The sequence below is a fragment of the Terrabacter sp. GCM10028922 genome, assembly GCF_042666095.1.
Lineage (GTDB): Bacteria > Actinomycetota > Actinomycetes > Actinomycetales > Dermatophilaceae > Terrabacter.
Genome location: NZ_JBHTFG010000016.1, coordinates 1 through 57273, shown reverse-complemented (window position 1 = coordinate 57273; position 57273 = coordinate 1). Strand labels below are relative to the sequence as shown.

Annotated in this window: 51 protein-coding genes (1 of these 51 only partly in view); 16 read left to right on the top strand and 35 right to left on the bottom strand. The window is 70.7% G+C overall.

What is annotated here, in order from left to right:
- A protein-coding gene (locus tag ACFQU3_RS15705) for a YbjN domain-containing protein (protein WP_385911396.1) crosses the window boundary here: on the bottom strand, positions 1 to 280 show its 5' portion. 233 nt of this gene lie to the left of the window's left edge; only the first 280 of its 513 coding nucleotides appear in the window; its start codon is at positions 278 to 280; its stop codon lies off the left edge, out of view.
- A gap of 104 nt (positions 281 to 384) precedes the next feature.
- Here ACFQU3_RS15705 and glgX point away from each other — a divergent pair, with 104 nt between their 5' ends.
- Positions 385 to 2529 carry a glycogen debranching protein GlgX gene (glgX, locus tag ACFQU3_RS15700; RefSeq protein ID WP_385911394.1) on the top strand — a complete coding sequence of 715 codons (2145 nt, stop codon included), beginning with the start codon at positions 385 to 387 and terminating at the stop codon, positions 2527 to 2529.
- An 85-nt stretch (positions 2530 to 2614) separates the two neighbouring features.
- Here glgX and glgP read toward each other — a convergent pair whose 3' ends face one another.
- Complete coding sequence (glgP, locus tag ACFQU3_RS15695; protein ID WP_385911393.1) at positions 2615 to 5203, bottom strand: alpha-glucan family phosphorylase; 2589 nt, start codon at positions 5201 to 5203, stop codon at positions 2615 to 2617.
- A gap of 122 nt (positions 5204 to 5325) precedes the next feature.
- Here glgP and ACFQU3_RS15690 point away from each other — a divergent pair, with 122 nt between their 5' ends.
- The 6 genes from ACFQU3_RS15690 to ACFQU3_RS15665 are packed head-to-tail and all read left to right on the top strand — an operon-like array spanning position 5326 to position 15087.
- A complete protein-coding gene (locus ACFQU3_RS15690) occupies positions 5326 to 7530 on the top strand; it encodes an alpha-1,4-glucan--maltose-1-phosphate maltosyltransferase (RefSeq protein WP_385911391.1) in 2205 nt (734 codons plus the stop codon).
- Positions 7531 to 7534: 4 nt separating this feature from the next.
- A complete protein-coding gene (gene treS / locus ACFQU3_RS15685) occupies positions 7535 to 9244 on the top strand; it encodes a maltose alpha-D-glucosyltransferase (RefSeq protein WP_385911389.1) in 1710 nt (569 codons plus the stop codon).
- The gene (locus ACFQU3_RS15680) at positions 9244 to 10671 is read left to right on the top strand and encodes an aminoglycoside phosphotransferase (RefSeq protein WP_385911388.1); all 1428 of its coding nucleotides are present in this window, start codon (positions 9244 to 9246) and stop codon (positions 10669 to 10671) included. The genes treS and ACFQU3_RS15680 overlap by 1 nt, the downstream gene beginning before the upstream one ends.
- Positions 10668 to 12947, top strand: coding sequence for a 1,4-alpha-glucan branching protein GlgB (gene glgB, locus ACFQU3_RS15675; protein WP_385911386.1), 2280 nt, complete (start codon positions 10668 to 10670; stop codon positions 12945 to 12947). The genes ACFQU3_RS15680 and glgB overlap by 4 nt, the downstream gene beginning before the upstream one ends.
- Positions 12944 to 14590: a phosphoglucomutase (alpha-D-glucose-1,6-bisphosphate-dependent) gene (gene pgm, locus ACFQU3_RS15670; RefSeq protein WP_385911384.1), complete on the top strand. Its 1647-nt coding sequence runs from the start codon at positions 12944 to 12946 to the stop codon at positions 14588 to 14590. Before glgB ends, pgm begins: the two co-directional genes overlap by 4 nt.
- The gene (locus tag ACFQU3_RS15665; RefSeq protein ID WP_385911382.1) at positions 14587 to 15087 is read left to right on the top strand and encodes a hypothetical protein; all 501 of its coding nucleotides are present in this window, start codon (positions 14587 to 14589) and stop codon (positions 15085 to 15087) included. The genes pgm and ACFQU3_RS15665 overlap by 4 nt, the downstream gene beginning before the upstream one ends.
- Before the next feature lie 79 nt (positions 15088 to 15166).
- Here the strand turns inward: ACFQU3_RS15665 and ACFQU3_RS15660 are convergent, their stop codons facing one another.
- The 7 genes from ACFQU3_RS15660 to ACFQU3_RS15630 all read right to left on the bottom strand — a co-directional run bounded on the left by ACFQU3_RS15660 (position 15167) and on the right by ACFQU3_RS15630 (position 21668).
- The gene (locus tag ACFQU3_RS15660; RefSeq protein ID WP_385911381.1) at positions 15167 to 16111 is read right to left on the bottom strand and encodes a tetratricopeptide repeat protein; all 945 of its coding nucleotides are present in this window, start codon (positions 16109 to 16111) and stop codon (positions 15167 to 15169) included.
- Positions 16112 to 16125: 14 nt separating this feature from the next.
- Positions 16126 to 17112, bottom strand: coding sequence for a hypothetical protein (locus ACFQU3_RS15655; protein ID WP_385911379.1), 987 nt, complete (start codon positions 17110 to 17112; stop codon positions 16126 to 16128).
- Positions 17113 to 17393: 281 nt separating this feature from the next.
- Positions 17394 to 17936: a GNAT family N-acetyltransferase gene (locus ACFQU3_RS15650; protein WP_385911377.1), complete on the bottom strand. Its 543-nt coding sequence runs from the start codon at positions 17934 to 17936 to the stop codon at positions 17394 to 17396.
- Complete coding sequence (locus ACFQU3_RS15645; protein WP_385911375.1) at positions 17908 to 18222, bottom strand: MTH1187 family thiamine-binding protein; 315 nt, start codon at positions 18220 to 18222, stop codon at positions 17908 to 17910. The genes ACFQU3_RS15650 and ACFQU3_RS15645 overlap by 29 nt, the downstream gene beginning before the upstream one ends.
- Positions 18223 to 18285: 63 nt before the next feature.
- On the bottom strand, positions 18286 to 19293 hold the full coding sequence (locus ACFQU3_RS15640) for a GNAT family N-acetyltransferase (RefSeq protein WP_385911374.1): 1008 nt from the start codon (positions 19291 to 19293) through the stop codon (positions 18286 to 18288).
- 183 nt (positions 19294 to 19476) lie between these two features.
- A complete protein-coding gene (meaB, locus tag ACFQU3_RS15635; protein ID WP_385911372.1) occupies positions 19477 to 20442 on the bottom strand; it encodes a methylmalonyl Co-A mutase-associated GTPase MeaB in 966 nt (321 codons plus the stop codon).
- 20 nt (positions 20443 to 20462) lie between these two features.
- Complete coding sequence (locus ACFQU3_RS15630) at positions 20463 to 21668, bottom strand: acetyl-CoA C-acetyltransferase (protein ID WP_385911370.1); 1206 nt, start codon at positions 21666 to 21668, stop codon at positions 20463 to 20465.
- A gap of 133 nt (positions 21669 to 21801) precedes the next feature.
- Between ACFQU3_RS15630 and mce the strand changes: the two genes are divergently transcribed.
- The 3 genes from mce (at position 21802) to ACFQU3_RS15615 (ending at position 25213) form a co-directional block, all read left to right on the top strand.
- The gene (gene mce, locus ACFQU3_RS15625) at positions 21802 to 22242 is read left to right on the top strand and encodes a methylmalonyl-CoA epimerase (protein ID WP_385911368.1); all 441 of its coding nucleotides are present in this window, start codon (positions 21802 to 21804) and stop codon (positions 22240 to 22242) included.
- A 157-nt stretch (positions 22243 to 22399) separates the two neighbouring features.
- A complete protein-coding gene (gene ccrA / locus ACFQU3_RS15620; protein WP_385911366.1) occupies positions 22400 to 23740 on the top strand; it encodes a crotonyl-CoA carboxylase/reductase in 1341 nt (446 codons plus the stop codon).
- 123 nt (positions 23741 to 23863) lie between these two features.
- Complete coding sequence (locus ACFQU3_RS15615) at positions 23864 to 25213, top strand: AI-2E family transporter (RefSeq protein WP_385911364.1); 1350 nt, start codon at positions 23864 to 23866, stop codon at positions 25211 to 25213.
- Positions 25214 to 25314: 101 nt separating this feature from the next.
- On the opposite strand, the gene ACFQU3_RS15610 is transcribed toward ACFQU3_RS15615, so the two are convergent.
- Together ACFQU3_RS15610 and ACFQU3_RS15605 are read right to left on the bottom strand one after the other, a co-directional pair.
- On the bottom strand, positions 25315 to 25623 hold the full coding sequence (locus ACFQU3_RS15610) for a hypothetical protein (RefSeq protein ID WP_385911362.1): 309 nt from the start codon (positions 25621 to 25623) through the stop codon (positions 25315 to 25317).
- A 16-nt stretch (positions 25624 to 25639) separates the two neighbouring features.
- Positions 25640 to 27418: a 3-hydroxyacyl-CoA dehydrogenase family protein gene (locus tag ACFQU3_RS15605; RefSeq protein WP_385911360.1), complete on the bottom strand. Its 1779-nt coding sequence runs from the start codon at positions 27416 to 27418 to the stop codon at positions 25640 to 25642.
- Between the two features lie 94 nt (positions 27419 to 27512).
- Here ACFQU3_RS15605 and nucS point away from each other — a divergent pair, with 94 nt between their 5' ends.
- Positions 27513 to 28208: an endonuclease NucS gene (gene nucS, locus ACFQU3_RS15600; protein WP_385911358.1), complete on the top strand. Its 696-nt coding sequence runs from the start codon at positions 27513 to 27515 to the stop codon at positions 28206 to 28208.
- A 43-nt stretch (positions 28209 to 28251) separates the two neighbouring features.
- On the opposite strand, the gene ACFQU3_RS15595 is transcribed toward nucS, so the two are convergent.
- The 5 genes from ACFQU3_RS15595 to murA form a co-directional block, all read right to left on the bottom strand.
- Positions 28252 to 28917 (bottom strand): DNA alkylation repair protein, encoded by a 666-nt coding sequence (locus tag ACFQU3_RS15595; protein WP_385911356.1) that lies wholly within the window; start codon positions 28915 to 28917, stop codon positions 28252 to 28254.
- A gap of 29 nt (positions 28918 to 28946) precedes the next feature.
- The gene (locus ACFQU3_RS15590) at positions 28947 to 29294 is read right to left on the bottom strand and encodes a hypothetical protein (protein WP_385911354.1); all 348 of its coding nucleotides are present in this window, start codon (positions 29292 to 29294) and stop codon (positions 28947 to 28949) included.
- 18 nt (positions 29295 to 29312) lie between these two features.
- On the bottom strand, positions 29313 to 31331 hold the full coding sequence (locus ACFQU3_RS15585) for a protein meaA (protein ID WP_385911709.1): 2019 nt from the start codon (positions 31329 to 31331) through the stop codon (positions 29313 to 29315).
- A 103-nt stretch (positions 31332 to 31434) separates the two neighbouring features.
- Positions 31435 to 31794: an STAS domain-containing protein gene (locus tag ACFQU3_RS15580; protein ID WP_385911352.1), complete on the bottom strand. Its 360-nt coding sequence runs from the start codon at positions 31792 to 31794 to the stop codon at positions 31435 to 31437.
- Between the two features lie 191 nt (positions 31795 to 31985).
- Positions 31986 to 33272: a UDP-N-acetylglucosamine 1-carboxyvinyltransferase gene (gene murA / locus ACFQU3_RS15575; RefSeq protein ID WP_385911350.1), complete on the bottom strand. Its 1287-nt coding sequence runs from the start codon at positions 33270 to 33272 to the stop codon at positions 31986 to 31988.
- 64 nt (positions 33273 to 33336) lie between these two features.
- Here murA and ACFQU3_RS15570 point away from each other — a divergent pair, with 64 nt between their 5' ends.
- A complete protein-coding gene (locus ACFQU3_RS15570; RefSeq protein WP_385911348.1) occupies positions 33337 to 33975 on the top strand; it encodes a cob(I)yrinic acid a,c-diamide adenosyltransferase in 639 nt (212 codons plus the stop codon).
- Between the two features lie 58 nt (positions 33976 to 34033).
- Here the strand turns inward: ACFQU3_RS15570 and ACFQU3_RS15565 are convergent, their stop codons facing one another.
- Positions 34034 to 34471 (bottom strand): DUF2550 domain-containing protein, encoded by a 438-nt coding sequence (locus ACFQU3_RS15565; protein WP_385911346.1) that lies wholly within the window; start codon positions 34469 to 34471, stop codon positions 34034 to 34036.
- 9 nt (positions 34472 to 34480) lie between these two features.
- Positions 34481 to 34759, bottom strand: coding sequence for a F0F1 ATP synthase subunit epsilon (locus ACFQU3_RS15560; protein ID WP_385911344.1), 279 nt, complete (start codon positions 34757 to 34759; stop codon positions 34481 to 34483).
- Positions 34760 to 34877: 118 nt separating this feature from the next.
- Between ACFQU3_RS15560 and ACFQU3_RS15555 the strand changes: the two genes are divergently transcribed.
- Positions 34878 to 35315 carry a DUF6918 family protein gene (locus ACFQU3_RS15555; RefSeq protein ID WP_385911342.1) on the top strand — a complete coding sequence of 146 codons (438 nt, stop codon included), beginning with the start codon at positions 34878 to 34880 and terminating at the stop codon, positions 35313 to 35315.
- A gap of 121 nt (positions 35316 to 35436) precedes the next feature.
- Here ACFQU3_RS15555 and ACFQU3_RS15550 read toward each other — a convergent pair whose 3' ends face one another.
- The 16 genes from ACFQU3_RS15550 to ACFQU3_RS15475 all read right to left on the bottom strand — a co-directional run bounded on the left by ACFQU3_RS15550 (position 35437) and on the right by ACFQU3_RS15475 (position 53323).
- The gene (locus ACFQU3_RS15550; protein ID WP_385911340.1) at positions 35437 to 36897 is read right to left on the bottom strand and encodes an NAD(P)/FAD-dependent oxidoreductase; all 1461 of its coding nucleotides are present in this window, start codon (positions 36895 to 36897) and stop codon (positions 35437 to 35439) included.
- A gap of 132 nt (positions 36898 to 37029) precedes the next feature.
- Positions 37030 to 38739: a hypothetical protein gene (locus ACFQU3_RS15545; protein WP_385911338.1), complete on the bottom strand. Its 1710-nt coding sequence runs from the start codon at positions 38737 to 38739 to the stop codon at positions 37030 to 37032.
- A 79-nt stretch (positions 38740 to 38818) separates the two neighbouring features.
- Entirely contained in the window at positions 38819 to 40279 is a 1461-nt protein-coding gene (gene atpD / locus ACFQU3_RS15540; protein WP_385911336.1) for a F0F1 ATP synthase subunit beta, read from the bottom strand.
- Between the two features lie 31 nt (positions 40280 to 40310).
- Complete coding sequence (locus tag ACFQU3_RS15535) at positions 40311 to 41246, bottom strand: F0F1 ATP synthase subunit gamma (RefSeq protein ID WP_385911334.1); 936 nt, start codon at positions 41244 to 41246, stop codon at positions 40311 to 40313.
- A gap of 89 nt (positions 41247 to 41335) precedes the next feature.
- Positions 41336 to 42967, bottom strand: coding sequence for a F0F1 ATP synthase subunit alpha (gene atpA / locus ACFQU3_RS15530; protein ID WP_385911332.1), 1632 nt, complete (start codon positions 42965 to 42967; stop codon positions 41336 to 41338).
- Positions 42968 to 43036: 69 nt separating this feature from the next.
- The gene (locus tag ACFQU3_RS15525) at positions 43037 to 43849 is read right to left on the bottom strand and encodes a F0F1 ATP synthase subunit delta (RefSeq protein ID WP_385911330.1); all 813 of its coding nucleotides are present in this window, start codon (positions 43847 to 43849) and stop codon (positions 43037 to 43039) included.
- Positions 43849 to 44424, bottom strand: coding sequence for a F0F1 ATP synthase subunit B (locus ACFQU3_RS15520; RefSeq protein ID WP_385911329.1), 576 nt, complete (start codon positions 44422 to 44424; stop codon positions 43849 to 43851). Before ACFQU3_RS15520 ends, ACFQU3_RS15525 begins: the two co-directional genes overlap by 1 nt.
- Positions 44425 to 44495: 71 nt before the next feature.
- Positions 44496 to 44705 carry an ATP synthase F0 subunit C gene (gene atpE, locus ACFQU3_RS15515; RefSeq protein WP_188030461.1) on the bottom strand — a complete coding sequence of 70 codons (210 nt, stop codon included), beginning with the start codon at positions 44703 to 44705 and terminating at the stop codon, positions 44496 to 44498.
- 117 nt (positions 44706 to 44822) lie between these two features.
- On the bottom strand, positions 44823 to 45602 hold the full coding sequence (gene atpB / locus ACFQU3_RS15510) for a F0F1 ATP synthase subunit A (RefSeq protein ID WP_385911326.1): 780 nt from the start codon (positions 45600 to 45602) through the stop codon (positions 44823 to 44825).
- Between the two features lie 145 nt (positions 45603 to 45747).
- Complete coding sequence (locus ACFQU3_RS15505) at positions 45748 to 46041, bottom strand: hypothetical protein (RefSeq protein WP_385911324.1); 294 nt, start codon at positions 46039 to 46041, stop codon at positions 45748 to 45750.
- A 14-nt stretch (positions 46042 to 46055) separates the two neighbouring features.
- The gene (locus ACFQU3_RS15500; RefSeq protein ID WP_385911322.1) at positions 46056 to 46589 is read right to left on the bottom strand and encodes a hypothetical protein; all 534 of its coding nucleotides are present in this window, start codon (positions 46587 to 46589) and stop codon (positions 46056 to 46058) included.
- 145 nt (positions 46590 to 46734) lie between these two features.
- A complete protein-coding gene (locus ACFQU3_RS15495; protein WP_385911320.1) occupies positions 46735 to 47832 on the bottom strand; it encodes a glycosyltransferase family 4 protein in 1098 nt (365 codons plus the stop codon).
- 44 nt (positions 47833 to 47876) lie between these two features.
- Entirely contained in the window at positions 47877 to 49154 is a 1278-nt protein-coding gene (glyA, locus tag ACFQU3_RS15490; protein ID WP_385911318.1) for a serine hydroxymethyltransferase, read from the bottom strand.
- A 47-nt stretch (positions 49155 to 49201) separates the two neighbouring features.
- A complete protein-coding gene (locus ACFQU3_RS15485; RefSeq protein WP_385911316.1) occupies positions 49202 to 50005 on the bottom strand; it encodes an L-threonylcarbamoyladenylate synthase in 804 nt (267 codons plus the stop codon).
- Between the two features lie 103 nt (positions 50006 to 50108).
- On the bottom strand, positions 50109 to 51179 hold the full coding sequence (locus tag ACFQU3_RS15480; protein ID WP_385911314.1) for a TAXI family TRAP transporter solute-binding subunit: 1071 nt from the start codon (positions 51177 to 51179) through the stop codon (positions 50109 to 50111).
- Positions 51176 to 53323 carry a TRAP transporter permease gene (locus tag ACFQU3_RS15475; RefSeq protein ID WP_385911312.1) on the bottom strand — a complete coding sequence of 716 codons (2148 nt, stop codon included), beginning with the start codon at positions 53321 to 53323 and terminating at the stop codon, positions 51176 to 51178. Before ACFQU3_RS15475 ends, ACFQU3_RS15480 begins: the two co-directional genes overlap by 4 nt.
- A 166-nt stretch (positions 53324 to 53489) precedes the next feature.
- Between ACFQU3_RS15475 and ACFQU3_RS15470 the strand changes: the two genes are divergently transcribed.
- From ACFQU3_RS15470 to ACFQU3_RS15460, 3 genes are read left to right on the top strand one after another with little or no spacing between them, the layout of a single operon-like run.
- Entirely contained in the window at positions 53490 to 54149 is a 660-nt protein-coding gene (locus ACFQU3_RS15470) for a response regulator transcription factor (protein WP_385911311.1), read from the top strand.
- Between the two features lie 2 nt (positions 54150 to 54151).
- Positions 54152 to 55597 carry a sensor histidine kinase gene (locus ACFQU3_RS15465; protein ID WP_385911309.1) on the top strand — a complete coding sequence of 482 codons (1446 nt, stop codon included), beginning with the start codon at positions 54152 to 54154 and terminating at the stop codon, positions 55595 to 55597.
- On the top strand, positions 55594 to 56619 hold the full coding sequence (locus tag ACFQU3_RS15460) for a TAXI family TRAP transporter solute-binding subunit (protein WP_385911307.1): 1026 nt from the start codon (positions 55594 to 55596) through the stop codon (positions 56617 to 56619). The genes ACFQU3_RS15465 and ACFQU3_RS15460 overlap by 4 nt, the downstream gene beginning before the upstream one ends.
- Before the next feature lie 27 nt (positions 56620 to 56646).
- Here the strand turns inward: ACFQU3_RS15460 and ACFQU3_RS15455 are convergent.
- Positions 56647 to 57273, bottom strand: a 627-nt coding sequence (locus tag ACFQU3_RS15455; protein WP_385911305.1) for a N5-glutamine methyltransferase family protein, incomplete at its 5' end; no start/stop codon positions are given.

The following is a 57273-nucleotide window of genomic DNA, read 5'->3' as shown; positions in this document are numbered from 1 at the left end:
GGTCGGCGGACACGGGCTCTGCGAGCTGCCACTGCCCGAAGAAGCGGACGAGGGCCAGGTCGCCCTCGGCCACGCGGGCGAACAGGGTCGTGCTCGTGCCCTCGTTGTCGACGATGGCGAACTCGAGGTCGCCGTCGCCGTCGACGGTGGCGTCGATGCCGAGACCCTTGAGCACCTGCAGGATGCGGTCGCGGACCGGTGCGTCACTGGCGGTGGCACCGTTCGGTCCGGCGTCGGGGGCGCTCGGCATGAAGTTGGGCAGCGAAGTCGGATCGGTCATGCGTCCACCGTAACGAGCCCGCGCGACGAGGTCGATCCGGCCCGGACGTCCGCCATGGAGCAGCGCGCCACGGCGGTGGACCCGCGAGCCCTACGCTCTGACACATGCCCCCGCCGCCTCCCGCGACGCCTGACCTCCCGCCCGAGCTCGGCGTGCGCCTCACCGACGAGGGCGCGCAGTTCAGCGTCTACGCCGGCCACGCCCGGTCGGTCGAGGTGTGCCTCTTCGGCACGGGGCCCGAGGGCGTGCCGACCGAGCGCCGGGTGCCGTTGCGGCACCGGGCGCACGGCACGTGGTTCGACACGGTGCCCGACGTCGTCGCCGGGCAGCGGTACGCCTTCCGAGTCGACGGCGAGTGGGATCCCGACCGCTCGCTGCTGCACAACCACGCCAAGCTCCTCCTCGACCCGTACGCGCGGGCGCTCGAGGGCGAGGTCCGCCTCGACCCCGCCCTCTACGGCCACCGTGTCGGGGCCGACCTGCGCGGCGACCTCTGGGTGCGCGACGACCGCGACTCGGCCCCCTACATGCCGCGCTGCGTCATCGTCGAGGACGAGTTCGACTGGGGCGCAGACGAGTCCCCGCGACGTTCGCTCACCGAGTCCCTCATCTACGAGGTGCACGTCAAGAACGCCACGAAGCTCCACCCAGACGTCCCGGAGGAGCTCAGGGGCACGTATGCCGGGTTGGCCCACCCGGCCTTCGTGCAGCACCTGCTCGAGCTCGGCGTCACCGCCGTCGAGCTGCTGCCCGTCCACACGTTCACGCACGAGCCCGACCTCGTGCTGCGCGGTCTGACCAACCACTGGGGCTACAACACGCTGGGCTTCTTCGCGCCGCACGCGGCGTACGCCGCCACATCCGAACCGCAGGGCGTCCTCGACGAGTTCAAGGGCATGGTCAAGGCCCTGCACGCGGCCGGCATCGAGGTGCTCCTCGACGTCGTCTACAACCACACGGCCGAGAACTCCCGTGAGGGCGTGACCCTGTCGTGGCGCGGGCTCGACCAGCGGGCGTACTACCGGGTCGACGGCCGGGGCCGTGACATCGACATGACGGGCTGCGGCAACACCCTCGACCTGACCCACCCGGTCGTGGCCCGCATGGTCCTCGACTCGCTGCGCTACTGGGTGCAGGAGTGCCACGTCGACGGGTTCCGCTTCGACCTCGCCGTGGCGCTCGGCCGCGGCAAGGACGACGGCTACGACCGGGACCACCCGTTCCTCGTCGCACTGCGCACCGACCCGGTGCTCTCCCGCTCCAAGCTGGTCGCCGAGCCGTGGGACCTCGGCATCCACGGGTGGCGCACCGGGCAGTTCCCGCCACCGTTCTCGGAGTGGAACGACCGCTACCGCGACACCACCCGCACCTTCTGGCTGCGCGACCTCTCGGCCTCCGCCACAGGCGGCATCGGCCACGGCGTGCGAGACCTCGCGACTCGTCTCGCGGGGTCGCAGGACCTGTTCGACAGCCACGACCGGGGCACCATCGCGTCGATCAACTTCGTCACCGCCCACGACGGGTTCACGCTCGCCGACCTCACCGCGTACGACACGAAGCACAACGGGATGAACGGGCACGGCGGCACGGACGGCTCCGACGACAACCGCTCGTGGAACCACGGCGTCGAGGGCCGCACCGACGACGTCGACGTCCTCGCCGCGCGGCGACGGTCGATCCGCAACCTGCTCGGCACGCTGCTGCTCTCGACCGGCGTCCCGATGATCAACGCGGGCGACGAGCTCGGCAGGAGCCAGCGTGGCAACAACAACCCGTACTCCCAGGACAACGAGATCAGCTGGGTGTCGTGGGACCTCGAGCCGTGGCAGGAGGACCTGCTCGCCACGACGCGCCACCTCGTGCGGCTGCGCCGTGACCATCCTGTGCTGCGCCAGCGGGCGTTCTTCTCCGGCAGGCAGATCCACGCAGACGGATCCATGGACCTCGCGTGGTTCGGGGCCGACGGCGAGCCGATGGGCCATCGCTGGGACGGGCCGACCGTCGACGTGCTCCAGGCGCTGTACAACGGAGCGTGGCTCTCGCACCAGTCCGTCCTCGTGACCCTCAACGGTTCGGCTCGCCCCGCCGACGTCACGCTGCCCACCGCTCCCGGCACGACGGCGTACGAGCTCGTCTGGGACAGCACAGACGACCGCCCGGCTCCCCCGGGCGGTCCTGTCGACGCCGGCTCGGTGGTCTCGATGGGTGCCGCCTCGATGCGCGTCTGGTGCGCCGTCGAGGGCGCCTGACTCCGGCGGCCGCCACCTGCACGGCATACGTCGAGAGCCCGGACCCACGACGGGTCCGGGCTCTGGACGTGAGCGAGCAGGCGGGTCAGGCGTTGCGCGCGAGACCCAGCTCGGCGGCGTTCGCCAGCGCCGGGTGCCTGGGCACGATGCGCACGCTGTAGCCGAACGACCCGGTGCGGCGCAGCGGCTGCGAGCCGGCGAACTGGTGACGGCCGTTGTCGTACGACTCGACGAGCTCGAGCGGCGCCACCTCCACGCCCCACAGCTCGTCGACGTCGTTGACGTGGCCGTGCACGAGCTGCACCTCGACGTCGTCGGGCGTCAAGCCGTCGAGCGCCACGTAGGCACGCAGGTCGAGGACGTCGCCGATCTGCGGCGAGTCCGACAGGCCCGACGGCTCGACGTGCTCCACCTTGACCTTCGACCACGACGCGCGGACCTTCGCCTTGTACGTCGCGAGGTCCTTCGCGCCCGCGAAGTCGTCGTCACCCACCGACCGACCGGCACCCGCAGCCGGGCTGTAGAGCTGCGCGGTGTAGTCCTCCACCATGCGGCTCGCGAGCACCTTGGGACCGAGCGTCTTGAGGGTGTGCGTCATCATCGCGATCCAGCCCTGCGGCAGCCCGGCGGCGTCGCGGTCGTAGAACTTCGCGGCGACGTCGTTCTCGATGAGGTCGTAGAGGGCCGAGGCCTCGATGTCGTCACGGCGCTCGGGGTCCTCGACGCCGTCGGCCGTGGGGATGGCCCAGCCGTTGTGGCCGTCGAACCACTCGTCCCACCAGCCGTCGAGGATGGAGAGGTTGAGCCCGCCGTTGAGGGCCGCCTTCATGCCCGACGTGCCGCACGCCTCGAACGGACGGAGCGGGTTGTTGAGCCAGACGTCGCACCCAGGGTAGAGGTGCTGGGCCATGGCGATGTCGTAGTTCGGCAGGAAGACGATGCGGTGGCGCACCTCGGGGTCGTCGGCGAACCGGACCATCTCCTGGATGAGGCGCTTGCCGGTCTCGTCGGCCGGGTGCGACTTGCCGGCGATGACGAGCTGGACGGGTCGCTCGGGGTGCAGCAGGAGCGACTTGAGCCGGGCAGGGTCGCGCAGCATCAGGGTGAGGCGCTTGTACGTGGGCACGCGGCGTGCGAAGCCGATGGTCAGCACGTCGGGGTCGAGCACGTCGTCGACCCAGCCGAGCTCGGCCTCGGTCGCGCCACGCTTGAGCCACGACGAGCGGACGCGGCGACGAGCGTCGGTGACGAGCTTCTCGCGCATCTCGCGCTTCGTGCTCCACACGGCGTCGGCCGGCACCTCGTCGATGCGGTCCCAGGCGTTGTTGCCGGCGATGTCGGTCGTGCCGAGGTGCTTGCTGGCGACCTCGTAGACCGAACGGTCGACCCACGTCGGGGCGTGGACACCGTTGGTGATGCTCGTGATCGGCACCTCGACGTCGTCGAAGCCCGGCCAGAGGCCGTCGAACATGCCGCGGCTCACGACGCCGTGAAGCTGGGACACGCCGTTGGCGCGCTGCGCGAGGCGCAGACCCATGACGGCCATGTTGAACATGCCGGGCTGGCCGCCCTCGTAGTCCTCGGCGCCGAGGGCGAGAAGCCGTTCGACGGGGACGCCCGGGACGGCGTTGGCGCCGCCGAAGAAGAGGTTGATCTTCGCGGCGTCGAAGCGGTCGATGCCGGCCGGCACGGGTGTGTGCGTGGTGAACACGGTCGCCGCGCGCACGGCCTCGAGCGCCTCGTCGAAGGTCAGGCCGTGGTCGCGGACGAGCTCGGCGATGCGCTCGACACCGAGGAAGCCGGCGTGGCCCTCGTTGGTGTGGTAGACCTCCGGCGTCGGGGCGCCGGAGAGGCGCGACCAGAGGCGCAGGGCGCGCACGCCGCCGACGCCGAGCAGCAGCTCCTGCTCGAGACGGGTGTCGCCACCGCCGCCGTAGAGCGACTCGGTGACCCTGCGCGTCTGCTCGTCGTTGCCGGGAACGTCGGAGTCGAGCAGCAGGAGGGGCACGCGCCCGACCTGGGCCTTCCACACGTGGGCGCGGAGCAGTCGGCCGGCTGGCAGGCTGACGGACACGACGGCGGGCGTGCCGTCCTCCTCGCGCAGCAGCGACAGCGGCAGGCCGTCGGGGTCGAGGACGGGGTAGGTCTCGACCTGCCACCCGTCGCGGTTGAGGGACTGCTTGAAGTAACCGGTCTTGTAGAAGAGGCCGACGCCGACGATGGGCACGCCGAGGTCGGAGGCGGACTTGAGGTGGTCACCGGCGAGGATGCCGAGGCCGCCGGAGTACTGCGGCAGCACCGAGGTGATGCCGAACTCGGGGCTGAAGTACGCGATCGCGGCCGGCGCGGTCCTGCCGGCGCCCTCCTGCTCGCGGCTCCACCACTGGTACCAGCGCTCGTCGGTGAGGTAGTGCTGCAGGTCCTCGTTGGCGGCGACGACGCTGCCGACGAAGTCGTCGTCGGCGGCGAGCGCTGCCAGCTCGTCGGCCGACAGTCGCGAGAGGAGCTTGACGGGGTCCTCACCCGCTTGCGCCCACTTGCGGGGACTGATGCTCTCGAAGAGGTCTCGCGTCGGCGGGTGCCAGGACCAGCGGAGGTTGCTGGCGAGGACGCCCAACCCCTCGATGCGGGTGGGCAGGACGGTGCGGACGCTGAAGCGACGGATGGCCTTCACAAAGGGACAGCATAGGGGTCGCCATGACGTGTTCTTGCAAGCCTTTGCAGCCCGGATTTCACCCACTGGACGCTGTCGTCCCCTCATGGGCCAATTGCCACAACTTCGATACGGTCGATCACGTGACCGGCTCAGCGAAGAAGTCCCGTCCCAGCAAGCCCACACCCGTGCGCACCGCCGCACCGAGCCCCCGCCCCGCGGCCGATGCCACCCCGACAGCCGATGCCGCGTTCGTCGACGACACCGAGGCGGGCGCCGTGCACCTGGCCCCCGAGCACCCGGCCAGCACCCCGCCGACCGTCGAGGGTATGCCGGGTGGCTCGCTGCAGGTGGGCCGCATCCCCGTGAGCGACGTGCGTCCGCTCGTCGACGGAGGCGCGCGACCGGCGAAGTCCGTGGTGGGCGAGGAGTTCCCGGTGCGGGCCAAGGTCTTCCGCGAGGGGCACGACGCGGTCAACGCGACCGCGGTGCTCACCGACCCCGACGGCACCGACCACTACTTCGCGATGCACAGCGACAACCCCGGCCTGTCGGAGTGGTCGGCGACCGTCGTCGCCAACCGTGAGGGCTGGTGGACCTACCGCGTCGAGGGATGGTCCGATCCCTACGCGACGTGGGTGCACGACGCGGGCATCAAGATCGCTGCCGGCGTCGACGAGGACCTCATGTGCGCGGAGGGCGTCACCGTGCTCCAGCGCTTCGCCGAGGCCGTTCGCGGCCAGGGGGCCGACGCGTCCGAGATCGACAAGGGCATCACCGCGCTCGGCGACACCCGGGCGCCGGCCGCGCACCGTTTCGGCGCGGCGACGTCACCCGAGATCCGCGGCCTCGCCACGATGATCCCGTTGCGCGAGTTCGTCTCTGCGTCCCCCTCGTACTCCCTGCTCGTCGAGCGAGAGCGAGCCCTCTACGGCGCGTGGTACGAGATCTTCCCCCGCTCCGAGGGGGCGCACCGCGACGAGAAGACCGGCGAGTGGGTGTCGGGCACCTTCCGGTCAGCCGCGAAACGACTGCCCGCGATCGCCGACATGGGCTTCGACGTCGTCTACCTGACGCCGATCCACCCGATCGGCACGACGGCGCGCAAGGGCCGCAACAACAGCTTGACCGCCGAGCCCGGCGACCCCGGATCCCCTTACGCCATCGGTTCCCCCGACGGTGGGCACGATGCCATCCATCCGGAGCTCGGCACGTTCGAGGACTTCGACGTGTTCGTCGCCGAGGCGGGGCGCGTCGGTCTGGAGGTCGCGCTCGACATCGCTCTGCAGGCCTCCCCCGACCACCCGTGGGTGCAGACCCATCCCGACCTGTTCACGACCCGCGCCGACGGCACGATCGCCTACGCCGAGAACCCACCGAAGAAGTACCAGGACATCTACCCCCTGAACTTCGACAACGACCCCGCCCGCGCGTATGCCGAGGTGCGCCGGGTCATCCAGGTCTGGCTCGACCACGGCGTCCGCATCTTCCGCGTCGACAACCCCCACACGAAGCCGGTCGCCTTCTGGCAGTGGCTGATCGCCGACGTCGCGAAGGACCATCCCGAGACGATCTGGCTCTCCGAGGCCTTCACGAAGCCGGCGATGATGCACATGCTCGCCAAGGCCGGCTTCCAGCAGAGCTACACCTACTACGCGTGGCGCAACGCCAGGTGGGAGCTCGAGGAGTACGGGCGCGAGCTCGCCGGCGAGGCGACGGGGGCGGCATACATGCGCCCGTCCTTCTGGCCGACGACGCACGACATCCTCACGCCGTACATGCAGTACGGCGGGCCTACGGCCTGGAAGCTGCGGGCCGCGGTCGCCGCGACGATGGCACCGACGTACGGCATCTACACCGGCTACGAGCTGATGGAGCACGTCGCGCGCCCCGGCGCCGAGGAGCAGATCGACAACGAGAAGTACGAGTTCAAGGACCGTCAGTGGTACCTCTACGAGCCGGGCGGTCCCCTGGAGAGCCGCTCGCTTGCGTGGTACCTCAAGCGGCTCAACGACATTCGCGGCTGGCACCCGGCTCTGCGCTGGCTGCGCAACCTGCGCTTCCACTCCGCCGACGACGACAACATCCTCGTCTTCAGCAAGTCGCGCCTGCTCGACGCCGGGACCGGCGAGCGTGACACCGTCCTCGTCATCGCCAACCTCGACCCGCACGCGACCCGTGAGACGGTGGTGCACCTGGACATGGAGGCACTGGGTATGGCGACCTGGTCGACGTTCGACGCGCACGACCACATCACGGGCCAGACGTGGCAGTGGCGCCAGGACAACTACGTGCGCCTCGGCCCCGACTCCGAGCCCGTCCACATCATCCACGTGAGGAGCCATTGACCACATGCAGGGACTCAACCTCTCCCAGCCGGGGCTGAAGCACGACCCGCAGTGGTTCAAGAAGGCCGTCTTCTACGAGGTGCTCGTCCGCGCCTTCGCCGACAGCAAGGGCGTCGGGGCGGGCGACTTCACCGGGCTCATCCAGCGCCTCGACTACCTTCAGTGGCTCGGGGTCGACTGCCTCTGGCTGCCGCCGTTCTACGCCTCCCCGCTGCGCGACGGCGGCTACGACATCGCCGACTACAAGGCGGTCCTGCCCGAGTTCGGCACGCTGCCCGAGTTCACCGAGCTCGTCTCGCAGGCCCACGCCCGCGGCATCCGCATCGTCACCGACCTGGTCATGAACCACACGAGTGACCAGCACCCGTGGTTCCAGGCGAGCCGGGCCGAGCCGGACGGACCCTATGGCGACTTCTACGTGTGGTCCGACAGCGACGACGGCTACGACGACGCGCGCATCATCTTCGTCGACACCGAGGTGTCCAACTGGACGTTCGACCCGGTGCGGCGGCAGTTCTTCTGGCACCGCTTCTTCAGCCACCAGCCCGACCTCAACTTCGAGAACGAAGCCGTGCAGGACGCGATGTTCGACGTCGTGCGGTTCTGGATGGACCTCGGCATCGACGGCTTCCGTCTCGACGCCGTCCCCTACCTCTACGAGGAGGAGGGCACGAACTGCGAGAACCTCCCGAAGACGCACGAGTTCCTCGCGAAGCTGCGCGGCATGGTCGACAAGGAGTACCCGGGCCGCATCCTGCTCGCCGAGGCCAACCAGCCCCCTGCCGAGGTCGTCGACTACTTCGGCACCGCCGACTCGCCCGAGTGCCAGATGTGCTTCCACTTCCCCGTCATGCCGCGGCTCTACTACTCGCTGCGCGAGGAGAAGGCGCAGCCGATCATCGACGTGCTCGCCGACACCCCGGCGATCCCGAAGGGCACCCAGTGGGGCACGTTCCTGCGCAACCACGACGAGCTGACGCTCGAGATGGTGACGCCGGAGGAGCGGGCCGCGATGTACGGGTGGTACGCCCCGGACCCGCGCATGCGCGCCAACGTCGGCATCCGCCGCCGCCTCGCTCCCCTGCTCGACAACTCCCGGCCGGAGATCGAGCTGATCCATGCGCTCGTGCTCTCGCTGCCGGGCTCGCCGTGCCTCTACTACGGCGACGAGATCGGCATGGGCGACAACATCTGGCTCAACGACCGCGACGCGGTGCGCACGCCGATGCAGTGGACGCCCGACCGCAACGCCGGCTTCTCCAGCGTCGACCCGGGCAAGCTCTACCTGCCGGTGATCAGCAGCCTCGTCTACCACTACAACAACGTGAACGTCGAGGCGCAGATGGCGTCGTCGGCCTCGCTGCTCCACTGGGTACGCGGCATGCTCCAGGTGCGCGGACGCCACCCCGTCTTCGGGCTCGGCGAGTTCGAGGTCGTCAACGCCGACAACGAGGCGATCCTCGCGTTCACGCGCGTGCTGACGGGCGACCACGACCACCACCCCGACGAGGCGGTGCTCTGCGTCAACAACCTGTCCAGCCGTCCGCAGGCCGCGACGATCCAGCTGCCCGAGCACCTGTCCGGGCGCCAGCTCATCGACCTCTTCGGCGGGCAGGGCTTCCCGTGGGTCGCCAACGACGGTCGGGTCACCCTCACGCTGGGGTCGCGCGACTTCTTCTGGCTGCAGCTGCGCGGCGGAGAGGACAACCGCTGATGGCCATCGTGCACAAGGGCGCGTCGCTCGTCCCGACCAAGACCGAGCTCGTCACCGAGTGGATGCCGCGGCAGAGGTGGTACCACGGCAAGGGCCACGTCCCGCGGCTGCGCCGGGTGGGCGGCTTCCGCTTCGAGGACCCCGAGGGTGAGGTCGGCTGCGAGACGCTGCTGCTGGCCGACGAGGCGGTCGAGCCCGCGGTCGTCTACCAGGTGCCGCTCACCTACCGCCCCGCACCGCTCGAGGGGGCCGAGCACGCGCTGCTCGGCACGATGGAGCACAGCGTCCTCGGCACGCGCTGGGTCTACGACGGGCCCCATGACCCGGTCTACGTCTCGCAGCTCATGGCGACGATCCTCGGCGCCGGTGTCTCCGACGAGGCGCAGGCGTCCGTCGGCAGCAACGCCCTGGCGACCGGTTCGCCGACGGGCCGCGCCGCCGGGTCGGTGTCGTCGTCGACGGTGCTCAGCGGAGAGCAGTCCAACACCTCGGTCATCTGCCGTATGACCGCCCGTGACGGGGGGCCGGCCGAGCCCGTCATCGTCAAGGTCTTCCGCACCCTGCAGGACGGCGACAACCCCGACGTCGTCGTGCAGTCCGCGCTGACGCGCGAGGGTTCTGACCGCGTGCCCATGGCGATCGGACACCTCGCCGGTGCCTGGGACGCCCCCGCGGGCGGCCCAGCCATGCACGGCCACCTCGCGTTCGCGCAGGAGTTCATCCCGGGCGTCGAGGACGCCTGGCGGGTGGCGCTCGTCGCGGCCGCCTCGGCGAGCGACTTCACGACGCGGGCGCGCGAGCTGGGAGTCGTGACGGCACAGATCCACACCGCTCTCGCGCACGCCTTCGGCACGAGCGAGGTCACGCCGGAGGCGCGCGACGCACTCGCCGCCTCGATGCGTCAGCGGTATGCAGCCGCCGTGGCCCTCGTGCCCGACCTCGCGTCCCACTCGGCCGCGGTCGACCGCGTCGTCGCCTCGGTGCGCGACGTGCACTGGCCGCTGCTCCAGCGCATCCACGGCGACTACCACCTCGGTCAGGTGCTCGACGTGCCGGAGCGCGGGTGGGTGGCGCTGGACTTCGAGGGCGAGCCGCTGCGTCCCCTGTCCGAGCGGGTCCAGCCGGACCTGACGGCGCGCGACGTCGCGGGCATGCTGCGCTCCTTCGACTACGCCGCCGGCTCAGTCGCGCTCGCCGCGTCTCCGGTCGACGCCACCGCATGGGCCGCGGCCTGCCGTGAGGCCTTCCTCGACGGGTACGCCTCGGTCGTCGGCCGGCCCGACACCGACGCGGTCGTCCTCACCCGGGCGCTCGAGCTCGACAAGGCCCTCTACGAGGTCGTCTACGAGGCGCGCAACCGGCCCTCGTGGCTGCCGATCCCGCTCGGCGCCGTCGAGCGGCTCATCTCCGCGGAAGGCACGCCATGACCACAGAGACCGCGCCCGGACCCTCCCTCGACGACGGCGCCATCACGACGTTCCTGCAGGGCCGCAACGGCCAGCCGCACGACCTGCTCGGCCACCACGTCGGCCCCGGCGGGCTCACCATCACGGCATACCGGCCCTTCGCGACGCACGTCGCGGCACGGCTCGACTCGGGCGACCGCGTCGAGCTGCAGCACGTGCGCGACGGCATCTGGTCGATGACCTCGCCCGACTTCGGGTCGACCCACGACTACCGGCTCCTCGTCCAGTACGGCGACGGGGTCGAGCACGAGCAGGACGACCCGTACCGCTTCGCCCCGACGCTCGGCGAGATCGACCGGCACCTCATCAACGAAGGCCGCCACGAGCAGCTGTGGACCGTCCTCGGGGCGCACGTGCGCCACTACCCCGGTCCGCTCGGCGACGTGTGGGGAGTCTCCTTCGCCCTGTGGGCCCCTCGCGCCATGGCGGTCCACGTCATCGGTGATTTCAACGACTGGGACCGGCGCACCCACCCGATGCGTGCCCTCGGCGAGAGCGGCATCTGGGAGCTCTTCCTCCCCGGCGCGCAGGAGGGGATGAACTACCAGTTCGCCGTGCGCGGACCCGACGAGCTCGTGCGGCTCAAGAGCGACCCCATGGCGCGGATGACGGAGGTGGCGCCCAAGCAGGCCGCCATCGTCACGGACACGCACTACGCGTGGGGCGACGACGACTGGATGGAGAAGCGCCGCACCAGCAACGTCCACGAGGGGCCGATGAGCGTCTACGAGGTGCACCTCGGCTCGTGGCGCCAGGAGCTCGGCTACCGCGGCCTGGCCGAGCACCTCGTCAACTACGTGCGCGACCTCGGCTTCACGCACGTCGAGTTCCTGCCCGTCATGGAGCACCCCTACGTCCCGTCATGGGGCTACCACGTCACGGGCTACTACGCGCCGAGCTCGCGGTGGGGCCACCCCGACGAGTTCCGTCACCTCGTCGACGAGCTGCACAGGGCCGGCATCGGCGTCCTGCTCGACTGGGTGCCGGGCCACTTCGCGACCGACGAGTGGGCGCTCGCGCGCTTCGACGGGCTGCCGCTCTACGAGCACCCCGACCCGCGCCTCGGCTGGCACCCGGAATGGGGCTCGAACATCTTCGACTACGGCCGCCCGGAGGTGCGCAACTTCCTCGTCGCCAACGCGCTCTACTGGCTGGAGGAGTACCACATCGACGGCCTGAGGGTCGACGGCGTCGCGTCGATGCTCTACCTCGACTACGCCCGGGGCCCGGGCCAGTGGGTGCCCAACAAGGACGGCGGGCGCGAGAACCTCGAGGCCGTCGAGCTGCTCAAGGAGACCAACGGAACCGCCTACAAGCGCGTCGGCGGGATCGTCACGATCGCCGAGGAGTCGACGACCTGGCCCGGCGTCACGAAGCCGACCGACCACGGCGGCCTCGGCTTCGGCTTCAAGTGGAACATGGGCTGGATGAACGACTCGCTCACCTACCTCGGGCAGGACCCGATCTACCGGAGCCACCACCACGGCAAGCTGACGTTCTCGCTCATGTACGCGTTCGACGAGAACTTCGTGCTGCCGATCAGCCACGACGAGGTCGTCCACGGCAAGGGGTCGCTGCTGCGCAAGTCGAGCGGCCCGCGTGAGCAGCAGGTCGCCACCCTGCGTGCGTTCCTCGCCTACCTGTGGTGCCACCCGGGCAAGCAGCTGCTGTTCATGGGCTGCGAGTTCGGGCAGGAGTCCGAGTGGTCCGAGGGGCGCAGCCTCGACTGGTGGCTGCTCGACCAGCCGCTGCACTACCGCGTGCACAACCTCGTCAAGGACCTCAACGCCATCTACAGGGGCAACCGCGCCCTGTGGGAGCTCGACGCCGACCGCTCGGGCTTCGAGTGGCTCGAGGCCGACGACGCGGCGCACAACACGTTCTCGTGGCTGCGGTTCGGCAAGGGTGACCGCGCGACCGACGCCCCGGTCGTGGCCTGCGTCATGAACTTCAGCGGCGAGACGCAGCAGTCCTACCGCATCGGCCTGCCCCGCGGCGGGCGCTGGACCGTCGTCCTCGACACGGCCGGCTACCACCCGGGCGCACCGAGCAGCACCGGGGTCGTCGTCGAGGCCCGCCAGGAGAACTGGCACCACCAGCCGTATGCCGCCGACGTGACGGTCCCCCGCCTCTCGACCGTCTGGCTCGCCCCGCTCGACGAGCCCACCGTCACGGCAACGGACGCCGGGGCCCGGCCCGAGCACGCCGGCACGACCACGAACGGAGACCCCTCATGACCCACCCCCGCGCCGGTCAGCCCGCCCAGCCCGAGGACCTCGTCGACGTCGACGCCCTCGTCGGCGCGTACTACGACCGGCACCCCGACGTCGACGACCCCGACCAGCAGGTCGCGTTCGGCACGTCCGGCCACCGCGGGTCCAGCCTGCGCACGGCCTTCAACGAGGACCACATCCTCGCGACGACGCAGGCGATCGTCGACTACCGGGTCTCACAGGGCTTCGACGGGCCGCTCTTCATCGGTCGCGACACCCACGGCCTCTCCGAGCCGGCGTGGAGGTCGGCCCTCGAGGTCCTCGTCGCCAACGGCGTCCAGGTGCTCGTCGACGACCGCGACGGCTTCACGCCCACACCGGCGGTGTCCCACGCCATCCTTCGCGCGAACCGCGGCAAGGCCTCCGACGCGAGCGGGCTCGCCGACGGCATCGTCGTCACGCCGTCGCACAACCCGCCGGCCGACGGCGGATTCAAGTACAACCCGCCGCACGGGGGCCCGGCCGACACCGACGCGACGTCGGTGATCGCCAAGCGCGCCAACGACCTCATCCGCGCAGGCCTGTCGGGTGTCAAGCGGGTGGCGTTCGAGCAGGCGCGCGGCGAAGCCGGCTCCTACGACTTCATGGGCACCTACGTCGACGACCTGCCCAACGTCGTCGACCTCGCCCGCATCCGCGAGGCCGGGGTCCGCATCGGCGCCGACCCGCTGGGCGGCGCGTCGGTCGCCTACTGGGGAGAGATCGCCGAGCGCCACGGGCTCGACCTGACCGTCGTCAACCCTCGCGTCGACCCGCAGTGGGCGTTCATGACGCTCGACTGGGACGGCAAGATCCGGATGGACTGCTCGTCCCCGTCGGCCATGGCCTCGCTCATCGGCAACAAGGACGCCTACGACCTCTCGACCGGCAACGACGCCGACGCCGACCGGCACGGCATCGTCACGCCCGACGCGGGGCTCATGAACCCGAACCACTACCTCGCCGTCGCGATCCAGTACCTCTACGGAGGCGCACGCCCGGGCTGGGGCGCCGGCACGGCCATCGGCAAGACGCTCGTGTCGTCCTCGATGATCGACCACGTCGCCGCAGACCTCGGCCGCACCCTGCTCGAGGTCCCGGTCGGCTTCAAGTGGTTCGTCCCCGGCCTGCTCGACGGCTCGGTCGGCTTCGGCGGCGAGGAGTCCGCTGGTGCCAGCTTCCTGCGCACCGACGGCACGGTCTGGTCGACCGACAAGGACGGCATCCTGCTCGCGCTGCTCGCCTCGGAGATCCTGGCCGCCACTGGGAGGACGCCCAGCCAGCACTACGCCGAGCTGACCGCCCGGCACGGTGACCCGGCCTACGCCCGGATCGACGCGGCGGCCTCGCGCGAGGAGAAGGCCAAGCTCGGCGCGCTCTCCCCCGACGACGTGGCCGCGAAGTCCCTTGCGGGAGAGTCGATCACGGCCAAGCTCACGGCGGCGCCGGGCAACGGCGCGAAGATCGGCGGGCTCAAGGTGACGACGGAGAGCGCGTGGTTCGCGGCTCGTCCCTCGGGCACCGAGGACGTCTACAAGATCTACGCCGAGTCGTTCAAGGGCGCCGACCACCTCGCCCAGGTGCAGTCCGAGGCGAAGGACGTCGTGTCGGCCGCCCTGGGCGGATGACCGTTCCCGACGACACCGCTCCGCGTGGGCGGCTGCTGCTCGTGACGGCGGCCCGGGCGCAGGCCCGGGCCGGCCTCGCGGCCGCGATGGCCGCCCGCCTCGATCGTGCTGTTCTCGTGGACGGCGAGGCGCTCGAGCGCGCGGTCCTGCCGGAGGCGTCGCGACGCGGCTGGGCGGAGCCGCCGACGCCCGAGCAGCTGCGCCTTCGCCTTCTGCGCTGGTCGGCGGCGCTCGCGGTCGCCGAGACGTACCAGCTCGAGGGATTCGACGCCGTGGTCTCCGACGACGCCCACGGCGAGCACCTCGAGGACTTCCTCGACCTCGCAGCACCCGAGCCGGTGCACGTCGTCGTCGTGGGCGACACGGCCGACCGGGTGACGCCGCACTGGGGCCTGTGGGTCGACGGCACGGCGTCCGACGGCGCCACCGCCGACGACGTGCTGGCCCGGCTCGACGAGGCCCTCGTCCCGACGTCCGAGAGCAGCGAGCCGGACTGAACCGCGGGCCGCACTGCGCCGTCCAACCGGACGCACGAGCCTGTCGGGCACGCCCTGGAGCGTCTGCCGCCCGGCGGGCTCAGAACAGGGCGCTCATGAGCGACTTGCGGGCCTTCGCGACCCGCTCGTCACCCGTGCCGACCACCTCGAAGAGCTCCACGAGGTGCTCTCGCGCCTTGTTGCGCTCGGCGTCGGCCGTCACCCGCACCGTGTCGACGAGTCGCACGAAGGCGTCCTCGACGTGCCCACCGAGCAGGTCGAGGTCGGCGACGAGGATCTGCGCGTCGACGTCGGTCGGGTCATCCGCCGCAGCGGCGCGGGCGGCCTGCAGGTCGGCGCCCTGGGTGCGTTGCATGAGCCCCACCTGGGCCAGGCCGAGCTTCGCGTCGGCGTCGGCCGGGCTCTGCGCGAGCGCCTCGCGATACGCGTCTGCCGCACCCTCGAGGTCACCGGACTCTATGGCGTCGAACGCCTTCTGGTGCAGGGGCGGGAGCGGCTGCTCCTGCTCGGCCTCCTCCTCGTCAGGCACCTCGCCGTCGACGGCCACGGTGCCGGTGACGCCGTGCTGGGCAGCCAGCGTCAGCACCTGGTCGATGACGGCGGTGATCTGCGCCTCCGGCTGCGCGCCCTCGAAGAGCGGCACCGGCTGGCCCTGCAGGAACGCGAAGCTGACGGGCACCGCCTGCACCTGGAAGGCCTGCAGGATGGTCGGGTTCGCGTCGACGTCGACGGTCACGAGCTGGAAGCGGCCGGCATAGCGACGTGCGACCTCGCCGAAGGTCGTGACGAAGTCTGTGGACTCCTGCAGCCGCGGCGACCACAGCACCATGACGACGGGATGGCTGGCCGAGGCGGCCAGGATCTCGCGGATCGAGGCGTCAGTGCCCTCGACGACGAGGCCAGCACCGTCCGTGGAGGTGGAGGCCGCGCCGGAGGCGGGGCCAGCCGGCGGGGCCGGACGCTTGAGCGACGACAGGTCGACGGCACCGCGCAGTGCTGCTGCGGTGAATGGCTGGTGACTCATAGATCAATCCTGCCTCACCGGCCCGAGCCGGCGACGAGCTGGTCCGAGGCGGCGACGATGCGCGCCTGTCCGGACGCAGGGATGACGATCGCGACGATCTCGTTGGAGGTCAGGTTGGCCTCGGTCGTGATCTGCTTGATGCCGGTCAGGAGGGTGAGGTCCTTGGCCGGTGTCAGCTTGAGGGGCGTGCGCATCGCGATGGCGTCGCTGCGCACGAGGTGTGCGAAGACGATCGCACCGTTGCCGTCCTTGAGACGCAACCCGCCGATCACGCCCTTCGGCTCGTGCTCCTGGGTGAACGCACCCTGGTTGTTGAGTGCCTGCGACTGGGCGACTGCCGACTGGCGCAGCTGCTCCGAGAGCGGGTCAGCGGCGAGAACCTTCGTCGCGGTCGGCTTGGGGTACTTCACCGAGGCGGCGAACGCGGCGACGACGTCGTCGGGCCTGGCGACAAGACCCTTCGCTTCGGCGATCGCGGCCGAGCCGTCGGTCGTCGGGTCGAGGGCGTCGAGCTTGGCGTCCGGCAGCATCGGGGTCACCGCGGCGGCCTTGAACGTGCCGCCCTCCTGGACGAGAAGCACGAGCACGGCGGCACCCGTCTTCTTCAGCGTGGTCTGGGCGAGGATCTGCTGGGGGCTGTCACCGCCGCGGGAGATCGCGAGGACCTTGACCCCGGTCGTCGCGAGCTGCGCGTCGGCCTTCTCCGCGGCCGTGCGCCCCGCGAGCGTCTTGGCGTACGCGTTGGCCGACTCGAGAGCCGCCCCGGTGAAGGCCTTCTCACGAGCCGCCTTGCCGGACGCCGCCCCGTCGAGCGAGGAGGTCGCGGCCGCCGTCACCGCGGAGGAGGCGGTCGTAGCAGCGAGGTCGGGAGCGACCGCCGGGGTGGCCGAGACCCCGGTGCCGTCGGTGCCGTCATCGGAGTTGCCGGTGCAGGCAGAGAGCATCGCAGCACAGGCGAGCGCGGCGGCGAGGGCACGCCGACGGGTCGCGGGGCGGGGCATGGAGAAGCCTTTCGATGATGCGGGGGGACGTGTCGAGGGGCTCGACCGCCACCACGATACGCAGGGACCATGCCGCATCCCCAATCCGCGTGATGGGCTCGCAGGGACATTTGGGATACTCCCGGCGCGCACCACGCAGTGGCGGCGCTTCGGTGTCAGGCGCGTCACGTCGGCGCGCTCGTCCGGGATGCCCGGTATGCCATGACGTGCGTGCGGCGGCCAGCGACGCCGGAGCGACACCGGAGCGACACCGGAGCGACACCGGAGCGACACCGAGGGCGTCAGCCGACGGTGTGCGGCACACCCCGGCGGACCATCCGCATCTCGGACACGCCCGTCGGCTCGTGCGCGCTGCGTCCACCCTCGTCGGCGAACCCGCGCCGCACGTAGAAGGACCTGGCCCTGGCGTTGCCCTCGGCGACCCACAGGGTCGCGTCGAGGTCACCGACGAGCTCGTCGATGAGCCGGTCCGCGACGCCCGTGCCACGTGCGTGCGGGAGGAGGTTGACGGCATACAGCTCCCACTCGGTGGGTGCATCCGCGTCACGGCTGGGCCCGGCGCTCGCGAAACCCGCGATACGACCCTTCGGGTCGACGACGACGAGGGTGCGCGCCTGGTGGCCCTCCTGGCGCGCGACGCGCTCGCGCCAGGTCGCGGCACAGCGCTCGTCGCTGAGTCCGGCGAGATGGTCCGCAGGCATGAGCCCTGCATAGGCCTCGCGCCACACCGCCATGTGTACGCGGCCGAGCTCGTCGCAGTCCGCGGGGGCGAGCGGCCTCAGCTGCCAGCCGGACTCACTCATCTCGCTGACGGCCGAGCGCATTCTCGAGCCGTTCGAGCTTGGCGTCCAGCTCTCCCGTGAAGCCGGGCCGGATGTCCGCCTTGAGCACGAGCCCGACACGGGGCGAGCTCTGCGCCAGCACGTCGCAGCACTGCTTCACGACAGCCATGCACTCGTCCCACTCCCCTTCGATCGTCGTGAACATCGCGTCGGTGCGATGCGGCAGACCCGAGTCCCGCACGATGCGGATGGCGCGGGCGACGGCGTCGGACACCGATCCGGTGTCGTCGGCGGCGACGGTGGGGGCGACGGAGAAGGCGATCAGCATGACCTCACCGTATGCCGCCCCGGACCGCCGTCGACGCACCGCCCGCCGCCGCTCGGGCGCCGGTCAGAACGCCTTCTTCATCGACAGCGCCTCTTCGATGATCTGAAACCCCAGGTCGATGTTGATCTGCACCATCCACGGGTTCTGCTCGTCGTTCATCGTCTGCACCGATCGGCGCTCCGGGGCGATCCGCGCGAGCTCCTCGAGGTTGGCGACCTTGACCGCCATGCCGAGCCGGTGACCCCGGTGCTCGGGCAGGACCAGGGTCCCCCACTGGAAGACGATGTCGCGGTCGGTCGCCGGGTAGGCGAGGTCGGTGTAGGCGGCCACGACCCCGGAGCTGGTGTGCGTGGCGACCGCGGTGACGATGGTGCGGCCCGTCGCGCGCAGATGGTCGAGCATCGTCCGGTAGTCCTCGACGGTCATCGACTCGGGCTCGAAGTCGACGTCGCCCGTGGGGGCATCGAGGATGAGGCGGTTCGACGCGTCGCAGACACCTTGGCGCAGCTCGTCGGGCACACCGTCGACGTGCACCGTGACCTCGTACTCGTCTCCCATGGCCTCGGCGGCTCGATCCCGGTGGCGGGCGAGCAGGTCTGCGTCGACGGGCAGCGGGAGCGAACGGACGATCTCGACACTGGCCACCGAGTAGTCGCGCTTGAGGGCGAACCCTCGGTCTGCATGCGTCTCGCGGTCGCCGACGGGCACGTAGACCTCGCCGAGCAGCAGCTGCCGACCGCCGGCCCTGGCGCGTTCCTCGGTCCACTCGAGGAGCGCGGAACCGACTCCCTGCCTGCGGAACCGGGGATCGACGTCGAGGTTGAACCAGCTCTTGTCGAGGTTGTCGCGCTCGGGGAAGAAGAGCTGCGACCAGCCGACAGGCGTGCCGTCGATGACGGCGACCGCTCCCTCCATGCGTTCGCCGGGGAAGTCGAACCGGACCTGCTTGACGAACTCGTCGACGTCGCGGCGTACGGGCTGGACGCGCGAGACCGCCTCCGACCGGCAGGCCGCCGCGAAGACGCCCTTGAGCATGACGTCGTCGTCGCGGTCGAGCGGAATGATGTCCATCCGTCGACGGTGACACCAGCGCGCACCTCGCGCCAACACATTTACGTATGCCGCCCGCTTCCCGTGCGACGGCGGTCCGACTCCCCTCGCGACACGTCAGGTCCCCGATGCGCGGGACCGCCACGCGCGGCCGTGACCTACGGGGTGACCAGCCGTACCTGGTGTGGCGCAGGGGTCGCCGGGTCAGGAGCCGAGGGTCTCGACGAGACGGTCGGCGGCGGCATACGGGTCGAGGGTGCCGTCGACCACCTCACGCGCCAGCGCGCTGAGCCCCTCACGCCCGCCCAGGGTGCCGAACCGCGAGCGCAGGGCGGCGAGCGCGATCGACTCGATCTCGTCGGCAGCACGACGCTCGCGGCGCCGGGCGAGCTCACCGTTGCCCGAGGCGCTGGCCCGGTGCTTGTCGAGCGCCTCCATCACCTCGTCGATGCCGACCTTCTGCGCGGCGATCGTCTTCACGACGGGGGGACGCCAGAGACCCGGCTCGCTGCGGTCGCCGAGCGAGATCATGTGCCGCAGGTCGCGCACCGTCGCGTCGGCACCGTCGCGGTCGGCCTTGTTGACGACGAAGACGTCGCCGATCTCGAGGATGCCTGCCTTCGCCGCCTGGATGCCGTCGCCCATCCCCGGTGCGAGCAGGACGACGGACGTGTCGGCGAGCCCGGCGATCTCGACCTCGGACTGACCGACGCCGACCGTCTCGACGAGGACGACGTCGCAGCCGGCGGCGTCGAGCACGCGGATGGCCTGAGGGGTGGTCCAGGAAAGGCCACCGAGGTGTCCGCGCGAGGCCATCGAGCGGATGTACACCTCGGGGTCGAGGGCGTGGTCCTGCATCCGTATGCGGTCACCGAGCAGGGCCCCGCCGGAGAAGGGCGACGACGGGTCGACGGCGAGCACGCCCACGCGCAGGCCCCGCTGCCGGAAGGCGCCGACGAGGGCGGTCGTCGTCGTCGACTTGCCCACGCCGGGTGAGCCGGTCAGTCCGATGACCCAGGCCGATCCCGCATGGGGGGCCAGGGCGGCCATGACCTCGCGCAGGGTCTCGTGGCCGTCCTCGACGAGCGAGATGAGACGTGCGACGGCACGCGGCGCACCCGCCCTGGCCGACTCGACCAGGGCGGGGACGTCGACGGATCGGCGCGCCACGCGGTGCGGTGCTCGCTCGATCAGGCGGAGGCGGGCACGCGGACGATGAGGGCGTCGCCCTGGCCGCCACCACCGCAGAGGGCGGCTGCGCCGACGCCGCCACCGCGGCGCTTCAGCTCGAGCGCGAGGTGCAGGGCGATGCGGGCGCCGGACATGCCGATCGGGTGGCCCAGGGCAATGGCACCACCGTTGACGTTGACCTTCTCGACGTCGATGCCGAGCTCCTTGGCCGAGGCCAGGCCGACGGCGGCGAAGGCTTCGTTGATCTCCACGAGGTCGAGGTCGGCGGGCGTGATGCCCTCCTTCTCGCAGGCGCGTGCGATGGCACGGGCCGGCTGCTGCTGCAGGGTCGAGTCGGGGCCGGCGACCACGCCGTGGGCGCCGATCTCGGCGATCCACGAGAGGCCGAGCTCCTCGGCCTTCGCCTTGCTCATGACGACCACGGCGGCGGCGCCGTCGGAGATCTGCGAGGCGGAGCCGGCCGTGATCGTGCCGTCCTTGCTGAAGGCCGGGCGCAGGCCCGCGAGCGAGGCGGCCGTCGTGTCGGCGCGGATGCCCTCGTCGGACTTGAACTCGATCGGGTCGCCCTTGCGCTGCGGGATCGAGACGCCGACGACCTCGTCGTCGAAGAGGCCGTCCTTCCAGGCCTTCGCGGCGAGCTGGTGGCTGCGCGCGGAGAACTCGTCCTGCTCCTCGCGCGTGAACGCCTGGTCGCCGGTGTTGGCCTGCTCGGTGAGCAGCCCCATGGCCTGGTCGGTGAAGGCGTCCCACAGCCCGTCGAAGGCCATGTGGTCGCGCACCGTCACGTCGCCGTACTTGTAGCCCTCGCGGGACTTCGTCATCAGGTGCGGGGCGTTGGTCATCGACTCCTGGCCGCCGGCGACGACGACCTCGAACTCGCCCGCCCGGATCAGCTGGTCGGCCATGGCGATGGCGTTGATGCCCGAGAGGCAGACCTTGTTGATGGTCACGGCGGGGACGGTCATCGGCACACCGGCGGCGTGGGCGGCCTGACGGGCGGGGATCTGGCCGGCACCGGCCTGGAGGACCTGGCCCATGATGACGTACTCGACCTGCTCGGGGGCCACGCCCGCCTTCTCGAGAGCGCCCTTGATGGCGATGCCACCGAGGTCCGATCCGGAGAAGTCCTTGAGCGAGCCGAGCAGCCGACCCATGGGGGTCCGGGCACCGGCGACGATCACGGAGGTGGGACGGTCAGCAGTCATGGGTGAAGCCTCTTCCGACGTCATTGGGGATGTCATTCTCACTGTAGCCGCGGGCCCCGAGGGGCCTGTCCGGGCATGACCAAGCGCACACGGCACACGGCGTCCGTATGCCGCGTGGCCCTACGTTGGGACCATGAGCGCGACTCCCGACCCCCTCTTCACCCACATCGACCACGTCGGCATCGCGGTGCCCGACCTCGACGCGGCCATCGCCTTCTACCGCGAGACGTACGGCATGGCGATGCTCCACGAGGAGACGAACGAGGAGCAGGGCGTGCGCGAGGCGATGATGGGCGTGGGCGACTCCGGGTCGTGCATCCAGCTGCTCGCGCCGCTCTCGCCGGACTCGACGATCGCGAAGTTCCTCGACCGCAGCGGCCCCGGCATGCAGCAGCTCGCGTACCGCGTGACCGACATCGACGCCGTCTGCGCGACGCTGCGCGAGCGCGGCCTGCGCCTGCTCTACGACACCCCGAAGCGGGGCACGAGCAACAGCCGCGTCAACTTCATCCACCCGAAGGACGCCGGTGGCGTCCTCGTCGAGCTCGTCGAGCCGGCCGACGCCCACCACTGACCTCTCCCGGACGTGACGCGATGCTGGAGCCCCGTGACCCAGGTCACCTGTGGTGGCGGTCTCAGACGCGGCTACCCGCCGGTCACGTCTCGCTACGTTCGGGTGCACACCGCACTGCCTCGATCCACCAATGACGCTGCGACGTAAGGACCTTCCAATGCAGGCCATCCGCGACGCCATCCTCTCCGGCGACCGCGCCCAGGAGACCTACGCGAACATCGAGATCCCCGAGAGCTACCGCGGGGCGACCGTCCACAAGGACGAGGTCGGCATGTTCGAGAGCATCACCACGCGCGACAAGGACCCGCGCAAGTCCCTGCACATCGACGACGTGCCGGTGCCCGAGCTCGCGCCCGGCGAGGCGCTCGTCGCGGTCATGGCCAGCGCCATCAACTACAACACCGTGTGGACCTCCATCTTCGAGCCGGTCCCGACGTTCGGCTTCCTGGAGCGCTATGGGCGCATGTCGGAGTTCGCCAAGCGCCACGACCTGCCGTACCACGTCGTCGGCTCCGACCTCGCGGGCGTCATCCTGCGCACGGGCCCGGGCGTCACGAAGTGGAAGCCCGGCACCGAGGTCGTGGCGCACTGCCTCTCCGTCGAGCTCGAGGACGCCGAGGGCCACGACGACACGATGCTCGACCCGCAGCAGCGCATCTGGGGCTTCGAGACGAACTTCGGCGGCCTGGCCGAGCTCGCGATCGTCAAGGCCAACCAGCTCATGCCCAAGCCGGGCCACCTGACCTGGGAGGAGGCCGCCTCCCCCGGGCTGGTCAACTCGACGGCCTACCGGCAGCTCATCTCCAAGAACGGCGCCGCGATGAAGCTCGGCGACCGCGTCCTCGTCTGGGGCGCCTCCGGGGGCCTCGGCTCCTACGCCACGCAGATGGCGCTCGCCGGCGGCGCGACCCCGATCTGTGTCGTCTCCTCCCCCGAGAAGGCCGCCATCTGCCGCGCCATGGGCGCCGAGCTGATCATCGACCGCAACGCCGAGGGCTACCGCTTCTGGAACGAGCAGGGCACCGAGCAGAACCCCAGGGAGTGGCAGCGCCTCGGCAAGAAGATCCGCGAGCTGACCGGCGGCTACGACGTCGACATCGTCTTCGAGCACCCCGGCCGCGAGACCTTCGGGGCCAGCGTCTACGTCGCCCGCAAGGGCGGCACGATCGTCACGTGCGCCTCGACCTCCGGCTACATGCACGAGTACGACAACCGCTACCTCTGGATGAACCTCAAGCGCATCGTCAGCTCGCACTTCGCCAACTACCGCGAGGCGTGGGAGGCCAACGAGCTCATCAACCGCGGCCTCATCCACCCGACCCTGAGCAAGACCTACTCGCTCGAGGAGGTCGGCCAGGCGGCCCTCGACGTCCACCAGAACGCCCACCAGGGCAAGGTCGGCGTCCTCACCCTCGCGCCCGAGGCGGGCCTCGGCGTCACGAACCCCGACAAGCGAGCCGGGTTCGAGGCCGCCATCAACCGCTTCGCCAACCAGTAGCCCCGTATGCGGTGTCGCGGGTCCCGCCCCAGGCGCGGGTCCCGCCACGCGGCATACGGACGACGTTGACACGCGCCGTGCACCATCCGGGGGTGACGATGGCCCTGACGTAGGCTCCCGAGGGTGAGCATCTGGGGACGGTGGACGCGCTACCGCCGCGTCCAGCGCGCCCGCATGGACGAGTTCCGGGCACGCGACCTCGGCTTCGACGACCAGTCCTCCCGGGCGGCCTACGGCACCTCGCCGGAGACGGTCGACGAGCAGCTCGAGCACGACCTGCTCATGAGCACGCTGCCCGGCGGGTACGCCGCGGGAGCAGGCCGCGGCAGCGCTGCCGCGGACGACGGCCCCTCCACCACCGGCGGCGACGCCGGAACCGGAGGCAGCAAGCGCGCCAAGAGCACCCGCCGCGACTTCGGCCCGAGCGGCACACCGTTCAACCGGCAGTCGCCGTTCTACGTCGGCTTCGTCGGGGCGGTCGGCGTCCTCACGGCCTACGCCGTCGTCCAGGCGGTGGGGCGGCTCGGCACCGTCATCACGCTGCTCGTCATCTCGTTCTTCCTCACGCTCGCGCTCAACCCCCTCGTCGAGGCACTGACGGCGAGGAACCTACGTCGCGGGTGGGCCGTCACGGCCGTCTTCTTCGGCGTGCTCGCCGTCTTCACCCTCGTGGGCTGGGTCGTCATCCCGCCGGTCGCGCAGCAGGGCAGCGAGCTCGCCACGAACGCCCCGCGGATGTTCGACGACCTGCTGGCCAACCCCTGGGTGCAGGACGTCGACCACCGCTACCAGCTCGTCCAGCGCATCCAGGAGGAGGTGGGCAGGCGCGTCGCCGACGGCAACCTCTGGGCCGGCGTCTTCGGCGGTGTCCTCGACGCCGGCAAGGTCATCGCCTCCGGTGTCTTCAGCGTGCTGACCGTCCTCGTGCTCACGCTCTACTTCCTCGCATCCCTGCCTGCGGTCAAGCAGGCCGCCTACGCGCTCGTCCCGGCGAGCCGCCGCCCGCGCACGGTCTCGCTCTCGGAGGAGGTCATGCGCCGGGTCGGCTCGTACGCGATCGGCCAGGTCGCGGTCGCCGCGATCAACGCCTTCTTCGCGTGGATCATGATGAGCCTGATCGGGCTGAGGTTCGCGGCCGTCCTGGCGGTCGCGGTCGGCTTCCTCGGACTCGTCCCGATGGTCGGAGCGACCCTCGGTGCGTCGGTCGTGGCCGTCGTGGCGTTCTTCGACGAGCCCCAGAAGGCTCTCATCGTCATCATCTACTTCATCGTCTACCAGCAGCTCGAGAACTACGCCGTCATGCCGCGGATCATGCAGCGCACCGTAGCGGTGCCGGGCGCGGTGACCGTGGTGGCCGCGCTGGCGGGCGGCACCCTGCTCGGGATCCTCGGTGCACTCCTCGCGATCCCCTTCGCGGCCGGCGCGCTGCTGCTCTACGAGGAGGTGCTGGTGCCCCGCCAGCGCCGTCACTAGCGGCGGGTCGCCTCCCGCGCCTGATCCCGTTCGATGTGTTCGGTGGTCACCGGTGACCACCGAACACATCGAACCGGGAGCCGAGCGGCAGCTGGGACCGGTCAGCGGTACGCGTTGCTCGGCGGCCTCGCATCGCGCCGCTGCCAGCACCCCGTGTGCCAGTGGCGCCGGTCGCCGACACCCCCCACGCCCTCGGCCGGCCACACGACGACGTGCGGCACGCCGGGAGGCACGTCCTGCTGGCAGCCGGGGCAGAGGTACGGCCGGGTGGCGGACGCGCCGCTGACGGAGCGCACGGTCCAGCGCGTGCCGGCATACGCCTCTTCACGCGTCGTCCCGCCCTGGATCCGGGTCACGTCGAGCGGCACGTGCCCACGCGCGTGCTTGCTGGGACGTCGGCGCGAGGGCATGCCCTCAGCGTAGGCGTCAGGCGTACGTGCGGAACCCACGCCCCGTCTTGCGCCCGAGGTAGCCGGCGGTGACGAGGTGCTCGAGGAGGGGCGCCGGCGCGTAGCCGCGCTCGCGGAACTCGAGGTAGAGCTCGCGCTCGATCGCGAGCGACACGTCGAGGCCGACGACGTCGAGCAGCTCGAAGGGACCCATCGGCAGGCCACAGCCCGTCTTCATCGCGGTGTCGATGTCGTCGGCCGTCGAGTAGTTGGCCTCGAGCATCTTCACGGCATCGTTGAGGTACGGGAAGAGCAGCGCGTTGACGATGAACCCGGCGCGGTCACCGCAGGTCACGGCGTGCTTGCCGATGCTCGCGCAGAGCTGCTGCACCGTCGCGACGACGTCGTCGCCGGTGGAGACCGTGTGGACGACCTCGACGAGCTTCATGACCTGGGCCGGGTTGAAGAAGTGCATGCCGATGACGTCTTGCGGCCGCTTCGTCGCGGCCGCGCACTCGACGACGGGCAGCGAGCTCGTCGTCGTGGCGAGGATCGCGCCGGGGCGGCAGATCTCGTCGAGGTTCTCGAAGAGGGCGCGCTTGACGGTGAGGTCCTCGACCACGGCCTCGACGACGAGGTCGACGTGGGCGAGGTCGTCGAGTCGCGTCGTGCCGCGCACGCGGGCGAGGGCGGCGTCACGCTCGTCTTCGGTGGCCTTGCCGCGCTGGACGGCCTTCTCGAGGCTCTTGGCGACGGCGGCGGTGACGGCGTCGACCTTGGCCTGCGAGCGGGCCACCACCGTGACATCGAGGCCGGCCTTGGCGAAGACCTCCACCATGCCGGTCGCCATGGTGCCCGACCCGACGACACCCACGGTGCGGATCGGGCGGACCCCCGCTGCGGTCTCGGCCGTTGCCTTCGGCGTCAACGCGTCGTCGACGACCTCCGAGCTGCCCGGGGCGGCATACGTGTAGAAGCCGCGGCCGCTCTTGCGGCCCTTGAGCCCGGCGCTGACCATCTGCTTGATGATGGGGCTCGGCGCGTGGAGGCGGTCACGCCCCTGCTTGTACATCGTGTCGAGGATCTCGTAGGCGGTGTCGAGGCCGATGAGGTCCATGAGCGCGAGCGGACCCATCGGGTAGCCGCAGCCGAGGCGCATCGCGGCGTCGATGTCCTCGCGCGTCGCGTAACGGCTCTCGTACATCGACACGGCGTGGTTGAGGTAGCCGAAGAGCAGCGCGTTGGCGATGAAGCCGGCCTTGTCGCCCACGATGACCGGCTTCTTGCCGAGCCGCTCGGCGAGCGCCTTGACGTCCTCGAAGATCTCGTCGCTCGTGATGACGGTCTTGATGACCTCGACGAACTGGAGCACGGGGGCCGGGTTGAAGAAGTGCATGCCGACGACACGCTTGGGGTTGAGCGTCGCCACGGCGATCTCGGTGACCGGGAGGCTCGAGGTGTTCGTCGCGAGGATCGCGTCGTCGGCGACGATCGTGTCGAGCCTCGCGAAGATCTCCTTCTTGAGGTCGAGGTGCTCGGGCACCGCCTCGACGACGAGCTGGCACTCCTTGAGGTCGGCCATGTCGCTGGTGAACTGGACGCGCGAGTGGAGCGTCGCCTGCTCCTCGACCGTCAGCTTGCCGCGCGAGACGGCCCGGTCGGTCGAGTGCTGCAGGACGCCCTTGCCCTTCTCTACCGCCTCGTCGGTGACCTCGACCGCGACGACGTCGATGCCGTTGCGTGCGAAGACCTCGACGATGCCGGCACCCATGGTGCCGAGTCCGATGACGCCAACCTTGGTGAACTCACGAGCCATGGGTGGAGTCTCCCAGAGCCGGGATGCCGCCCACACCCGCCGGCGGCGTGACGCTGCCCACGCGGTCGGCCGGGACCTCCTCTAGGGTGGTCCGGTGCGTCTCGTCATTGCCCGGTGCAGCGTCGACTACGACGGTCGGCTGACCGCCCACCTCCCGCTCGCGACCCGGTTGCTCGTCGTCAAGGCCGACGGCTCGGTGCTCGTCCACAGCGACGGCGGCTCCTACAAGCCGCTCAACTGGATGTCGCCGCCGTGCACGATGGCCGAGGTCGAGCCCGACGAGGCGCAGGCCGCCGACGGCATCGTCGCCGTCTGGCGGGTCCAGCACGCCAAGAGCGAGGACCGCCTGACGGTCTCGCTCCACGAGGTCCTCCACGACTCCGCGCACGAGCTGGGTGTCGACCCGGGGCTCGTCAAGGACGGGGTCGAGGCGCACCTGCAGAGACTGCTCGCCGAGCACATCCACACCCTCGGCCACGGGTGGTCGCTCGTGCGGCGCGAGTACATGACCGCCATCGGACCGGTCGACATCCTCGCCAAGGACTCGGCGGGCACGAGCGTGGCGGTCGAGATCAAGCGCCGGGGCGAGATCGACGGCGTCGAGCAGCTCACCCGCTACCTCGAGCTGATGAACCGCGACCCGCATCTGGCGCCGGTCACCGGAGTCTTCGCCGCTCAGCAGATCAAGCCGCAGGCCCGCACGCTCGCCGAGGACCGCGGCATACGCTGCGTCGTCCTCGACTACGACGCCCTGAAGGGCATCGACGACGCGGAGTCGCGCCTCTTCTGAGGCCGTTGCCCCGAGCCCGTATGCCGTGTGGCCGGGCCCGTCGTCAGGCTCGGACCCAGCGCGAGCGCAGCTCGGCCGGAAGCTTGTCGACGGCGAGCCGGACTGCGACTCGGGGCATCTCGTCGGCGTGCTGCTCGAGGAAGGCGACGAGCCGGTCCCGGTCGCGCTCACCCGCGTGCTTGGCGAAGATGCCGACCGGCTTGTGCACCAGCGGGTCGCGATCGGTCGCCAGCAGCGCGGCGAGCTCCCAGCCGGCCTCCACGTCGTCGGCGCCGAGGAAGCCGAGCGGCGCCGTCATCGCGGTGCGCCGGCGCAGAGGGTCCGACGACGCGGCGAGGTCGCGCAGGATCTGCTTGTCGCGCCCGAGGAGCCAGAGACCGACGACGCGCGGCGCGGCCCGGTCCACCATGTCCCACGTCGTGACCCGGTCGTGGTGCCCGAGGTAGGTGCGCGCCAGCGTGCCCCGCTCGTGGTCGCCGGTGCGCTTGCGTCTGGCCTTGAAGTCGAGCACGCAGAAGGCCGCCAGGCGCGGCTCGTAGGCGGGATGGTCGAGGAGTCGCTCGACCTCCGACAGGGGCATGTCGGTGTGACGCCTGGCGATCGCGAAGAGCGTGCCCATCCGCACGCCGATGGCCTCCTCGTCCGGCTCGATCCGCTTGCGGACGGAGGCGAGCGCCTCGTCGCTGCGCTCGGCCTCGAGCTCGGACACGACGACGTCCGCCGTCGACGCGCCCGCCATCACGCCAGGCCGTCGATCGGCTGCTCGGTGCTGCCGTCGGCGTCGACGAGGAGCAGGACGGGGTCGGCGGCCACCCCGCCGCGGACGACGACGACGGTCTCGCCGCGGTGACGGTCGACGAGCTCGCCGAATCCCGTCGAGCCGTCGTGGAGGTCGCCGTGGCCGAGGTGGGAGGGCACGCCCAGGTCGTCAGCCAGCGACTCGACGGGACCGCTGTCGGGGACGTCGTCGGCGGCGTACACGGCCTGGACCTTCTCGAGGTGGATCGCGGAGGCGAGCCACGCGACATCGGCCAGGCCCGGTGGGTTGACGACGATGATCCGCGCGGCGCACTGGAGGTCGCTCATGGCCCGACGCTACGCCAGTCAGGCGGGGGTGGGCTCGAGCGGTGCGAGGCCGCGAGCCGAGCGGATGACGCCCACCATCTCGCCCATGATGTCGTTGAGCCCGAAGTCCTTGGGAGTGAAGACCATCGCGACACCCGCCGCGCGAAGGGCCGCGGCGTCGGACTCGGGGATGATGCCGCCGACGATGACGGGCACGTCGCCCGCGCCGGCCTCCTCGAGCCCTCGCAGCACCTCGGGCACGAGCTCCATGTGCGAGCCGCTGAGGATGGAGAGCCCGACGAGGTGCACGTCCTCGGCCACGGCAGCCGCCACGATCTGGGCCGGCGTCAGACGGATGCCCTGGTAGACGACCTCGAAGCCTGCGTCGCGGGCGCGCACGGCCACCTGCTCGGCGCCGTTGCTGTGGCCGTCGAGCCCGGGCTTGCCGACGAGGACCCTCAGCTTCTCGCCGAGCTCCTCTCCTGTGCGTGCCACGAGCTGCCGGACCCGCCACAGGGCGTCACCCGGCTCGCTCGACCCCACGCCGACGGAGCCCGAAACTCCTGTCGGGGCGCGGTACTCACCGAACTGCTCGCGCAGTGCGGCCGCCCACTCCCCCGTCGTCACGTCGGCCCGGGCGCACTCGAGCGAGGCGGCCATGAGGTTGGCGCCGGATGCCGCGTCGGTCCGCAGGCGCTCCTGCGCGGCGACCGCCCGGGCCCGCCGCTCGGGGTCCGCGTCACGCGCGTCCCGCCACGCGCGTACGGCCTCGGAGGCGTGCCGCTCCACGTTGGCCTCGACCGTCTGGATGGCGGTGTCGAGGTCTGCCGTCAGGGGGTTCGGCTCGGTCGTCTCGAACCGGTTGAGGCCCACGACGACCGACTCACCCGCCTCGATGCGGCGGCGGCGCTCCGCGTGGGAGGCGACGAGGGCCGACTTCATGTAGCCGGACTCGACGGCCGCGACGGCGCCGCCCATCTCCTCGACGCGCGCCATCTCGGCCTTGGCCCCGGCGACGAGGTCGGCGACCTTGCCCTCGACCACCACCGAGCCGGTGAACAGGTCGTCGTACTCGAGCAGGTCGGACTCGTAGGCGAGCACCTGCTGCATGCGCAGGCTCCACTGCTGGTCCCACGGCCGCGGCAGCCCGAGCGCCTCGTTCCACGCCGGGAGCTGGATCGCCCGCGCCCGCGCGTCCTTGGAGAGGGTCACAGCGAGCATCTCGAGGACGATGCGCTGGACGTTGTTCTCCGGCTGGGCCTCGGTCAGCCCGAGGCTGTTGACCTGGACTCCGTAGCGGAAGCGCCGAGCCTTCGCGTCGGTGACGCCGTAGCGCTCGTGGGTCAGCTCGTCCCAAAGCTGGACGAACGCGCGCATCTTGCACATCTCCTCGACGAACCGCACGCCCGCGTTGACGAAGAAGGAGATCCGGGCGACGACGCTCGCGAACTCCTCGGCCGGCACCTGCCCCGAGTCGCGCACCGCGTCGAGCACCGCCACGGCCGTCGACATGGCGTACGCGATCTCCTGGACGGGAGTCGCCCCGGCCTCCTGCAGGTGGTAGCTGCAGATGTTGATGGGGTTCCACTTCGGGATCTCACGCACCGTGTAGGCCACCATGTCGGTGATGAGCCGCAGCGACGGGCCCGGCGGGAAGACGTAGGTCCCGCGCGAGAGGTACTCCTTGATGATGTCGTTCTGCGTCGTGCCGGCGAGCGCGTGCACCCACTCGGCCGGATCCTCGCCGGCGGTCTCCGCCTGACGCTCGGCCGCCACCTGGTAGAGCGAGAGCAGCCACATGGCGGTCGCGTTGATCGTCATCGACGTGTTCATCTCGCGCAGCGGGATCGCCTCGAAGAGGGCGGTCATGTCGCCGATGTGGCTGATCGGCACGCCGACCTTGCCGACCTCGCCCCGGGACAGGACGTGGTCGGGGTCGTAGCCGGTCTGCGTCGGCAGGTCGAAGGCGACGGAGAGGCCGGTCTGGCCCTTGGCGAGGTTGCGGCGGTAGAGCTCGTTGCTCGCAGCGGCGCTCGAGTGGCCGGCATACGTCCGCATCACCCATGGGCGGTCGGGCGTCACCCGGGCGGCCGAGGGCGGCGTGCTCTCCGTCGAAGACATGGCTCGACGGTAGCGGCGGGGTCGTGCGCCGGGGAGTCGCTCAGGCGGTGAGAGGCGCCACAGTGACGGCGGTGTGGCTCGGGGCGAGGATGCGTTCGAGGCGACAGCCGCGGAGCAGGCGGGTCGTCCGGTCGCTCGCGTCGACGAGGAGCAACCGGCGCTCGGCCCGCGTCGCCCGCCGGTGCAGGTGCACGATGACGCCGAGGCCCGTGGCGTCGCCGATCTCGGCGCCGCCGACGTGCAGACGCAGCTCACCCGGCCCCTGGATGATGACCGCGTGGATCGCGTCGCGGATGTCGGGCACCGTGTGGACGTCGAGACGGCCCTCGATGATGACATCGTGGCCGTCGGGCGCGTCGAGCACCTGGACCGGACCCCTTCGGTGGGTGTTCAGCGTCATGTAGACCCCTCTCAACGCTGTGCCGTCACCCATGATGACGCCCCAGGCCTCGAAAACGTTGCCCCTAGGAGTCAAGAAGTAGTCAAGAAAATACGAACATGGAGCGAAGAACGTCGCTGAGTTCCGTGCCAGGTCGGGCAGGTCCGGACAAAGCGGACGGCCGCGGAGCCGCAGAGGCCCCGCGGCGCCGGTCACTCGGCGAAGGGGGCGTCGTCAGGCTCACGCGTGACGTCGGCACCGAGACCGCGCAGGGCCCGTTCGAAACGGGGGTAACCCCGATCGATGTGGTGGACGCCGCTGACGAGCGTGTCGCCCTCGGCGACGAGTCCGGCGATGACGAGCGCGGCCCCCGAGCGGATGTCGCTGCTCTCGACGGGGGCGCCCGACAGGATGGGTACGCCGTGGGTCATGACGTGGTGACCGTCGATCTGCGCGTCGGCCCCGAGCCGGGCGAGCTCCTGGACAGTGCGGAAGCGCGCCTCGAAGAGGTTCTCGGTGACCATCGCCGAACCGTCGGCGACGGAGTTGTAGGTCAGGGCGAACGGCTGCAGGTCGGTCGGGAAGCCCGGGTAGGGCAGCGTCGCGACGTCGAACGCCCGCGGCCGTCGATCGAGGGCCACGACCCGGAAGCCGCGGTCGGTCACCTCGACGTGGCAGCCCGCCTCCTCGAGGGCGCCGAGGGGCGCACGCAGGTGCGCGGCGACGCCGCCGACGACCTCGATGTCGCCACGGGTCGTCGCGGCCGCGAAGGCCCACGTACCGGCGGCGATCCGGTCGGGCACGACAGCGTGCTCGCACGGTGACATGGCGTCGACGCCATGCACCGTGATCCGCGACGTCCCCGCCCCCTCGATGCGGGCGCCCATGGACCCGAGCATCTCGGCGATGTCGACGATCTCGGGCTCCTTGGCGACGTTGTCGATCGTCGTCGTGCCGCGCGCCAGGACGGATGCCGTGAGGATGTTCTCCGTCGCTCCGACACTCGGGAAGTCGAGCCTGATGTCGGCGCCGTGCAGGCCGTCGCGCGCGGTGGCCACGAGGTAGCCGTGCGTCACGTGCACCTCTGCGCCGAGCGCCTCGAGACCTGCCGCGTGCAGGTCGAGGCCGCGAGACCCGATGGCGTCTCCGCCCGGGACGGCCACGTCGGCCTCCCCCATCCGCGCGACGAGGGGGCCGAGGACCGAGATCGAGGCCCGCAGCGCCCGGACCAGCTCGTAGTCGGCACGGTGACCGAGGCGCTCCGGCACGTCGAGCACGACGGTGCCCCCGTCGGCGTCATAGTGGACGTCGACCCCGAGCCGGCGCAGCAGCTCAGCCATGATGCTGACGTCGGCGATCGCCGGGACGTTCGTCAGCGTCGTACGGCCGACACCGAGCAGCGCAACAGCCATGAGCTTGAGGGCGCTGTTCTTGGCGCCGACGACGGACACCTCGCCCACGAGGTGGGCACCGCCGACGACCCGGAATCGCTCTCTCACCCACCGAACCCTATCGGGGCCGGCCCGGCCGTCGACGGCCCGTCACGGGTGAGAGAGTGGCCCCATGGTCAACCTGACGCGGATCTACACGCGCACCGGCGACGACGGCTCGACGAGCCTCGGCGACTTCTCGAGGGTGAGCAAGAACGACCCCCGGCTGCACGCGTACGCCGACACCAACGAGGCCAACGCCGCCATCGGCATCGCGGTGGCCGCGGGTGACCTGCCGGACGAGGTGCGTGCCACGCTCCAGCGCGTCCAGAACGAGCTCTTCGACGTCGGCGCGGACCTCTCGACCCCGCTGCGCGCGAGCTACGACTACCCGCCGTTGCGGGTCGAGCAGCCGTGGATCGACGACCTCGAGGTCGACTGCGACCACTACCTCGGCCAGGTCGAGAAGCTCCGCTCGTTCATCCTGCCCGGCGGCACTGTGGGCTCGGCCCACCTGCACCTCGCGACGACCGTCGTACGCCGCGCGGAGCGGTCCGCCTGGGCAGCGGTGGAGCACCACGGCACCGAGCCGGGCCCGGAGGACACCGCGGGCGTCGGCGGTGTCAACGTGCTGACGGCGAAGTACCTCAACCGCCTGTCGGACCTGCTCTTCATCCTCGCCCGCATCGCGAACAAGCCCATCGGCGGCGACGTGCTCTGGCAGCCCGGCGGCGGCCGCGTGGAGAAGCCGGAACGCAAGAAGCGCGCCTGATTGCGCGCGATCTGGGGCCGGGCGCCGTGTGCGTGCAGGGAACAGTCGGAGCCGGGCCTCAGGCGACGTTGACGTTGTACCCCGGGGGTGCAGCCTCCTGCCAGGACCGCAGTGCCGTGTAGGCAGGGCCCTGGAGAGCGAGCTCGAAGTCGCTGTCGCCGTCGGTGCACGGCACGCGGCTCGCATCGGGGAGCAGCGGGATGGAGTCGTCGCCACGGAGCCGGTCCGGCGCCTGCAGGAGCATGCGCTGGCGCAGCCACCGGTGCTTCGGGCGCACCGAGACGCCCCCGAGGGAGTACCACTCGAGGGCGTTGTCACCGAACCGGATGAGGCCGAGGCGCCAGCGGTCGCCGTCCGACTGGCGCAGGCCACACAGCGTCAGGGGCAGGCCCTTGGCGATGTAACGACGGCGCAGGTAGGTCGTCGCGAGGACGACCACCGCGATGACCAGGAGCGTGCCGATCACGATCTCGGTGGAGACGAGAACGGATGGCACGCGGCGGCCTCAGTTGCTCGTCTGGAGCGAGGACGCGTCGACGTGCTCGGCGACGATCGTGACGACGTCGGAGTCGACCGAGAGGAAGCCGCCGTCGACCACCACGGTGCGTCGGTCACCCTCGAGGGACTCGATGGCCACCTCGCCCTCGACGAGGACACCGAGGAGGGGGGTGTGGCCGGGCAGGATGCCCAGCTCGCCCGAGATGGACCGGGCGCGTACGAACTTGGCCTCGCCCTCCCAGACCTTGCGGTCGGCGGCAACCATCTCAACCTTGAGCGAACTCACGTTTCCTCCGGATCGTGGGGGTGTGCTGTGCAGTTTAGTGCCTCTGCGAGGATGCTCCGTACGCGAGGTGGCGCTCGCCTCTCGCGCCGATTCCCAATCCTCCACAGGAGTCCGATCCATGAGCACTGCAGTGTCCGACGCCCTCCTCGAGCCCTCCCGCCGCCCGGTGGCGGTCGAGACCCTGACCGATGTCATCGATGCCGAGGTCGCCGACAAGTCCGGCTTCGGCGGCGCCGCCGTCAAGGCCGGGTACGCCGCCGCAAAGAAGCTCGGCGGCAGCTTCGTCTCGAGCGCCACCGACCGCCTGCTCCCCCAGTTCGCCAACGCCCTCGACCCGTTCTGGGCCACGAAGGGCGACCAGCCGTTCGGCGCGCACCTCGCGGCCCAGCCGGACGCGGCTGCGGACGCTCTGCTCGCCGTCACCGACGCGAAGGCCGCGAACACCTCGCACGGCTCGGCCGCCAAGGTCTACGGCACGCTGCGCGGAAAGGCAAAGGAGCACGTCGTGGCCGCCCTCCCGCGCCTCGGTGCGGCAGTGGAGCGCCTCGTCCCCTGAGCCGGCTCCCGCGTTCGCGGGCGCCCCGAGAACGTATGCCGCTGGGCCGGCTCCCTCGTGCGGGAGCCGGCCCAGCGATGCTTCGGATCACTCCGGTCGTCGTCGCGGGTCGTCGCCGCGCTCAGTCGACGCGCGACCGGCTCTGAGCGCCGTCGGTGGGCTCGACGGACGGCTCTACGGCGGCCTCGACCGTGGAGTCGGCGGTGGGCTGCTCGTGCGGACGGTCCTTGGCGAGGCGCGGCAGCTCCGGGTTGTACCCGTCGCCGAGGTCGGCGATGGCCTGCCGCGCGAAGACCTGCTGCTGGGTCACGACCCGCTCCGAGCGCCCACGCCCGATGAACGTCACGACCCAGTGGAGCAACGTCGTGATGCGGTGCTTGAAGCCGATGATGTAGACGAGGTGGACGGCGAGCCACAGGATCCATGCGAAGAACCCGCTGAACTGCGCCTTGCCGACCGACGCGACGGCCGAGAAGCGCGAGATGGTCGCCATCGAACCCTTGTCGAAGTACTCGAACGGGCCCGTAGGCTCCTTGCCCTCGAGGCGCCGCTGGATCTGCTCGGCGGCGTAGCGCCCGCCCTGGATCGCGACCTGAGCGACACCCGGGAGCCCCTTGAGAGACATCATGTCGCCGACCACGAAGACCTCGGGGTGGCCCGGGAGAGTGAGGTCGTCGCGCACCTCGACGCGCCCGGCCCGGTCGAGCGTCGCCCCGGACTGCTCGGCGAGCTGGCGGCCGAGCGGCGAGGCGCTGACACCCGCGGCCCACACCTTGCACACCGACTCGATGCGCTCGCGGGTGCCGTCGCCGTGCTCGACCTCGATGCCGGTCGAGTCGACGTCGACGACCTTCGCACCGAGGCGAACCTCGACGCCCATCTCGGTGAGCCGGCGCACCGCGCGGTCGCCGAGCTTCTCGCCGAACGAGCCGAGCACCGCAGGAGCCGCGTCGAGCAGGATGACGCGTGCGGTCGTCGGGTCGATGCGGCGGAAGTCCCGCTTGAGCGTGCGGCGCGCGAGCTCGGAGATCTGCCCGGCCATCTCGACACCGGTCGGGCCGGCGCCGACGACGACGAACGTCGTGAGCCGCTCGATCTCGGCCGGCGTCGAGGCCAGCTCGGCCAGCTCGAACGAGCCGAAGATCCGGCCGCGCAGCTCGAGGGCGTCGTCGATCGACTTCATGCCCGGTGCGTGCCGGGCGAACGCGTCGTTGCCGAAGTAGGACTGCCCCGCCCCGGCCGCCACGACGAGCGAGTCGTACGGCGTGACCGTCGTGCGCCCGACCGCGGTGTGGGTCACCGTGCGAGCCTCGAGGTCGATCTCCGTGACGTCGCCGAGCAGCACCTTCGCGTTGGCCTGGCGGTGCAGCACCTCACGCGTCGCGGGCGCGATCTCACCCTCGGAGAGGATGCCGGTCGCGACCTGGTAGAGCAGCGGCTGGAAGAGGTGGTGCGTCGTGCGGGCGATGAGGGTCACGTCGACGTCGGCGCGCTTCAGCTTCTGCGTGCTGAACAGTCCGCCGAACCCCGATCCGATGACGACGACCCGGTGGCGGGGGGCCTGCTGGGTGGACGTGCTCACGGTTCTCCTTGTCGTTGCGTGAAGGTCTCGTCGGCGCTGACGTCGTTGCATCCGTTCCAACACCGGTGCTCCTACCCACATGCCCCTCGGGCGGTGCAGCACCGGTGGCCTGCATCACATGCTCGGCACTGCTCATCCGGTGTGCCTCAGGACCACGAGCTGCGAGGTCTGCGACACGACGCGGTAGTGCGCGACGACCCAGTCGCGTAGCGGGTCCGGTCCTGCGATGTAGCGGCTGCGACCGTGACCGGGCCAGTAGTCACGGGCGGCGACCACGCACTCCGGCGCGCGGCCGGTGCGCTCGACCCAGTCCAGCACGTATCGGCTCGTCGAGCCGAAGTAGTCCATCCACACGATGGGCGTGTCGAAGCGGACGTCGGCGTAGAGGAACGCGGCCGGGTGGATGTAGTCGAGGACGCCGTCTCCAGGAGCCGCGCAGGCCCGCAGCGCCTGCTGGCCGGCCAGGACCTCCTCGCTACGCTCCGGCGTCGTGAGAAGCCCCGCGAAGGCGCCGTCGGGTGCCGCGACGACGAGCGAACCGGGCGGTCCGTCGCGGTAGCTGCCCAGCACGTGCAGCGTGCCGAGGCAGAGCAGCAGCGTCGCCGCGACCAGGAGCTTGCCGGCACGCGAGCGCACCCAGACGAGGGCGCCGAGGGAGGCTGCGAGCAGGCCGGGCGCGAGGGCCGCCCCGGTCGCGCCCCAGACCGGCGCGGAGGACGTGAAGGCCGCCACGAGAGGCATCCCGACGAGGGTCGGTGCGAGGCCCAGCGCCGCGAGGCGTCCGACCGGGCGCCGGTCGCGGACAGAGGCCACCACGAGGACCGGCACCAGCACCGCCACCACGACGCTGCCGGCGAGCGGGGTGAGCCACGACAGGACGGTGTAGGTGCTCGCTGACGCACCTCCCTGCGCCGCCTGCACCCCGACGGCCAGGACGGCGACGACGAGCAGCGGCGCGCGCAGGCGGCGCATGGCCGGAAAGGCCGCGAGCACGCCCAACCACATCGCGGTGAGCACCCACGGACCGGTGAGTGCCTCGCCGAGCTGGGTCGCCCACCGGCCGAGCCGGTCGGTCCGGCTCGGACGGGTGGCCTGGTAGGCGTCGGTGAAGGCCAGCGTCTCGGACACGTTGGCGGGCCCCCAGACGCCCACCCAGAGCACCGCGACGACGAGCACCACCGCCACCACCCCTGCCATCACGGCGGTGACGCCCGGCCGGCGTGCGAGCCTGCCCCGTATGCCGGGTGGCGCCTGCCGAAGACCTTCCGCGGAATCGCGCCGCCACAGCATCGTCACGAGCAGGACGAGCAGCACGGCCGCCGCCGGTGCCGTGACGGGATGGCTCACCGCCCCGAGCGCGGCCGCCGCCCCCGCCAGGACGGCATACGGCCGCCGACAGCGCGCACACCGGGTCACCGCGCCGACCCCGGCGCTCGCGGCGAGCAGGTACATGAGCGCCGGCGTCGTGTTGTACGACAGCACCTGCTGGTTGTAGGCGGCGGGGACGAGCGCCACGGCAAGCGCGCAGGCAGTCGTGCCTCGACCGAAGGCACGGCGCAGCGCGAGCCACGCCCCGGCCCCGACGGCCGCGGACACCACGACGAACCACACGCGTGACGCGAGCACGATCCCGTCGAGTCCCACGAGGTGCAGCCACACCCACGTGAACGGGGCCGCCGGCCACGCCCCGAGAGCCTGCAGGTTCATCTCGTCGCGGAACGGCACGTCACCCTGCGCGAGCCGCATCGCCAGCTCCACGGCGTGCGAGCTGTCACTGAGGTCGAGCCCGTAGCGGGCCCGCCAGATCGCCGCGGCCGCGACGGCAACGGCGAACGCCGCCACCCGCCAACGACGAGCGGGGAGGGCCCATCGGGCACCTCCCCGCCATCGGGTCGCACGGACCATCCAGGTCAGGTCCGGGTCAGAGGTTCTTCTGGATCTCCGCCCACTGGCGCTCGACGTCGTCGAGGCCACCGCACATGAAGAAGGCCTGCTCGGCGACGTGGTCGTACTCACCGTCAGCGATCTTCGTGAACGCCTCGATCGTGTCGGTCAGCGGCACGGTCGAGCCCTCGATACCGGTGAACTGCTTGGCGACGTAGGTGTTCTGCGACAGGAACCGCTGGATGCGACGAGCGCGGTTGACGAGGATCTTGTCCTCTTCGGAGAGCTCGTCGACACCGAGGATCGCGATGATGTCCTGCAGCTCCTTGTTGCGCTGGAGGATGGAACGGATCCGCACCGCGGTGCTGTAGTGGTCCGGCGCGACGTAGCGCGGGTCGAGGATGCGCGAGGTCGACGTCAGCGGGTCGACGGCAGGGTAGATACCCATCGACGCGATGTCACGCGAGAGCTCGGTCGTCGCGTCGAGGTGCGCGAACGTCGTGGCCGGGGCCGGGTCGGTGTAGTCGTCGGCCGGCACGTAGATCGCCTGCATCGAGGTGATCGAGTGTCCACGCGTCGAGGTGATCCGCTCCTGGAGCGTGCCCATCTCGTCGGCGAGGGTGGGCTGGTAACCCACGGCAGACGGCATACGGCCGAGGAGGGTCGAGACCTCGGAGCCGGCCTGCGTGAAGCGGAAGATGTTGTCGATGAAGAGCAGGACGTCCTGCTTCTGCACGTCGCGGAAGTACTCCGCCATCGTCAGCGCCGACAGGGCCACGCGCAGACGCGTGCCCGGCGGCTCGTCCATCTGGCCGAACACGAGCGAGGTCTGGCCGAGGACGCCGGCCTCCTCCATCTCGACCATGAGGTCGTTGCCCTCACGGGTGCGCTCGCCGACCCCGGCGAACACCGACACACCACCGTGGTCGCGGGCGACACGGGCGATCATCTCCTGGATGAGCACCGTCTTGCCGACGCCGGCACCACCGAAGAGGCCGATCTTGCCACCCTGGACGTACGGGGTCAGCAGGTCGATGACCTTGATGCCCGTCTCGAACATCTGGGTCTTGCTCTCGAGCTGGTCGAACGCGGGCGCCTTGCGGTGGATGCCCCAGCGCTCCTTCACCTCGAGGGTCTCGCCCTCGGCGAGGTTCATGCAGTCGCCGGTGGTGTTGAAGACCTTGCCGAGGGTCACGTCGCCGACGGGCACGGTGATGGGGCCACCGGTGTCCTGAACGGCCGAGCCGCGCACGAGACCGTCGGTCGGCTGCAGCGAGATGGCACGAACCATGTTGTCGCCGATGTGCTGGGCGACCTCGAGGTTGATGTTCTTCGTCTCGCCGGCGAGGGCCACCTGGGTGGTGAGCAGGTTGTACTGCTCGGGCATCGCGTCGACGGGGAACTCCACGTCGACGACCGGGCCGATGATGCGCGAGATGCGGCCGACGCCGCCCGCGGCCTCGGCAGCCACAGCGTTGTCACTGACGGTTGCAGTCATGGTTGTTGACTTCCTTACCTAATGGGCGGGGTTACTTCTTGGCGTCCGCGAGGGCGTTCGCGCCGCCCACGATTTCGCTGATCTCTTGGGTGATGCCGGCCTGGCGTGCCTGGTTGGCGAGGCGCTGGTACTTCTTGATGAGCTCGGTCGCGTTGTCGGTCGCCGACTTCATCGCCCGCTGGCGGGCCGCGAGCTCGGAGGCCGCCGAGCTGAGCAACGCCGTGAAGATTCGGTTGCGCACGTACTTGGGCAGCAGCAGGTCGAGGACCTCGGCCGCGCTCGGCTCGAAGGAGTACTCGGGCGGGATCTGACCCTGCTCGTACGTGTTCACCGAGAGGTCGAGACCCTCCTCGCCCTCGGCGTCGTGCTCGACGACCTCGAGGGGCAGCAGCCGCAGCACGTGGGGGTCCTGGCGCACCATCGAGCGGAAGCGCGTGAACACGACATGGATCTCGTCGTAGCCGCCCTCTGCCGTGTCCTTGAGGAAGTCGGCGCTGATGCGGTCGGCGATCTCCTTGGCGGCCTCGAAGGTCGGCGCGTCGGAGAAGCCGGTCCACTCGGCGGCGTACTCGCGGTGGCGGAACTTGTAGTAGCTGACCGCCTTGCGACCGACGAGGTAGGAGGAGACCTCCTTGCCCTCGGCCTGGAGGTGGGCGATGAGCTCGGCGCTGCGCTTGATCGCCGCGACGGAGTAGGCACCGGCCAGTCCGCGGTCCGCCGTGATGATGACGACGCCGGCGCGCTTCGCGTCGGGGTTCGCCGTCGTCAGCGGGTGGTCCTCGTTGGTGTTGGTGGCCACGGCGGACACGGCGCGCGTCAGGGCGGTCGTGTACGGCATCGCCTCGGACGCCTTCTGGCGTGCCTTGATGACGCGCGCGGCCGCGATCAGTTCCATCGCGTTGGTGATCTTCTTGATGGACTGGACGGACTTGATGCGCTGGCGGTAGATCCGCATCTGCGCTCCCATGTGCTCCGCCTCTCTTGGTCTAGAAGTGTGGGGGTGCGGGCCCGCCCCGGGTGCCGCTCAGCGAAGCCGAGCGGCACCCGGGCGGTGACTCACTTGGTCTTGACGATCCTCGCCTGGGCGATCGCGTCGTCCTCGAGCTCCTCGGCCTCCTCGTGGCCGGCCTCGAGGCCGTCACGACCGGTGCCGCGGAAGGTGAACTTCACGTCGTCGATGACCTTCGTCAGGGCCGCCTCGGTGTCGTCGTCGAGCTTGGCCGTCTCGCGGATCGTCTGGAGGATCTTGCCGTCGCGGCGGAGCGTGTCGAGCAGCTCGGCCTCGAAGGTGCGGACGTCCTCGACGGCCACGTCGTCGAGCTTGCCGGTCGTACCGGCCCACACCGACACGACCTGCTCCTCGACGGGGTACGGGCTGCTCTGCGGCTGCTTGAGCAGCTCGACGAGGCGTGCACCACGGGCGAGCTGAGCTCGCGAGGCGGGGTCGAGGTCGGAGGCGAACATGGCGAACGCCTCCATGGCGCGGAACTGCGCGAGGTCGAGCTTGAGTCGGCCCGCGACCGTCTTCATCGCCTTGATCTGCGCGGCACCGCCGACTCGGGACACCGAGACACCCACGTCGATGGCCGGACGCACGTTGGCGTTGAACAGGTCGGCCTGGAGGTAGATCTGGCCGTCGGTGATCGAGATGACGTTGGTCGGGATGTACGCCGAGACGTCACCGGCCTTCGTCTCGATGATCGGCAGGCCGGTCATCGAGCCGTGGCCGAGGTCGTCGGAGAGCTTGGCGCAACGCTCGAGAAGCCGCGAGTGCAGGTAGAAGACGTCACCCGGGTAGGCCTCGCGACCCGGCGGGCGGCGCAGCAGCAGCGACACGGCGCGGTAGGCCTCGGCCTGCTTGCTCAGGTCGTCGAAGACGATGAGGACGTGCTTGCCCTGGTACATCCAGTGCTGGCCGATGGCCGAGCCGGTGTAGGGGGCGAGGTACTTGAAGCCGGCCGAGTCGGACGCGGGGGCGGCGACGATCGTGGTGTAGTCGAGCGCGCCGGCCTCCTCGAGGGTGCCGCGGACCGACGCGATGGTCGAGCCCTTCTGGCCGATGCCGACGTAGATGCAGCGGACCTGCTGGTCGGGGTCGCCGGACTCCCAGTTGCGCTTCTGGTTGATGATCGTGTCGATGGCGACCGTGGTCTTGCCGGTCTGGCGGTCACCGATGATGAGCTGGCGCTGGCCACGACCGATCGGCGTCATGGCGTCGATCGACTTGATGCCGGTCTGCAGCGGCTCGTGCACCGACTTGCGCTGGACGACCGTCGGAGCCTGCAGCTCGAGAGCGCGGCGCTCCTCCGACTTGATCTCGCCGAGACCGTCGATCGGGTTGCCGAGCGGGTCGATGACGCGGCCGAGGAAGTCGTCACCGACCGGGACCGAGAGGACCTCGCCCGTGCGCTTGACGGTCTGGCCCTCCTCGATGCCGGCGAAGTCACCGAGGACGACGACGCCGATCTCGTGGACGTCGAGGTTGAGCGCGAGGCCCAGCGTGCCGTCCTCGAACTGGAGCAGCTCGTTGGTCATGGCCGAGGGCAGACCCTCGACGTGAGCGATGCCGTCACCTGCGTCGGTGACGCGGCCGACCTCTTCGCGGGAGGCCGCGCCGGGCTCGTAGGACTGGACGAACGCGTCCAGTGCGTCCCGGATCTCCTCCGGACGGATCGAAAGCTCCGTCATGTCAGATCTTCTCCTCGGTTTCGACCCGTGCGGGCCGGTGGTTGTTCACAGCTGGTGGTGGGCGGTGCCTCAGGCACCCATGGCGCGGCGTGCCGCGTCGAGCTTGCGGATGACGGTGCCGTCGATGACCTCGTCACCGATCTCGACCTTGACCCCGCCCATGACCCGGGGGTCGACGACGGTGTTGACGTGGACCGTGCCGCCGTAGATCGCCGACAGGCCGGCTGCGAGGCGGGTGCGGTCGTCGTCGGTGAGCGGAACGGCCGACGTCACGATCGCCGTCTGCTGTTCGCGACGGGTGGCAGCGGTGTCGAGGTAGGCCTCGATCGTGCGGTCGAACCGGCGACCACGCGGAGCGACGACGGCCTGGCGGGCCAGGGTCAGCGTCTCCGGGGTGGCCTTGCCCTCGAGCAGCGAGTCGACGAGCACGCCACGCTTGTCGGCCGGTGCCGTCTGGTCGGTCAGGGCGCCACGCAGGGCCGCGTCGGCCGCCACGATGCGCTCGAAGCGGAAGAGCTCGTCCTCGACGCGGCCGGCGCGGTCGGCCGACTCCGCTTCGGCGACGACGGCCTCGACGGCATACGCCTCGATCGTGTCGGTGAGGTCACGCTCCGAGCTCCAGCGCTGCCCGATGACGCCCTTGAGGACGACGAGGGACTCGGCGCTCACCTTGCCGGTGAACAGGCGCTCGGCGAGCGCCGCCTTGTCCGAGCCCTCGCGGGAGGGGTCGGCCACGGCCCGGCGCAGGGTGGCGTTGCCGTCGAGCACGCCGACGACCGCGAAGAGCTCCTCGGCCAACCGCGAGCGGTCGGCACCGGCGGCGAGGGCGCCGGTGAACGCGTCGCGGCTCGTGGCCGCTGCTGCGCGTGAGGACCCCTGCATCAGCGCTCCCCGACCTTCTCACGGACGACGTCGCCCGACTCGAGCTCGGCGAGGAAGCGCTCGACGATGTCCTTCTGGCGGGTCTCCTCCTGGAGCGACTCGCCGACGATCCGACCGGCGAGGTCCGTGGAGATCCGACCGACGTCGTTGCGCAGCGAGACCATGGCCTGCTGGCGCTCGGCCTCGATCTGCTTGTGCGCCGTCTCGGTGATCCGAGCCGCCTCCGCCGCCGCGTGCTCACGCATCTCGGCGATGATCTGCGCACCCTGGGCCTTGGCGTCCTCGCGGATCCGCGAGGCCTCCGCGCGTGCCTCGACGAGCTGCGCCTGGTACTGCTCGAGCGCAGCCTGGGCCTGCGCCTGGGCCTCCTCGGCCTTGTTCATGCCGCCCTCGATCGCAGCGGTGCGCTCGGCGTAGATCTGCTCCAGCCGCGGGACGACCTTCTTGGCCACCACGAAGTAGAGGATCGCGAAGCACGCCACACCGAAGAAGAACTCGAGCGGGTGCGGGATGATCGGTGCCGCGGTGGCCCAGAAGCCCTCGCCGCCCTCGGCGGTCACGGTCACTGCTTGCATGAGGGTCTCCTAGAGAGAAACGAACGGTGCTTCGGGGAGCACGGGGTGCGTTCGGTTGGCTGGTGCGGGGATCAGCCGCGGAAGACGAACGCGAGGGCGATACCGAAGATGGCGAGCGCCTCGGTGATGGCCATGCCGAGGAAGGCGATCGGCTGGAGCATGCCACGGGCCTCAGGCTGACGAGCCACACCGTTGATGTAGGCAGCGAAGATCAGACCGACACCGATACCGGGGCCGATGGCGGAGAGGCCGTAACCGAGGATCGCGATGTTGCCGTCCATGTTGTTTCCATTTCCTTCTTGTCGGTCCCGGCAAGCTTTTTGCCGCCGGGGCTGGGTGAAGCATTGGGTCGTGCTGGGCGGTGCTGGGTGGTGCAGATGGTGCAGTGCGGGGGCCGCTCAGTGCTCGTCGGCGACTGCGCCGGCGATGTAGAGGGCGGCGAGCAGGGTGAAGACGTAGGCCTGCAGGAACTCGACCAGCAGCTCGAAGAGCGTCATGACGAAGGCGAAGACCCACGTGACACCGCCCGCGACGATGAGGACACCGCCGGAGGTGAGCATGTACCAGCCGCCGGAGATGAACAGGGCCATCAGGATGTGGCCGGCGAACATGTTGCCGAAGAGTCGCAGCGCCAGCGTGACGGGCCGCGTGAACAGGTCGGTGATGAGCTCGAGGACGAAGATCGGGCCGATCATGCCCTTGGGCAGTCCGGCGGGGACGAGTGACTTCCAGTAGCCGATGAAGCCGTGCTTCTTCATGCCGACCGCGTGGAAGACGATCCACACGATCAGGGCGAGCGCGATGGGGAATCCGATGCGGCTCATCGTCGGGTAGCTCATGGGCGGGATCACGCCGAAGAGGTTGTTGACGAGGATCAGCACGAACATCGAGAAGAGCAGCGGGACGAACTTCATGAACTCGTGGCTACCGATGAGGTCCTTGGCCACGCCGTTGCGGACCAGGCCGTAGACGGCCTCGGTGCCCATCTGGCCACGGCTGGGGACGAGTGCCCGCTTCTTCGTGGTCGCCATGAGCCACCAAATGATCAGGCCCGTGGAGAGCAGCATGAGGAAGATCGGGCGCGTGATCGCCCATGCACCGTCACCGATGAGGGGCTGCCAGAACTCCTCGACGCCGGGGGCGGTGTAGTCCGTCGGCGCGGCGGCCACGATGCTCACGGGTTACTCCTTCGTAGGTTCAGGGCAGTGCGGGTGACGCTCGGCGTCAGCGGTGCGGGGTCGAGGACCGGGCGTCTGCTCCCAGCCCGCTCCCAGGCCGGCGTGCCTCCGGGCGACACAGGTGGCGGCATGGTGGCCGCCGGGCTCAATGGGTACCGTATCGGAACCAGATCAGGTAGAGCGACAGGGCCATCCCACCGACGATCCCCGCTCCGACGATCCACGACGTGCCCAGCCAGTGGTCCGCGAGGGCACCGAGTCCGCCGTAGACGAGGGGCCCGGTCAGCAGGTACGCGACGGCACGCCACGCGGAGTCCTGCTCGCGGGTGTTGAACGCCCGCAGCTGCTCGTCGGCATCCACCTCGGGCGGCGTTGTCGGCTCGGCGGACTCGCGCGACTCGTCGGGCTCGGGTGCCGACGGGGTCTGTGGTGTGGTCATGGTGACCTCCGGCCTCACGGCTCATCACGCGGCTCCCGGTGGGTCGGGGCGTGGGTCGGGACGTCGGTCGAGGCGTCGGTCGACGCATCGGTCGACGCATCGGTCGACGCGTCGAGCGAGGCCTCCCCATCGGGGTCGTACGCGAAGATCCGCAGCCGCTTGTAGGAACGCATCTCGAAGAACAGCCAGACGACCGCGCACACGGTGACGCTGAGACCGATGGCGAAGCCGGAGGCCCAGCTGACGTCACGCAGGGCGAACATCGCGACCGCCAGCACCAGCACCTTGAAGGTGTAGGTGACCATCACGACGATCATCGTCGTCGTGGGCGGCAGGTCGGCCGTGCGCTTCATGACGAGCAGCGTCAGGCTGAAGAAGAAGACGACGATCGCGGCGCCGAGCGCGGCGGACCACGCGGCCTTGGGGCTCGAGAAGAGTCCGACGAGGACGCTGACGAGACCGGCGGCGGCGGTCGGCAGGAGGGAGCCCCGGAGAAGCTGCGCGAACGCATCGGACTGTGATGCGCTGCGGGCCGATGTGGCGCTCAAGGAAACCTGCCTGGGTGCGTCGTCGAGGCGTGGTGCGGGCGGGACTCGGGCTGATCCGCTGCGTGCTCGGATCGGTTGCGTGGAAAGCGATTCCGGCGACCCGGGAGACTCTTCCCAGACTCTCCTCAGGTGCTTGTGAATGCTATCACAAGCGTTCGGACGGCCTCCACCGCGGGAGCCAGACGGTGAGCACGACGCCCATCACCGCTGCCGCGCCGACGACCGCGAGTGGGCGCGGACCGTCCCAGATGACGAACGACACCGACCCCAGGGCCACGATCGCGGCCCAGAGGTAGAGGATGAGCACCGCCCGGCGGTGGCCGTGGCCGATGCGCAGCATGCGGTGGTGCAGGTGCATCGCGTCGGGGTGCCAGGGGCGCTGCCCCGCGCGCGTGCGCCGCACGACGGCGAGCAGCATGTCGAGGAATGGCAGGAGCAGCACGGCGAGTGGCACGAGGATCGGCAGGAACGCCGCCGACACCTCGTTGGCGCTGACCTGTCCGGGGTCGACGTTGCCGGTCAGGGTGATGGTGGCCGCGGAGAGCAGCAGGCCCAGGGTCAGCGCGCCGGAGTCACCCATGAAGAGTCGCGCCGGGTGGAAGTTGTGGGGCAGGAAGCCCGCACAGCACCCGACGAGGGCGGCGCAGATGAAGGTCGCCGTGGAGAAGACGTTGGCCGGCACGAACGAGCGCGACACGATGTAGCTGTAGATGAAGAAGGCGAGGGCCGCGATGCCCACGACGCCGGCCGCGAGCCCGTCGAGGCCGTCGATGAAGTTCACGGCGTTCGTCGACGCGATGACGACGAGCACCGTGAACATGACGAGCACCGGCGTCGGCAGGATCGTCGTGCCGAAGATCGGCAGCGACAGCAGCTGCACGCCGGTGTAGGCCATGAGCCCTGCCGCGAGCATCTGCCCGGCCAGCTTGGTCAGCCAGTCGAGCTCGCGAATGTCGTCGAACGCACCGAGGAGGCACACGATGCCACCCGCGACGATGACGCCGAGGATGCGCCGGTCGGAGAACAGCGTGCCGAGGTACGGCAGGGCCCGCGCCACGAGGGCTGCGGCGACGAAGCCGACGTAGATCCCCACTCCCCCGAGCCGCGGGATCGGCGTCTTGTGGACGTCGCGCTCGCGGACGGCCGTGAAGGCACCGGTTGCGACGGCGAGGCTGCGGACGAAGGGTGTGGCGAGGTACGTGACCGCGGCGGCCACGATGAGGACGAGGACGTACTCGTGCACCTACCGACCTTCGTTCGTCGCCGACGCCGGCGGGATGGCCCGACTCAGCGAGGGTATGCCGGGAAGCGCGTGACGAGGTCGGTGACCTCTGCACGCACCTCCTTGCTGACCGCGTGGTCGGGGTCGGCGTCGCCCTCGGTGACGGCCTTGTGGATGAGCGAGGCGATCGTCTTCATCTCCTCCAGGCCCATGCCCTGCGTCGTCACCGACGGCGTGCCCACCCGGATGCCCGAGGCGATGTTGGGCTTCTGCGGGTCGAACGGGATCGCGTTCTTGTTGAGGACGATGCCGGCGGCGTCTGCGCGCTCCTCGGCCTCCTTGCCGGTGACGCCCACGCCCTGGAGGTCGAGCAGCGACAAGTGCGTGTCGGTGCCGCCCGTCGTCGGGCGGATGCCGACCTCGAGCAGGCTCGCGGCGAGCTGCTGGCTGTTGGCGATGACGTCCTTGGCGTACTGGGCGTACTCGGGGCTCGCGGCCTCCTTGAAGTTGACCGCCTTGGCCGCGATCGTGTGCATCTGCGGACCACCCTGCATCATCGGGAAGACCGCCTTGTCGAGCGCCGCCTGGTGCTCGGCCGTGCAGACGAGCGCGCCGGAGCGCGGACCGCGCAGGACCTTGTGCGTCGTGAAGGTGACGACGTCGGCGTACGGGACGGGCGACGGGATCGCCTTGCCCGCGACGAGGCCGATGAAGTGGGCGGCGTCGACCCAGAGGATGGCGCCGACCTCGTCGGCGATCGCGCGGAAGCGCTCGAAGTCGATGAGGCGCGGGATCGCGGAACCGCCGGCGCAGATGACCTTGGGACGGTGCTCCTTGGCGAGGGCCTCGACCTGGTCGTAGTCGATGTCCTCGGTCTGCTTGTCGACGCCGTAGTGCACGGCGTTGAACCACTTGCCGGAGAAGGAGACCTTCGTGCCGTGGGTGAGGTGCCCGCCCATGGGCAGGGCCATCGCGAGAATGGTGTCGCCGGGCGCCATGAAGGCGCCGTAGACCGCCTGGTTGGCGCTCGCACCCGAGTGCGGCTGGACGTTCGCGTGGTCGGCACCGAACAGGGCCTTCGCGCGGTCGATGGCGATCTGCTCGGCCTTGTCGACCTCGGCGCACCCGCCGTAGTAGCGGCGGCCCGGGTAGCCCTCGGCGTACTTGTTGGACAGCGTGGAGCCGAGGGCGGTCAGCACGGCCGGCGAGCTGATGTTCTCGCTCGCGATGAGCTGCAGTCCGCCGCGGATGCGGTCGAGCTCGGAGAGGAGCACGCCCGCGATGTCGGGGTCGAAGCTCTGCAGGGCGCCGAAGTCGGAGCCGTAGAACGTGTCGTCAGCCATGGGAGATCTCCGGGTGGTCGGGAGTGGGGCGCGAGCGCGAGCCAACTCTATGCCGTCGGGTGACGACGGTCCGAGTCGTCCTCGGTCGTGGACAGGTGCTCGCCGAGCGTGTCGGCGGCGACGTCACGCTCCGGCTCGGGGGCGGGCTCGGGGGCGGGCTCGGGCTCGGGGGCGAACTCGGGCTCGGGGGCGGGCTCGGGGGCGAGCGCGGGCTGGGGCTCAAGGGCGAGGGCGGCATCGAGCTCGCCCTGCGCGATGGCGCCGACGCGCAGGGTCACCGGTGTCTCCCCCGTGCAGTCGACGATCGTCGATGGCTGCGCGCTGGCCGAGGGGCCGCCGTCGAGGTAGACGCCGACCGACTCACCGAGCATCGCGACGGCCTCGTCGACGGTGCTGGCGGCCGGGTCGCCGGTCGAGTTGGCGCTCGTCACGGCCATCGGGCCGATGTCACCGAGCAGCTCGAGCGTGATGCCATGGTCGGGCACGCGCAGCGCGACGGTGCCGTTGGTCTCGCCGAGGTCCCAGTGCAACGAGGTCTGAGCCTTGAGCACCAGCGTCAGCGGGCCGGGCCAGAACCTCTCCATGAGGCGCTGCGCGTAGTCCGGCACCTGCGTCGCGAGGCCCTGCGCCGTGCGCGCGGTGGGGATGAGGACGGGCGGCGGCATGTCGCGCCCACGACCCTTTGCCGCGAGGACGGAGGCGACGGCGTTGGCGTCGAAGGCGTCGCAGCCGATGCCGTAGACGGTGTCGGTCGGCAGCACGATGACCTCACCGCGACGGACGGCGGCGGCTGCGGCCGGGATGCCCTCGGCGCGCCCCTCGGGGTCGGTGCAGTCGTAGCGCTCGCTCACGAGGGCGAGCCTACTTGGGCCCCTCGTGGGCTCGCCGTCCGCCGTCCCCCTGGACGGCGGACGGCATACGGCTGCACACAGTCGTGTGGGATCTGCAGGCCGTCTACAGGGCGTCGAACGCCTGCTTGCTTCCGGGGGCCAGCGGGACGGGGTCGGTCCGCGGCCCGGTCTCGGCCGTCAGCTCCTTCGCGGCAGGATGCACCTTGGCGAGCTCGGCGCTGCTGCCCCAGATGAGCTTCGTCAGGGCGCAGGCGTTCGCGGCGGAGAAGTCGTCACGGACGAGCAGCAGGTTGGGGACGACGATCGTCCTGACGTCCGAGGGCAGACCGTACGTCGCGGCGGGGATGGTGCCCTCGGCGTATACGGGGTTGACGTCCTTCATCTTCGCGAGACCAGCGGTGACGTCGATGAGCTCGACGGCATCCTTCTGCGACGTGAAGAGGTCGGTGAGCGCCGGGGTGGGCAGGCCGCCCGACCACACGAACCCGTCGATCGAGCCGTCCTTCATCGCGTCGACCGTCTTGCCGAGCTCGAGGCGTTGGGCCGCGACGTCGGAGTTGATGTCGAGCCCGGCCGCCTGGAGCAGCCGGGTCGCGATGACCTCGGTGCCCGACTTCGGGGAGCCGGTCGAGATCCGCTTGCCCTTCATGTCCGCGACCGTCTTGATGCCCGACGCCTTGCGGACGACGACCTGCGTGTAGTTCGAGTGGATCCTGCCGAGAGCCTGCACCTTCTGCGGCGCGCTGAACGACCCCTTGCCTGCCACTGCGTCGGCCGCCGTGTCGGCGAGCGAGAAGGCGATGTCGTACTGTCCCCCGACGAGCTGCTGGATGTTCTGGACCGACGCGCCGGTCTCGGCCGCGGTGGCCTTGAGCGGCGACTTCGCCGACATGAGGCTTGCGATGCCGCCGCCGAGCACGTAGTAGACGCCGGTGCTGTTGCCGGTGGCGATGGTGACCTGCCCGGCGCCGGCCTCGCAGCCGCCGGCTCCGGTCGCTCCCCCGGCGCCCGCGGTCCCCTGGGGCTGCTTGCCCCCGCAGGCACCGAGCGCGAGCGCCGCGGCCGTGGCCGCCGCGACCAGCGGCACGACGCGGCGGCGGGTCCGTCGACCGGAGGTGAGCGGCGCCGAGATGGGCGGCGTCGTGGATGGCGTCGTGGATGGCGTGGTGGTCATGACAGCTCCTTCGCTGGCAGGGATGTGGCGGGCGGTGTGGATGAGGTGCGGGTGCGGGCGACGTTGAGCAGCACGGCGGCAGCGAGGCACGCGAGGCCGGCGACGATCGTCACGGGCTGCAGGAACAGGAGCAGCCCGGCGGCCGGCACGCAGAGCAGCCGCTCGACGCGGTTGGCCGGGCGTACGAGCCAGCCGCCGGTGACGGCGGCGAGCGCCGCGACGGCGAGCATCGAGACCGCCGTCGTCCAGACGATGTCGAGGACCGGCCCCTGGAGGAGCAGGTGTGAGCCGTTGTCGGTCATGACGAACGCGAGCGGCGCGAGGAACGCAGGCAAGGTGTACTTCGCCGCCTGCCACATCGTGCGGATCGTGTCGCCGCCGGTGATCGCCGCCGAGGCCACGGCCGCCAGGGCCGTCGGCGGCGAGACCTCCGACAGCACGGCGTAGTAGAAGATGAACATCGCCGTCTCGGGTCCGCTCACGCCGAGCGCCTGCAGGGCCGGGCCGATGACGACCCAGCTGATGATGAACGACGCCGTCACCGGCACCGCGAGGCCGAGCAGGACGATCGCGAGCGCCGACAGCACGGCCGTGATGACGACGACGAGTGCCGGGTTGTCGGTGATCGCGTGGGCCGCGGCGACGAGGAGGTTCGCGAGGTTCTGCCCGAGCCCGGTCTTGACGATGACCGAGGTGATGATGCCCGCGGCGGCACACACCGCGGCGACGGGCAGGACCGAGCGCACCCCGGACGCGAGCGCCCGGTAGAGCTGGACGGCATACGTCAGCAGGGCTCCACCACGTGACTGCACCTCGGCGTCGGGGTCGAGTGGGTCGCGTCGGGACACGAACCGCTCGACGAGGCCGACGGCCGCGGCGAGCGCCGTCGAGTAGATGACTGCCTTGAACGGGGGCACGCCGAGCGCGAGGAACACGACGATGACGCCGAGCGAGAGCAGGTGGTAGCCGAAGCGGAGCAGCAGCCGCCATGGGTTGCGACGCGGCACCTCGACGGCGTCGACGCCGAACCGGCGGGCGTCGATCTCGACGGCGAGCACGATCCCCAGGTAGTAGAGCAGCGTGGGGATGCTGGCCCAGAGGAGCACTTGCAGGTAGCTCGTCTGGAGGTACTCGGCGATGATGAAGGCCGCGGCGCCGAGGGTCGGCGGCGAGAGGATCGCGCCGATGCCGGCCGCCGCGAGCATTCCGCCGGCGTTCTCGCGCGGGTAGCCGGCCTTCCTCAGGATCGGCCACGAGACGGCGCCGAGGCTGACAGCGGTGGCGGTGCCAGAGCCTGAGACGGTGCCGAGCAGGAAGCCGCTCAGCGTCACCGTGCGGCCCGGCGCGGTACGTGACCGGCCGAAGACGGAGAAGCTGAAGTCGATGAAGAAGCGCCCGGCTCCGGTGGCGTCGAGCACGGCGCCATAGATCGTGAACAGGACGATGTACGAGGCGCACACGTCGAGCGGCACGCCGTAGAAGCCGGACTGGTCGTTGTAGAAGCCGTTGACGATCTGGTCGAAGTCGACCCCGGCGTGCGAGATCGGCCAGCCGACGGGCAGGAACCCGCCGTAGTAGGCGTAGGCGAAGAAGACGGCGCAGACGATAGGCAGGACGAGCCCGGTCGTGCGGCGGCAGCCCTCGAGAACGAGAAGGGTGAGCAGCGTGCCCATCGCGACGTCGGTCGGCGTCAGCTGGCCCTGACGGTCGAGGAAGGCGTTGAAGCCGCCACCGCTGTCGCCGACCGCGAACGGCAGCACCGGGTACAGGCACACGACGAGCGTGACGAGGCCGAGCAGCCAGTCGTGCAGATGCGGGTCGTCACTGGGGCCGCGGTCGCCCGGCGCGCGCCTGCGGCCGCGGTACGTGAGGAAGACGAGCGGCAGGACCAGCCCGAGGAACAGCATGAGGAAGAACTGGTTGCCCTGCCGCAGCGGCGCGAACACCTGGAGCAGGACGAACGCCGAGATCGCGAAGCAGTAGAGCGTGACGACCGAGTCGAGCCGCTCCCCCAGCCGGCGTTGCGGACGCTCCTCGTCGTACTCGGCGATGAGGTCGTCGACGTCTACCGCCCTGGTCTCGGGATCGGCGCTCGGCGCGCCGGTGCGATTGGGTCCTGCAGTCACCGCTTCGTTGAGGGACATGCCGGGGAGGCTGCCACGGACGACCGCCCTGTCGGTGGTCGTGGCGGGATTCTTAACACCCTCTTGAGAATTCGGTGCCGCGCCACCGTGTCCTCTGCTCGCGTATGCCGTCCCGCGGGCTCCCAGGGGTCGCCGGCGACGCGTCCGGGCGGGCTAACATGCGCGGATGCGTGTCCTCATCGTCGAGGACGACGACTCCGTCGCCTCGGCCCTCGGTGACGCCCTGCGTGCGACCGGTCACGACGTCGACCGGGTCGACTCGGGCGTCGACGCGCTGCTGCGCCACCATGACCGTGACGTCGTACTGCTCGACCTCGGGCTTCGGGACGGCGACGGCTTCGACGTGCTGCGCAAGCTGCGCCAGGTGAGCCGCACGCCGGTGCTCGTCGTGACTGCCCGATCCGACGAACGGTCCACGGTCCGCGCCCTGCACCTCGGGGCGGACGACTACGTCGTCAAGCCGATTCGCCTGCGAGAGCTGCTCGCCCGCATCGACGCGGTGACCCGACGACGACCGGCATCGAGCACCCAGGCCGACCTCGTTCACACGAACGGCGTCACCATCGACCTCGCGGCGCGCACCGTCGTGGCGAGGGACGGCACGCCGGTCCCCTTGACGGCCAAGGAGTTCGCGCTGCTGGCCGTGCTGGCACGCCGGATCGGCACGGCGGTGAGCCGGCAGCAGATCCTCGACGAGGTCTGGGGCGACGCGTTCGCCGCCGCCTCGCGGTCGTTCGACGTGCACCTGACACAGGTGCGCTCCAAGCTGCCCTCAGCGGAGCTCATCACGACGATCCGCGGCTTCGGCTACCGCCTCGAGGCCTGACCGTGCGCACGCGGGTGCTGGCCCCGATCCTCGCGTGCGTGCTGCTCGTCGTCGTGGCCATCGCCGTCCCTGCGCTGCAAGCGATCTCCCGCGAGCGCACGCAGGAGCTCGTGCTCCAGCGATCTACGTCACTGATGCGCTTCGCCAGCCTCGCACGGTCGAGCATCGACTCCGGCGACCGGACCGCACTCGTCCAGCACGGCCAGACGTACGTGAGGCTCTACGGTGAGCCGGTGCTCGTCATCGACCCGTCGGGGCGTGCCGTCTTCGAGACCGAGTCACTCTCGCTGGACGAGCCCGCTGTAGCCGCAGCGGCGACGGCTGCGCGGCGCAACCAGCCGATCGACACCCTTCCCGTCGTCTTCCCGTGGAGCGGGAGTCACCACCTCATGGCGCAGCCGGTCGTCGGCACCGGTGACCTCACCGGAGGGGCAGTCATCACGCGCGTCGACGCCGGACGCGCCGTCGCCGACGTGCGAGAGCGGTGGGCGCTGGCCCTCGCCGCTGCGGCCGCTGGGCTCCTCGTGCTGACTGCGCTCGGCCTGCTGCTCGGGCGGTGGGTCGTGCGGCCCGTGCGCGAGCTCGACCTGGCGTCCCGGGCGCTGGCGTCCGGTCGGCTCCCCGACAGACTGCGCCGCACCGGTCCGCCCGAGCTGCGCCGGCTCGCCCAGTCCTTCGACGAGATGGCGGCATCGGTCACGGGCACGATCCGCGAGCGCGGTCGGCTCGTCGAGGACTTCTCGCATCGGCTCCGCAACCCCCTCGCAGCGCTGCGCCTGCGCATCGACGCCCTGGCCCACGACGAGAGCGACGCCAAGCGCGGGGCCGCCCTCGCGCAGGTCGACCGGGACCTCGACCGGCTCGAGCGGATGGTCGACACCCTGCTCGACCTCGCCGAGGCCGAGCACCGAACGGGCGCAGGATCGGTGAGCGGCCTGCTCGAGCCCGACGAGAGGCCCCTCGAGCTCACCTGTGACCTCTTCGCCGACGAGGTCCTCGCCCGCTGGGCGACGCAGTCCGCGCAGCGCGGGGTCCGGCTGGTCCGCGAGGGCCTCGACCACGTCGGGCTGCGCTGCTCGGCCATGGACGCCCACGACATGGTCGACGAGCTCGTCGAGAACGCCCTCCGGTACGCCGGTCACGGCGCCGACGTCGTCCTGCGCCTCGCGCTCCGCGCGGCGGCCGGCCACACAGCAGCGGGGCCGGCGCAGCGTGTCGCCCTCATCGAGGTGGCCGACACCGGCCCCGGCTTGGGTCAGGATGAGCTCGACCACGCCCTCGAGCGCTTCTGGCGCTCCCCGGAGCAGCGCGACACCGACGGGACGGGCCTCGGTCTCGCGATCGTCTCCCAGCTCGCCCGGGCGAACCGCGGCCACGTCGACCTCCACCCGAACGACCCGCACGGCCTGCGGGTCCGGCTGACCCTGCCTGCCGTGGGAGACGCATGAGCTGGCGCCACGTGCCGGATCCGGTCCGAGCAGCGTCACCGGGGGCCCTGCGGCCCACCGGCGATCGTCGCCCCGGACGGCGCACCGTCCTTCGTGCCGCCCTTGCGACGGCGGCCGGCCTCGCCGGGGTCGCAGGTGTCGCCGGCGGGGGCTGCACGGCGGACGACACCCTCGACCGGCTCGACATCGCGTGCGGCGAGCCCGGTGGCACCTACATCCAGTTCGGCCGCCTCCTCGGTGGCGCGGCCGTGGCCGAGGGGCTGGCTCGCACGTCGACCGCCCTGGTGACGGCGGGCAGCGTCGACAACCTGGCCCGGCTGCGTACGGGGTCGGCGGGCCTCGCGATGTGCCTCGCCGACTCGGCCCGTGAGAGTGCCTGGACGCCCGCGGCCATCGGCCGCGTCTACCAGAACTACCTCCAGGTCGTCGTGCCCGCCGGCAGCCCCGTCACCTCCGTAGAGCAGCTGCGGGGGCGGCCGGTGTCGATCGGCGCGCCCGGGTCCGGCACGGCCGCGACGACGCGCCGGGTCTTCGGCGCTCTCGGCCTGCTCGACGCCGGGTCGCGCCGCGTCGAGGTGTCCGAGCTCGTCCTGGCCGAGGCGATCCGCAGGCTCCGGGCCGGCACCCTCGCGGCACTCGTGTTCAGCAGCGGCATCCCGATCCCCGCGCTCACCGCTGTGGCCGCGCAGTTCCCTGTGCGGCTGCTCGACCTCACCGAGGTCTTCGACCGGTTGACCCAGGTGCAGCGTGAGGTCTACGCCCGCACGACGGTGCCGGCCGCGACGTACGACATGCCCGCCGACGTCACCACCGTCGGTGTGGCCAACCTGCTCCTGTCACGACCCGACCTGCCCGAGGACACCGCGGCACGGCTCGTCGACCTGGTGCTCGGCCGCGCCCGTGACCTCGTGCCCCCGCCCTCGACGGGCATCCAGTACCTCACCCAGCAGACCCTCGTCGACACCTTCCCGATCTCCCTGCATGCGGGGGCCGCGAGGCGCTACCGAGAGCTGCACGGGTAGACCCGGGCGCCGACGCTCCCGCCGGTTCTACCGGCTAGCCCGACGGGCCGTGGTGACGCGGGGGCGGCCGGCGAGGTCGAGGTGGTCGGCGACGTCGCGCCACTCCCCCGTGGCGGCGAGGCGCCGGGGCAGGCTCTCGCCCTGGGTCTCGGCGTGCTCGACGAGCAGGAGACCACCAGGCCGCAGCAGGCCGGCCGCGACGCGTGCCACTGCGAGGGGGATCGCCAGGCCGTCGTCACTTCCGCCGTAGAGGGCTACCTCGGGATCGTGGTCGCGCACCTCGGGGTCGAGCGGCACGGCCCCGACGGGGATGTAGGGCGGGTTGACCGTCACGACGTCGACGGTGCCGGCCCAGTCGGTGAAGCAGGGCCGCGTCGCGTCGCCCTCGACGAGCTCGACGTCGAGCCCCGACCGGTCGCGGTTCGCGCACGCCCAGGCGTATGCATCCGGCGACAGCTCGAGGCCACGGACGTGTGTGCGTGGACGTTCGTCCTTGACCGACAGGGCGATCGCCCCCGACCCGGAACACAGGTCCACGACCCGAACGACTCGTTCGCCGTCGAACGCGCCGTACGGTGCCGAACGCGTCGGTGCACCAGCGTTCTCGACATCGAACGACTCGTTCGGTGTCGAGGTGGGGGCGGCGGGGGTGGC

Excerpts from the sequence above, each read along its gene's own strand:
- ACFQU3_RS15475 (WP_385911312.1), bottom strand. The coding sequence starts at position 53,323 with ATGTCCCTCAACGAAGCGGTGACTGCAGGACCCAATCGCACCGGCGCG.
- pgm (WP_385911384.1), top strand. The coding sequence starts at position 12,944 with ATGACCCACCCCCGCGCCGGTCAGCCCGCCCAGCCCGAGGACCTCGTC.
- atpE (WP_188030461.1), bottom strand. The coding sequence starts at position 44,705 with ATGGACGGCAACATCGCGATCCTCGGTTACGGCCTCTCCGCCATCGGC.
- ACFQU3_RS15555 (WP_385911342.1), top strand. The coding sequence starts at position 34,878 with ATGAGCACTGCAGTGTCCGACGCCCTCCTCGAGCCCTCCCGCCGCCCG.
- mce (WP_385911368.1), top strand. The coding sequence starts at position 21,802 with ATGAGCGCGACTCCCGACCCCCTCTTCACCCACATCGACCACGTCGGC.
- ACFQU3_RS15665 (WP_385911382.1), top strand. The coding sequence starts at position 14,587 with ATGACCGTTCCCGACGACACCGCTCCGCGTGGGCGGCTGCTGCTCGTG.
- glyA (WP_385911318.1), bottom strand. The coding sequence starts at position 49,154 with ATGGCTGACGACACGTTCTACGGCTCCGACTTCGGCGCCCTGCAGAGC.
- ACFQU3_RS15640 (WP_385911374.1), bottom strand. The coding sequence starts at position 19,293 with ATGGACATCATTCCGCTCGACCGCGACGACGACGTCATGCTCAAGGGC.
- ACFQU3_RS15590 (WP_385911354.1), bottom strand. The coding sequence starts at position 29,294 with ATGAGCGACCTCCAGTGCGCCGCGCGGATCATCGTCGTCAACCCACCG.
- ACFQU3_RS15470 (WP_385911311.1), top strand. The coding sequence starts at position 53,490 with ATGCGTGTCCTCATCGTCGAGGACGACGACTCCGTCGCCTCGGCCCTC.
- atpA (WP_385911332.1), bottom strand. The coding sequence starts at position 42,967 with ATGACGGAGCTTTCGATCCGTCCGGAGGAGATCCGGGACGCACTGGAC.
- ACFQU3_RS15680 (WP_385911388.1), top strand. The coding sequence starts at position 9,244 with ATGGCCATCGTGCACAAGGGCGCGTCGCTCGTCCCGACCAAGACCGAG.
- ACFQU3_RS15655 (WP_385911379.1), bottom strand. The coding sequence starts at position 17,112 with ATGCCCCGCCCCGCGACCCGTCGGCGTGCCCTCGCCGCCGCGCTCGCC.
- glgB (WP_385911386.1), top strand. The coding sequence starts at position 10,668 with ATGACCACAGAGACCGCGCCCGGACCCTCCCTCGACGACGGCGCCATC.
- glgX (WP_385911394.1), top strand. The coding sequence starts at position 385 with ATGCCCCCGCCGCCTCCCGCGACGCCTGACCTCCCGCCCGAGCTCGGC.
- ACFQU3_RS15460 (WP_385911307.1), top strand. The coding sequence starts at position 55,594 with ATGAGCTGGCGCCACGTGCCGGATCCGGTCCGAGCAGCGTCACCGGGG.
- atpD (WP_385911336.1), bottom strand. The coding sequence starts at position 40,279 with ATGACTGCAACCGTCAGTGACAACGCTGTGGCTGCCGAGGCCGCGGGC.
- ccrA (WP_385911366.1), top strand. The coding sequence starts at position 22,400 with ATGCAGGCCATCCGCGACGCCATCCTCTCCGGCGACCGCGCCCAGGAG.
- ACFQU3_RS15525 (WP_385911330.1), bottom strand. The coding sequence starts at position 43,849 with ATGCAGGGGTCCTCACGCGCAGCAGCGGCCACGAGCCGCGACGCGTTC.
- ACFQU3_RS15605 (WP_385911360.1), bottom strand. The coding sequence starts at position 27,418 with ATGGCTCGTGAGTTCACCAAGGTTGGCGTCATCGGACTCGGCACCATG.
- ACFQU3_RS15535 (WP_385911334.1), bottom strand. The coding sequence starts at position 41,246 with ATGGGAGCGCAGATGCGGATCTACCGCCAGCGCATCAAGTCCGTCCAG.
- ACFQU3_RS15630 (WP_385911370.1), bottom strand. The coding sequence starts at position 21,668 with ATGACTGCTGACCGTCCCACCTCCGTGATCGTCGCCGGTGCCCGGACC.
- ACFQU3_RS15610 (WP_385911362.1), bottom strand. The coding sequence starts at position 25,623 with ATGCCCTCGCGCCGACGTCCCAGCAAGCACGCGCGTGGGCACGTGCCG.
- ACFQU3_RS15520 (WP_385911329.1), bottom strand. The coding sequence starts at position 44,424 with ATGCAAGCAGTGACCGTGACCGCCGAGGGCGGCGAGGGCTTCTGGGCC.
- ACFQU3_RS15505 (WP_385911324.1), bottom strand. The coding sequence starts at position 46,041 with ATGACCACACCACAGACCCCGTCGGCACCCGAGCCCGACGAGTCGCGC.
- ACFQU3_RS15650 (WP_385911377.1), bottom strand. The coding sequence starts at position 17,936 with ATGCGCTCGGCCGTCAGCGAGATGAGTGAGTCCGGCTGGCAGCTGAGG.
- ACFQU3_RS15660 (WP_385911381.1), bottom strand. The coding sequence starts at position 16,111 with ATGAGTCACCAGCCATTCACCGCAGCAGCACTGCGCGGTGCCGTCGAC.
- ACFQU3_RS15580 (WP_385911352.1), bottom strand. The coding sequence starts at position 31,794 with ATGACGCTGAACACCCACCGAAGGGGTCCGGTCCAGGTGCTCGACGCG.
- ACFQU3_RS15570 (WP_385911348.1), top strand. The coding sequence starts at position 33,337 with ATGGTCAACCTGACGCGGATCTACACGCGCACCGGCGACGACGGCTCG.
- ACFQU3_RS15480 (WP_385911314.1), bottom strand. The coding sequence starts at position 51,179 with ATGACCACCACGCCATCCACGACGCCATCCACGACGCCGCCCATCTCG.
- ACFQU3_RS15645 (WP_385911375.1), bottom strand. The coding sequence starts at position 18,222 with ATGCTGATCGCCTTCTCCGTCGCCCCCACCGTCGCCGCCGACGACACC.
- ACFQU3_RS15585 (WP_385911709.1), bottom strand. The coding sequence starts at position 31,331 with ATGCGGACGTATGCCGGCCACTCGAGCGCCGCTGCGAGCAACGAGCTC.
- treS (WP_385911389.1), top strand. The coding sequence starts at position 7,535 with ATGCAGGGACTCAACCTCTCCCAGCCGGGGCTGAAGCACGACCCGCAG.